Raw genomic sequence first — 57,671 nt, 5'->3', positions numbered from 1 at the left:
TCACCTCACGCATGACATGTCGAACACCACCGACACCATCCGGGATCACCTCGCGGACCTGTCGGATTTCCTTCGCCCGGTGGGCAGTTACTTCTACTGGGAAAAGCACTGTTTCGACATCCCCGCCTGCTGGGCGGTGCGATCGATATTCGAAACGTTCGACAACATCGATCAGCTGAGTGAGAAGTTGGAGTCTCTCGTCAAGGACATGGATGTCCTGATCCGGCTCTTGCCGGAGATGCGCGCGCAGATGCTGCCGATGATTTCGACGATGACCATCATGCGCGACATGATGGTCGTCTGGCACGGCACCCTGTTGTCCTTCTACAAAGAGCAGGAGATGAACAGCAAGGACCCGGGCGCGATGGGCCGGGTCTTCGACGCCGCCCAGGTCGACGATTCGTTCTATCTGCCGCAGTCGGCCTTCGAAAACCCGGATTTCAAGCGGGGCCTGAAGATGTTCTTGTCCCCGGACGGCAAGGCGGCGCGCTTCATCATCGCCCTGGACGGGGATCCGGCGACGCCGCAGGGCATCGCCCGCGTCGAGCCGATCCAGCAGGCGGCCAAGGAGGCCATCAAGGGAACCCCGCTGCAGGGCGCCGCGATATCCATGGGCGGCACCGCGTCGACGTACCGCGACATCCAGGAGGGCGCCTTCTACGATCTGCTGATCGCCGGCGTCGCCGCGATCAGTCTGATCTTGATCATCATGATGCTGGTGACCCGCAGCGTGATCGCCGCCGCGGTCATCGTCGGCACCGTGCTGCTGTCGCTGGGTTCCTCCTTCGGCCTGTCGGTACTGCTGTGGCAAGACCTGCTCGGCATCGACCTGTACTGGCTGGTGCTGGCGATGTCGGTCATCCTGCTGCTGGCCGTCGGATCCGACTACAACCTGCTACTGATCTCGCGACTCAAAGAAGAAATCGGCGCCGGGCTCAACACCGGCATCATCCGCGCCATGGCCGGCACCGGCGGCGTCGTCACCGCCGCCGGCATGGTCTTCGCCGTCACCATGTCACTGTTCGTATTCAGCGACCTACGCATCATCGGCCAAATCGGCACCACCATCGGGCTGGGCCTGCTGTTCGACACCCTGATCGTGCGCTCGTTTCTGACACCCTCCATCGCCGCGCTGCTCGGACGCTGGTTCTGGTGGCCCCAACGGGTGCGCCCCCGCCCCGCCAGCCAAATGCTTCGACCCCACGCCACCCGCCGCCTGGTCCGCGCCCTACTACTGCCGCCCGCCGAGAAGCCGCCGGAGATAGCGCGGCCTTAAGCCGCCTGAAGGATCGGCGCGGGTGTGGCCGTCGGGGCACGGAGCGGGGTGAGGGCCCGCCGTGTTTCCGACGGCGGAGCACCCAGCGCAGCCAGCGCGGCGCCGATGGCCAGGATCAGCACGACGACGTCGGGCCAAACGGTGGAGTGCTTCTGCGCGATGCTTCCGAGCACCGCTGCCAGTGCCATGCTTTCCAGGGCGACCAGCGTCGAACTCAACGCGATCAGTGTCGGCCGGTGCGCCTCCTCGGCGACCACGCTGAGCCACGAGATCGCCGCGGCGAAGACAGCCTGGGCGGCCACCGTCGCCAACAGGAACACCGTGCCGTACGCCCACACGTGGGTCCACTGGCCGTAGACCTCGGCCGCCAGGGTCAGCGTGGCGGCGGCGACACTGAGCAGCGCGCTGCCCAGCATCATGCCGCGCACTCCGAAGAAGCGGTAGACCTTGCGCCACAGCGGCGACCCGAAAACCAGTCCGATGCTGGACAGGATCACCAACACATGCAGGCTGCGGCTGTGGTGGGCGGTGCGCAGGGCGTAGAACGTGGTGCCCAGGGTGACCGGACCGAACAGCAGGCACGCGACCATGTAGCGGCGAAACCAAGGCTGGGACCGCGCGATCGCGATGCCCTGCCGGTAGGTGTCCCGCATCGACATCCGGGTGGTGGCGGAGGCGGACCGCACCGGCCCGACGAACAACGCCGCGATGGCCGAGCCCGCCAGCCCGACCGCACCCAGCCCCAACAGATCGCGGCGATACGCCATCTCGCTGCCGTGGGCCAGCACCGGCACCACGACCAAGGTGACGACGGTGGCCAGCACCGACCCGATGGCGCTCTGGAACAGGAACAGTTCGCCGCGCCGCACCGCGGATAGCTTGCTGGAGACCATGTCGGGGTAGGCGACGCCGGCGATCCCGAGCAGCACTCCCGCTATCGCGCAGGTCAGCAGGAACACCACCGCGGTGAAAGCGCCGTGCCAGGGAATCACCGCGTCGCACATGGTCAGCGCGGCCACGCCGGCCGCCATCACCGCCAGCAACCGGTGCCGCATCCGGCCCACCCGCTGCAGCACCACCGGAGACACCGAGTTTCCGACGATGTCGCCGAAGCTGAAGGCCGGAAACAGCAGCGCGGCCACCCAGGTCAGACCCTGGTGCGCGCAGATCAACGGCAGTATGACGGTGCCATTGCTGAGTTGCATGCCGGCGGTGTAGAAGGTGCCTTGGGAGAGCAGCCGCCCGAACACACGCGGCTGCGCCGGGGCGGGGGGCACGAGTGTGAGGGGCATAACAACAGAATTTAGGGATGGTCAAGAATCAATAACATCCTCCGATCGGACAGCCCGGGTGGAATTGTTCGTCCCCCGATCGGGGGACGAGGCCGACACCGTTGACCACCTATGTTTGCTGTGGCACCGTCTTGCGGATGACTGAGTTGCCGCCCGGCCGGGTGCAGATCACTTGAGAGGTCCGCGCATTGGGCTCACCGGCGCCAGTGTCGGCCTCAGCTACGGCTACGACCTGTCCATCATCGCCGGCGCACAGCTGTTCATCACCGAGGATTTCGCACTCACCACATCTCAACAGGAGCTGCTGACGACGATGGCGGTGATCGGGCAGATCGCCGGAGCGCTCGGGGCCGGTGTGCTCGCCAACGCGATCGGCCGGAAAACATCGATCGTGCTGATCCTGGTCGGGTACGCGACGTTCGCGCTGCTGGGCGCGTTCTCGCCGTCGTTGCCGATGCTGCTGGCGGCACGACTGCTGCTGGGCGCGACCATCGGTGTGATGGTGGTGGTCGTCCCGGTGTTCATCGCGGAGTCGGCTCCGGCGGCGGTGCGCGGCGCGCTGCTGACGACCTATCAATTCGCGATCGTCACCGGCCTCATCGTCGGCTACCTCACCGGCTACCTGTTGGCCGGCGCCCATGGCTGGCGGTGGATGCTGGGACTGGCTGCCGTGCCGGTGATGCTGTTGCTGCCGTTGGTGATTCGGCTACCCGATACGGCTCGGTGGTACCTGCTCAAGGGCCGGGTCGACGACGCCCGCCGTGTACTGCTGCGGGTGGAGCCCGCCGCGAACGCCGACGACGAGCTCGCCGAGATTCGCCGAGCGCTGAGCGAAGGTAGTGGCGGTATCGCCGAGATGCTGCGGCCGCCGTATCGACGGGCCACGATGTTCGTGATCGCACTCGGGTTTCTGCTCCAGATCACCGGCATCAACGCGATCATCTACTACAGCCCCCGCATTTTCGAAGCCATGGGATTCACCGGCAATCTCGCGCTGCTCGGCCTGCCGGCCCTGGTCCAGGTCGCCGGGTTGGCCGCGGTGGGCGCCGCGTTGACGCTCGTCGACCGGGTGGGCAGGCGCCCAATCCTGTTGTGCGGCATCGCCATGATGATCGCCGCCGACGTCGTGCTGGCGGTGGTGTTCGCTCGCGGCGGCGGCGGTGCGGCGCTCGGGTTTGCCGGCATCCTGGTGTTCATCATCGGCTACACGCTGGGTTTCGGCTCGCTGGGCTGGGTGTACGCCAGCGAGAGCTTCCCCACCCGGTTGCGGTCCATCGGGTCGAGCACCATGTTGACCTCCAACCTGATCGCCAACGCGATCGTGGCGGCGGTTTTCCTGACCATGCTGCATTCGCTGGGCGGCGCGGGCACTTTCGCGGTGTTCGGGGTTTTGGCGGTCATTGCGTTCGGGTTCGTCTACCGGTTCGCGCCGGAGACCAAGGGACGCCAACTCGAGGAGATCCGCCACTTCTGGGAAAACGGCGGACGCTGGGAAGACCCGTGCCCCTGATCCGCGCGGGCACCGTCGTGCTCGGCGGCCGGGCCTGCCGGCCGGGATGGGTACAGATCGCCGGGGCACAGATTCTGGCCTGCGGGGACGGCGCGCCGCCCGGGCAACCCGACCGCGACTTCCCGGATTGCCTTGTGGTGCCGGGGTTTGTCGACATGCATGTGCACGGAGGCGGCGGAGCCTCGTACCTGGACGCCGAACGCATCGGCGAGGCCGCGGCATTCCACCGGCGCCACGGCACCACCACGACACTGGCCAGTCTGGTCACCGCCGCACCCGGCCCGCTGATCGCGGGCGTGCGCGCGCTGGCCGACGCCACCCGATCCGGCACCATCGCCGGCATCCACCTGGAGGGGCCGTGGCTGTCGACCGCACGTTGCGGGGCACACGATCCCGCCCAGATGCGCGATCCCGAACCCGCCGAGATCGACGAGGTGCTGGCCGCCGGCGAGGGCACGATCCGGATGGTCACGCTGGCGCCGGAGCGGCCCGGCAGCAGCGAGGCGATCCGGCGTTTCACCGACGCGGGAGTTGTTGTCGCCGTGGGGCATACCGATGCGACCTATGAGCGGACCCACCAGGCGATCGCCCTGGGCGCCACGGTCGGCACGCATCTGTTCAACGCGATGCCGCCGCTGCACCATCGCGCGCCCGGCCCGGCGCTGGCGCTGCTGGAACACCCGGATGTGATCGTCGAGCTGATTCCCGACGGTGTGCACGTGCACCCCGCCGCGGTGCACGCGGTCGTCCGGGCGGCCGGGCCCGACCGGGTCGCCGTCATCACCGATGCCATCGCCGCGGCCGGCTGTGACGACGGCGCATATCGGCTCGGCGCGGTGCGGATCGACGTCGAGTCGGGGGTGGCCCGGGTGCACGCCACGTCGACGATCGCCGGCAGCACCGCCACGATGGATCAGCTCTTTCGCACGGTTTCGCGGCTCGGCCCCGATGCCGATGCCGCACTGGCCGCCGCGGTGCGGATGACCTCGACCACACCGGCGCGGGCGCTGGGCCTGCAGCGGGTGGGCGCGCTGCGGGCCGGCTACGACGCCAACCTCGTTGTGCTGGACCGTGAATTGCGGGTCGCGGCCGTGATGACCCGGGGGGTCTGGCGCTAACGCAGCCGACGGGTCAACCGGGAAAAGGCCAGCGCACCAACGGCTCCCATCGCCATCGCGGTCAGCGTCTGCCGGGTACCGATCCCCTCGTCGAGCAGGACCCGCGGCGCGATGACCGCCGGCGCCGGCGGCGGGGCGTACTTGCTGCGCGGGTCGTTGGAAAGCGTGGCGGCCCAGGCGGCGGCGAAGAGCACGAGATACCCGGTGATGTAGGAGAACACCATCAGCCCCAGCACCGGCCCGAACGTCGCACCCGCCGGGCTGCGCAACACGACACGCAGGTAGATCGAGGCCACCTGTTTGAACAGCTCGAAGCCGATCGCCGCGAGTAAGCCGGCTCGGGCCGAGTCGGGCAGGCTGACCTTGTGTCGCGGCAACCGGCCGATCATCCAGGTGAACAGCACCCACGACACCAGCAGCGACACCAATATCGACAGGCCGCGGAACACTTCGCCGAATATCGAGAAATCGGGTATGCCAGCCCATTTCAGTACCGCACGCATCGGCGCCGCGTGCCCGAGCGCGGTGAGGGCGAGGGTGGCGAGGATGACCACGAAGGTGCCCACCATCGCGACCAGATCGGAAAGCTTGTCGCGCACGAATCCCGGCGACTGCAGCGGTTCGTCCCACCACATCTCGGTGACGGCCCCGCGCAGGTGCGACATCCAGCCCAGACCGGCCCACGCCGCGGTGGCCAGCCCGATGACACCGACCGACGTGCGCGCGTTGATCGCCGAATTCATCAAGTCCACCAGCTGCTGCCCGAGCGCGCCCGAGACCGCGTTGCGGATGTGGTCGTCGATGCTGGCGAGCAGCTTGGGATCCTGGGCCAGCATGAAACCGACGACCGCGAAACTGACCATCAGCAAAGGGAATAGCGCGAAGATCGTGTAGTAGGTGAGTCCGGCCGCCAGGAAGCCGCCGTTGCGCTCGTCGAAATGTTTGTAGGCGCGTAGCGCGTGGTCGAGCCATCCGAACCGGGCCCGCAACCGGTCAAGGATCCCTGGCTTGGCCGGCTCGTCCATGGTGAGCGCACTACCTCCGTCGCGGAAGAAACCCCAGCCGATCGTAGACCCGCTGGACCGTTTTCCCGGCCACCTCATCGGCGCGCTCCGCACCGGCCGCCAGCACGGCCTCCAATTCGGCCGGATCCGCGGTCAATTCGTCGACCCGGGCCTTGATCGGGGCGACGAATTCGACCACCGCCTCGGCGGTCTCCTTCTTCAAATCGCCGTAGCCGCGTCCGGCGTAGCCGTCGACGAGCTTGTCGACGGGTACACCGGTGACCGCCGATTGGATGGTCAGCAGGTTCGATACGCCCGGCTTGGCTTCGGTGTCAAACCGGATCTCGCGCTCGCTGTCGGTCACGGCCGAACGAATCTTCTTGGCGGACAACGCCGGATCATCGAGCAGGTTGATCAAGCCGGCGTCCGTGGCGGCCGATTTGCTCATCTTCGACGTCGGGTCGCCCAAGTCGTAGATCTTGGCGGTGGCCTTCGGGATCAGCATGTCGGGGACGACGAACGTGTCCGGGAAGCGGCTGTTGAACCGCTCCGCGATGTCACGGGCCAGCTCGAGGTGCTGGCGCTGGTCCTCGCCCACCGGGACCAGATCGGTGTCGTAGGCCAGCACGTCGGCGGCCTGCAACACCGGATAGGTGAACAGCCCGACGGTGGTGGAGTCGGTGCCCTGCCGCTGCGACTTGTCCTTGAACTGCGTCATCCGCGAGGCCTGCCCGAAGCCGGTGAAGCAGCCCAGCACCCACGCCAGCTGCGTGTGGGCGGGCACCTGGCTCTGCACGAAGACGGTGCTGCGGGCGGGGTCGATGCCCAGCGCCAGGTACTGGGCGGCGGTGACCAGGGTGCGGCGGCGCAGCGCCTCGGGGTCCTGCGCGATCGTGATGGCGTGCAGGTCGACCACGCAGAAGAACGCGTCGTAGGTGTCTTGCAGCGCGACCCACTGGGTGATCGCGCCCAGGGCGTTGCCGAGATGAAGCGAATCAGACGTGGGCTGCACGCCGGAGAAAATCCGGCCGGATTCCGTAGCGGTGCTCATGATGTTCCGATCTTTTCACGCCGGTATTCGGGCGAGGCCCGGCCTGGTTCGGCACCGCGTTTCGGTACCGGCGGTACCGGGTAAAGTCGAGGGCATGACGACTCGCGAGCCGATCCACCTGGGTTCCGGGGAGCCGGTCCTGCTGCTGCACCCGTTCCTGATGTCCCAGATGGTGTGGGACGACGTGTCCCGGCGACTGGCCGATACGGGCCGCTACGAGGTATTTGCGCCGACGATGGCCGGCCACAACGGCGGCCCGTACGCGGGCACCTGGCTGCTGAGCTCGGCGGTGCTGGCCGACCACGTCGAACGCCAGCTCGACGGGCTTGGCTGGGATACCGCCCACATCGTGGGCAACTCGCTGGGGGGCTGGGTCGCCTTCGAGCTCGAGCGGCGCGGCCGGGCCCGCAGCGTCACCGGCCTCGCGGCGGCGGGCGGCTGGACCCGCTGGAGCCCGGTCAAATTCGAGGTCATCGGCAAGTTCGTGGCCGGCATGCCGATCTTGGCTTTGGCCCGCGTGTTCGGCCAGCGGGCACTGCAGCTGCCGTTCAGCCGCCGGCTGGCCAGCCTGCCGCTGAGCGGCTCGCCGGACGGGATCAGCGAGCGCCAGCTGTCCGGCATCGTCGACGACGCCGCGCATTGCCCGGCCTACTTCCAGCTGCTGGCCAAGTCGCTGCTGGGGCCCGGCCTGATGGAGTTGGCGCAGACCGCGGTGCCGGCGCATGTGGTGTTGTGCGAGAAGGACCGCGTGGTGCCGCCGAGCCGCTTCAGCCGCCATTTCACCGACTTCCTGCCCGCCGGGACGAAGGTCACCCGGCTCGACGGCGTCGGGCATGTTCCGATGTTCGAGGCGCCCGACCGGGTGACCGAGGTCATCTCCGGTTTCATCGAGGAGTGCACCCGCCCGGCCCGGGTCCTGAAAAACCTGGAGACCCCGCCGGCGAGCTAGGCCAGCGCCTTCTCCAGGTTCTCGGCGATCGAGCCGAGGAACTCCTCGCTCTGCTGCCACTTCTGATCGGGACCGATCAGGATGGCGAGATCCTTGGTCATCTTCCCGCTCTCGACGGTGCCGATGACGACGGATTCCAGCTTCCGGGCGAAGTCGATGACCGCGGGCGTGTTGTCCAGCTTGCCCCGGTGCTGCAGTCCCCGCGTCCAGGCGAAGATCGAGGCGATCGGGTTGGTCGACGTCGGCTTGCCGGCCTGATACTGCCGGTAGTGCCGGGTGACGGTGCCGTGAGCGGCCTCGGCCTCGACGGTCCTGCCGTCGGCGGTCATCAGCACCGAGGTCATCAGCCCCAGCGAGCCGTAACCCTGCGCGACGGTGTCGGACTGCACGTCGCCGTCGTAGTTCTTGCAGGCCCAGACGTAGCCGCCCTCCCACTTCAGGCAGGCGGCCACCATGTCGTCGATCAGCCGGTGCTCGTAGGTCAGGCCCTCGGCCTCGAAGGCCTCCTTGAACTCCTCGTCGTAGATGCGCTGGAACTCGTCCTTGAACATGCCGTCGTAGGCCTTGAGGATGGTGTTCTTGGTCGACAGGTACACCGGCCATTTGGCGTTCAGGCCGTACTTGAACGACGCCCGGGCGAAGTCGCGGATGGAGTCCCGGAAGTTGTACATCCCCATCACGACACCGCCGTCGGAGGGGATGTCCACCATCTCGTGCACGATCGGCTCGCCGCCGTCGGCGGGGGTGAAAGTTATTGCGACAGTGCCGGGTTTGTCGACCTTGAAGTTGGTCGACCGGTACTGGTCGCCGAACGCGTGACGTCCGATGACGATCGGCTTGGTCCAGCCCGGAACCAGCCTCGGCACATTTGAGATCACGATCGGCTCGCGGAAGATGGTGCCGCCCAAGATGTTTCGGATCGTCCCGTTCGGGGATAGCCACATCTTCTTGAGGTTGAACTCGGAGACGCGTGCCTCGTCGGGGGTGATCGTCGCGCACTTGACGCCCACGCCGTGCTTCTTGATGGCATACGCCGCGTCGATCGTCACCTGGTCGTCGGTGCGGTCGCGGTGCTCGATGCCCAGGTCGTAGTAGTCCAAGTTGATGTCGAGGCGCGGAAGGATCAGCATGTCCTTGATCAGCTTCCAGATGACGCGGGTCATCTCGTCACCGTCGAGTTCGACCACGGGGCCCTCGACTTTGATCTTGGACGCGCTTGCCATATCAGCCCTGGGAAGCCGCCAGCGCGTCATTGAACGTCTTGCTCGGCCGCATCACCGCGGTCGTCTTCTCGTTGTCCGGCTGATAGTAGCCGCCGATGTCGACCGGTTCGCCTTGTACTTTGGCCATTTCTTCCACGATGGCTTCCTCGTTCTTGCTCAACGAGTCGGCCAGCGCGGCAAAGTGTTTGGCCAGCTCTTCGTCGTCGGTTTGCGCGGCGAGTTCTTGGGCCCAGTACAGCGCCAGATAGAACTGGCTGCCGCGGTTGTCGAGTTCACCGGTCTTACGCGATGGACTCTTGTTGTTGTCCAACAACTTGCCGATCGCGGCATCGAGCGTCTTGCCCAGAAGCTTGGCGCGCGCGTTGTCGGTCTTGATCCCGATGTCTTCGAAACATGCTCCGAGAGCGAGGAATTCGCCGAGGGAGTCCCAGCGCAGATGGTTCTCCTCGAGAAGCTGGTGGACGTGCTTGGGCGCCGAACCGCCGGCTCCCGTTTCGTACATCCCACCGCCGGCCATCAACGGCACGATGGACAGCATCTTGGCGCTGGTGCCCAGCTCCAGGATCGGGAACAGGTCGGTCAGGTAGTCGCGCAGGATGTTTCCGGTCGCGGCGATGGTGTCCTGTCCGCGCATGGCGCGCTCGATCGTGTGGCGCATGGCGCGTTCCTGCGACATGATCTGGATGTCGAGGCCCTCGGTGTCATGCTCGGCCAGGTAGGTGTTGACCTTCTTGCGCAACTCGCTCTCGTGCGGACGCTCCTGGTCCAGCCAGAACACCACCGGCATACCCGAGTTGCGGGCCCGGGTGACGGCCAGCTTGACCCAGTCGCGGATCGGTTCGTCGCGAACGATCGGCATACGCCAGATGTCGCCGGCCTCAACGTTTTGCGTCAGCAGCACCTCACCCGTGTCGAGGTCGACGATGTTGGCGACACCGTCCTCGGGGACCTCGAACGTCTTGTCATGCGAGCCGTATTCCTCGGCCTGCTGGGCCATCAGGCCGACGTTGGGGACGGTGCCCATCGTGGTCGGGTCGAAGGCGCCGTGGGTCTTGCAGAAGTTGATGATCTCTTGGTAGATCCGGGCGAAGGTCGACTCGGGGTTGACGGCCTTGGTGTCCTTCTGCCGTCCGTCGGCGCCGTACATCTTGCCGCCGGCGCGGATCATCGCCGGCATCGACGCATCCACGATCACGTCGCTGGGCGAGTGAAAGTTGCTGATGCCCTTGGCCGAATCGACCATGGCCAGCTCGGGGCGATGTTCGTGGCAGGCATGCAGGTCGCGAATGATCTCGTCGTGCTGCGAGGCGGGCAGCGACTCGATCTTGTCGTACAGATCGACCAATCCGTTGTTGACGTTGACGCCGAGTTCGTCGAACAGCTTCTGATGCTTGGCGAAGGCGTCCTTGTAGAACACCTTCACGGCGTGGCCGAAGACGATGGGGTGGGAGACCTTCATCATCGTCGCCTTGACGTGCAGCGAGAACATCACGCCGGTCTTGTAGGCGTCGTCGATCTCGGCTTCGTAGAACTCGCAGAGCGCCTTCTTGCTCATGAACATGCTGTCGATGATGTCGCCGTCGCGCAGCGACACCGTCGGCTTGAGCACGATCTTCTTGCCGTCCTTGGTTTCCAGCTCCATCTTCACGCTGCGGCCGCGATCCAGCGTCATCGACTTCTCGCCGTGGTAGAAGTCGCCGTGCTTCATCGTCGCGACATGGGTGCGCGACGCCTGCGACCACTCCCCCATGCTGTGCGGGTGCTTGCGGGCGTACTCCTTGACCGCGTTGGGGGCACGACGGTCGGAGTTGCCTTGGCGCAGCACCGGGTTGACCGCGCTACCAAGGCATTTCGAATAGCGCTCGCGAATCTCCTTGTCCTCGTCGGTCTTCGGGCTCTGCGGGAAGTCGGGAATCTTGTAACCCTTGCCCTGCAGCTCCTTGACCGCGGCGACCAGTTGGGGCACCGACGCGCTGATGTTCGGCAGCTTGATGATGTTGGTGTCGGCCAGCTTCGTCAGCCGGCCCAGCTCGGCCAGGTTGTCCGGCACCCGCTGCTCTTCGGTCAGGTGCTCGGGGAACTCGGCGAGGATCCGGGCGGCCACCGAGATGTCGCTGGTCTTGATCTCGATGCCCGCCGGCTCGGCGAAGGCCCGCACGATCGGCAGGAACGCGTAGGTCGCCAGCAACGGCGCCTCGTCGGTCAGCGTGTAGATGACGGTCGGCTTATCGGCGCTCACGGACGGTCCCTCTCCCGGTCAGATTTTGGGGGGCTCAGCGTTATCGTTGCCACGTTATCAAGGGCGTTTGAGCAGGTGTCGACCTGCCATTGGCATCCGGTCGGCTCAGTAAGATAGTCTTTGTATCGGTCATGAGCGCCAGCATCAAGCCCCGGCTTGCTGGCCGGCAACCCTCCAACCGCGGTGGGGTGCCCCGGGTGATGACCAGGTTGAGTAGCCACAGCACCGGCTATCCGGCAAGCGCGGGTCCGCCATGACGGGCCCCTGAGTAGACAGGGAAACGTGATGTGCAGTCGTTCACCTCATCCGCGTCTCATCGTGTGTCGGTGCTGAACCACCGGCCGCCGGGTGACGTCATCGATGCAGGCTCCCGGACGGCTACCAGCACCTCGATACGTCCCCTTCCAGCAGAAAGCCCCGCTCATGAGCGCCGACAGCGATAGCAACAGCGATCCGACCGCGCATTGGTCCTTCGAGACCAAACAGGTGCATGCCGGCCAGCAGCCCGACCCGGCCACCAACGCCCGTGCCCTGCCGATCTACCAGACCACGTCGTACGTCTTCGACGACACCACGCACGCCGCCGCCCTGTTCGGGCTCGAGGTCCCGGGCAACATCTACACCCGGATCGGCAACCCGACCACCGACGTCGTCGAGCAGCGGATCGCCGCGCTCGAGGGCGGCGTGGCCGCGCTGTTCCTGTCCTCCGGACAGGCCGCTGAGACATTCGCCATATTGAACCTCGCATGTGCCGGCGATCACATTGTGTCCAGCCCGCGGCTGTACGGCGGCACCTACAACCTGTTCCACTACTCGCTGGCCAAGCTCGGCATCGAGGTCAGCTTCGTCGAGGACCCCGACGATCTGGACTCGTGGCAGGCGGCCGTGCGACCGAACACCAAGGCGTTCTTCGCCGAGACGATCTCCAACCCGCAGATCGACATCCTGGACACCCCCGGAGTCGCCGGGGTCGCCCACGCCAACGGTGTGCCGCTGATCGTCGACAACACCATCGCCACGCCGTACCTGATCCAGCCGTTCACGCAGGGCGCCGACATCGTCGTGCACTCCGCGACCAAGTACCTGGGCGGGCACGGCTCCGCGATCGCCGGGGTCATCGTCGACGGCGGCACCTTCGACTGGACCCAGGGCCGCTTCCCCGGGTTCACCACGCCCGACCCGAGCTACCACGGCGTGGTGTTCGCCGAGCTGGGGCCGCCGGCGTACGCGCTCAAGGCGCGCGTGCAGTTGCTGCGTGACCTCGGGTCCGCGGCCTCGCCGTTCAACGCGTTCCTGGTGGCCCAGGGCCTCGAGACGCTGAGCCTGCGCATCGAGCGTCACGTCGCCAACGCGCAGCGGGTCGCGGAATTCCTCGAGGGGCACGACGGCGTGGTGTCGGTCAACTACGCGGGGCTGCCCAGCTCGCCGTGGCATGAGCGGGCAAAAAAGCTGGCGCCCAAGGGAACCGGCGCCGTGCTGGCGTTCGAGCTGGCCGGCGGCATCGAGGCCGGCAAGGCGTTCGTGAACGCGCTGCAACTGCACAGCCACGTCGCCAACATCGGCGACGTGCGCTCGCTGGTGATCCACCCGGCGTCGACCACCCACGCCCAGCTGAGCCCGGCCGAGCAGCTGAGCACCGGCGTCACACCGGGACTGGTGCGGCTGGCCGTCGGCATCGAGAACATCGACGACATCCTGGCCGACCTCGAGCTCGGATTCGCCGCGGTCCCGAAGAGTTCGGACCCGCAGTCCGTGGCGGCCTTCTGAGGACCCGAAAGAACAACGTCATGACGATCTCCGACGTCCCCACCCAAACGCTGCCGGCCGAAGGCGAGGTCGGCCTGGTCGACATCGGCTCGCTGACCACCGAAGGCGGCGCGGTCATCGACGACGTCTGCATCGCCGTGCAGCGCTGGGGCGAGTTGTCGCCGACGCGCGACAACGTCGTGGTGGTTCTGCACGCGCTCACCGGCGATTCCCACATCACCGGCCCGGCAGGGCCGGGACACCCCACCCCCGGCTGGTGGGACGGTATCGCGGGGCCGGGTGCACCGATCGACACCAACCGCTGGTGTGCGGTGGCCACCAATGTGCTGGGTGGCTGCCGCGGCTCCACCGGGCCGAGTTCGCTTGCCCGAGATGGAAAGCCGTGGGGTTCCCGGTTCCCGCTGATCACCGTGCGGGATCAGGTGGAGGCCGACATCGCCGCACTCGACGCGCTGGGAATAAACCAGGTCGCCGCCGTGGTTGGCGGGTCCATGGGCGGCGCACGCGCTCTGGAATGGATGGTCGGCCACCCCGAGCGGGTTAGGGCCGGATTGCTGCTGGCGGTCGGGGCGCGTGCCACCGCCGACCAGATCGGCACCCAGACCACCCAGATCGCGGCCATCAAGGCCGACCCGAATTGGCAGGGCGGCGATTACCACGACACCGGTCGCGCACCGGATGCCGGGCTGGCGATCGCGCGGCGCTTCGCCCATCTGACCTACCGCGGCGAGGTCGAACTCGACAACCGGTTCGCCAACGACTGCCAGAGCGGCGAGGACCCGTCGGACGGCGGGCGCTACGCGGTGCAGAGCTATCTGGAACACCAGGGGGACAAGATCCTGGCCCGGTTCGACGCCGGTAGTTACGTGATCCTGACCGAGACGCTGAACAGTCACGACGTCGGCCGTGGCCGCGGCGGAGTCAAGAAAGCGTTGCGCCGCTGCCCGGTGCCGGCGGTGGTCGGCGGCATCACCTCCGACCGGCTCTATCCGCTGCGCCTGCAGCAGGAGATGGCCGAGCTGCTGCCGGGCTGCGCCGGGCTGCAAGTTGTCGACTCCATCTGCGGGCATGACGGCTTTTTGGTGGAAACCGAGGCGGTGGGCGAATTGATCCGCGAGACACTGAATTTGGCCGCGAACGAAGGTGCGTGTCGACGGTGACCCGGTCGAGGAACGACCGCTCGCTGTCCTTCGGTGCGGCGGCCGCAGCCTATGAGCGGGGCCGCCCGTCGTATCCGCCCGAGGCCATCGACTGGCTGTTGCCGCGGGGTGCGCGCCAGGTGCTCGACCTGGGCGCGGGTACCGGCAAGCTGACCACTCGGCTGGTGGAACGCGGCCTCGACGTCGTGGCGGTGGACCCGATTCCGGACATGCTGGAAGTGCTCAGCGCCTCGCTGCCGGAAACCCGTGCCGTACTGGGCACCGCCGAAGAGATTCCGTTGGAGGACAACAGCGTTGACGCCGTGCTGGTCGCTCAGGCGTGGCACTGGGTGGATCCGGAACGAGCGATTCCCGAAGTGGCCCGCGTGTTGCGCCCCGGCGGGCGGCTGGGGCTGGTGTGGAACACCCGCGACGAACGGCTCGGCTGGGTGCGGGAACTCGGTCAGATTATCGGCAGCGATGGCGATGGCCGCCGTTTCGACGTGACGCTGCCGCCGCCGTTCACCGACCGTCAGCGCCATCAAGTCGAATGGACGAATTACCTTACGCCGCAAGCGTTGATCGATCTGGTGGCCTCACGCAGCTACTGCATCACCTCGCCCACCGAGGTTCGCACCCAGACCCTTGACCGGGTGCGCGAACTGCTGGCCACGCATCCGGCGCTGGCGAATTCGACCGGGCTGGCGATGCCGTACGTCACCGTGTGCATCCGGGCGACGCTGTCGGATTGAAGAATCCGGGACATCCAACAACCGAACTCCATCTTAAAGTTGGGCGAGAGGGCGCGAATCGCACATCGTCGCAGCTAAAGATGATGTCTCGCAGGGTATCTTGAGCTCGTGCCGACGGCCGCGGAGTACGCCTGGACGGTACAGGAGTATCCGGCCGCGAAGGCTGCGCGTCTTCAGCGTCCCCAGCGTCCCCAGCGTCCCCAGCGTCCTCAGCGGTGGAAGCCGATCGTGCTGCTCGCTTTGGTGGTTGGGCTACAAAGCGCCGACGCCGGTACCGTGGGGGCGCTGGTCGTCCCGCTGACGCAGTCATTGCACATCAACAACATTCAGGTCGGGCTGCTGGTCACCGTTTCGACCGGGGTCGGCGCCGTCGCCACGCTGCTGGCCGGACCGCTGGCCGACCGCACGGTGCGGGTCCGCCTGCTGTGGATAGCACTGCTGGTGTGCTCGGCGGCCATGGCGTTGAGCGCCGCCAGCCCCAGCTACGGCTGGCTGCTGGCATGCCGGGTCGCCCTCGGCGCCGGGATCGCGGTCTCCGGCCCGGTGGTCGCCTCGTTGGTCGGTGACTACTTCAGGCCCGCCGAGCGCGGGCGCGTGTACGGGCTGGTGCTCGCCGGCGAGGGGACGTGCACGGCGATCGGGCTGCTGGTGGCCGGCGAACTCGGGGCGATCAGCTGGCGGCTGGGCTTCGGCTGGCTGGCCGGGGTCGGATTCCTGCTCAGCATCGCGGTGGCGACGCTGCTTCGCGAGCCGCTGCGGGCCGGCCGCCTCGGTGGCCGGACGCAGAATTCACCAGGCCGCTCCATCTGGCGGGAACTGCGCTGGGTGCTGTCGATCCGTACCAATGTCGTTCTGATCGCGGCGTCCTCGTTCGGCTACTTCTTCTCCACCGGGTTGAGCACCTTCGGGGTCGCGCTGTTGTGCGGCCGGTTCCAGATCGGCCAGCCGGTGGCGACGATGCTGATCGCCGTCCTCGGCGTCGGTGCGCTGACCGGCGTGCTCACCACCGGACGCGTCGCCGACTGGCTGACCGACCGGGGTCAGATCAGCGCCCGGATCATGGTGGGCGGGACGGCTTTTCTCGCGGCCGCGGTGTTCATCCTTCCCACGCTGCTCGCCGACAACCTGCTGTTGGCACTGGCATTCGCGTTCTTGGCCGGCACCGCAATGGGCGGGGTGAACCCGCCGCTCAACGCGGCGCGACTGGATATCGTGCACTCGCGGTTGTGGGGCACGGCCGAGGCGGTGCGCAGCACCCTGGTGTCGATATCGACGGGGTTGGCGCCGGTGGCCTTCGGCGCGGTGTCCACGGCACTGGGCGGCACTCCCAGCGCGCTGGGCGACACCTTCCTGATCATGCTGGGCATGCTGATCGTCGCCGCGGCGCTGCTGTTATGCGTGGCTCGCCGGACCTACCCGCGCGATGTCGCGACGGCGATGGCGTCCGAGGTGCTGACGGCTACTACCGAACCGGCGCCGGACCGAACTTGAACCGGCGTCCGGAGATCTCCATGGCGATCACCCGGACGAAGTGAGGCTTCACCGTGGCCGGCCACGACAGCAACTGCGCGTCCTCGGCGTCGAGGATCTCGTCGCGCGCCGTCAGCAGGTGTGCCCTGCCCTGGATGATCACGCTCCACCCGTCGACGTCACTGTGGCCGTCGGCCTCGAAAGCTATCCGGTCACTCATGACGGCGTGATAAAGCTTGGTACCCGAGGCAGTTCGGAACAGCAGCGTCCGGCGCTGGGTGATGAAGTTGACCGGAAAGATTTCGGCCCGCCCGTCCGCGACGACGACAAATCGCCCCAACGCCACGCTCGACAGCAAGTCCCAGCTCTCGTCTTCGCTCAGCACAGTCACCGGATCGTCTGCAGGCATGGCTCAGCCTAACGCGACGGCGATCCGGCGCGACACCAGCATGACGGCGGCTGGGGAACCATCCCTTGGACGACACCCGAGTATTCGCGTCGCCCGAAACGCCTGGCGCACATGGCCTGCCGCGGTCGGCTACTCCTGCCCGTCGTCGTCGCCGTCGGTGAGGAGTTTTTCGGGGTGGTGGTGCGGGGTTGGCCGCGATCCAGGTGGGGGGCGCAACGGGTTTAGCGAGTGTGCACTCATGGCGATCGACTCGCTCGGAGGCGGACACCACGAAGAGATTTCAGAATTTCAGGCCGGAGTACATCACCTGGTTGGGGTCGTACTTCTGCCGCACGCTGTTCAGCTGCGACAGATTCGAGCCGAAATAGCGCGGCGCGGAACCGTTGGGCTCCAGGTAGTTGACGTATCCGCCGACCGAAAACTGTTGGACCGCTTGGTGCGCGGAGCTCAGCCACTGGGTCGCGGCGGCGACCTGGTTGGCGGCCGGCTCGACGTACCACTGCAGCACCGCGGACTGCCGGCGCCACGGAAACGCCGAATCGCCGGGGGCCACGTCGGCGACCGCTCCGCCCAGCGGATCCACCAACAACGAAGCCCGTCCGCCGGAGGCGGGCCATTGCCCGATCGCGGTCGCGATGGCATGGGCCGCAGCGGAATTCACCGTGGTGATCACGTCGGATCCGGCCACGAACCCGCGCGGCGCCGATGTCGAGCTGCCGCCGGCCAGATACGTCACGAGGTCCATCCGGTTCATCGTCTTGTTGGTCACCGCGCTGGGCTGCAAGCCGACCGCAGCCTTGATCGCGTCGGTCACCCCGGCCGCCCCACCGGCGGGACAGGTCGCGAGAATATGGCAGTCGGGCTGAGCCGAGCCGACCGCGAGATCGACCATGGCCCAAGCATTTCGGTCCGCGCCGTTCAGCCAGTTCTGCCAACCGACGAGCACCTGGACGGCCGCCGACGGTGCGAATTCGAGCCGGATGACGTCGGTGTCACCGGTCGGGAAGGTCGCGAACGTCATCGACGTCGTCACCCCGATGTTGCCGCCACCACCGCCGCGAAGTGCCCAGAACAGGTCCGGATGATCGTTGGCGGACGCGGTGACCACGTCGCCACTGGGCAGCACCACCGTAGCCGACTGCAACGCGTCGCACGCCAAGCCGGCATGCCGGGAATCGTTGCCGATTCCCCCACCGAGCGTCAGCCCCGCGACACCGACGGTGGGGCAACTGCCCGTGGGGACGCCGCGACCGGCGCCCGCGCAGGCCTGATGCACCGCCCACAGAGTCGTCGCCGGGGTGACGGTGACGTTGCCGCCGTCGAGGTTCGCCCCACCCGGAAGCCCGCGCAGGTCGAGCACCATGGTGCCGTCGGCGGTCGATGCGCCGATGTAGGAATGCCCACCGCCGCGCGGAGCGACCTTCAGCTTGTTCGCCGCCGCGAAGGCGACCGCCTTCTGCACGTCGGCCTGGGAGGATACCGCCACGACTGCCGCGGGGGTGGCGTTGTTGTAGAACGAGTTGAATACCTGCTTGCTCGAAGCGAATTGGGTACCACTGGCCGGCAGCAGCACACTGCCACCGATGGTGGAAGCCAAGCCGTTCCAGCCGGCCCCCGCGGCACCGGGATCCGCGGCAGCCCGCGTGGTCCCGAGCACCGCGCCCGTCGCCAACATTGAAACGGCACCGCGAAGAAACGTCTGACGCGAGATGCCACGATCCATGATGCCGCATTCTCAACCATTTCTCACTCCAGAGCACGGTGCCGCGGCACGTGTCGGATCACAGAGTGGCCTCGATTGACCGGGACTCGATCCACGTTCGCCCGTAACGCTTTCCGCGCGATAACCGATGTCTCGGAAGCATCGCGCCCACGAAACGCATAGTGTGCAAACCTTGACCTTCCCGTGTCACAAACGTGACAGCCATAGATCAGTCTTCCTAGAGTGATTCGAGTGCCTTCAGGGCACTGGGCGACAGATGGGGAAGCTGTCATGAAAGCAGTTGTTGCTGCGCAGAGTTGGGCCTGGCCGTTTCGCCATCAGCCGCTGACCGTTCGCTTGCTGGCCGCGGTGGCCGGCCTGCTCACCATCGCCGCGGCGTTCGGGTCGCCGCCGGCCGAGGCCGACCCGAACGCCGACGACAGCTTCATCGACGCGCTCAACCACGCCGGCGTCGACTTCGGCCAACCCGGAAACGCGATGGCCGTCGGCGAATCCATCTGCCCGATGCTGGCCCAGCCCGGCGGCAGCTTCGCCGGGGCCGTCACGAGCGTGCGACGCCAGGGCATGTCACCGGCGATGGCGCAGATGTTCACCACGATCGCGATCCAGTCGTACTGCCCGCAAATGATGGCGAACTTGGCCAGCGGCAACATGCCCAACATGCCCGGTGGCATGATGCCCGGCGGCATGCAAAACCTGCCCGGCGGCGTCATGCCGAACATGCCGGGCGCCATGCCGAACATGCCCGGCGCGATGCCGAACATGCCCGGTATGCCGAACATGCCGGGCGGCGCGATCGCCGACCTGCCCCAGATCACGGGCCCGGGAATTTAACCCGTACCAAGCGGATCGATGGTCCAGGCGATATAGACCATCGCGGCCCCGACCGTCGCGGTCGTGACGAAGTCAATGCCCTTGCTGCGCACCACCAACAGGCCCGCGCGATCGTCGGACAGCACCAGCCGCAGGATCGCGGCGACACCGACGGCGATGCCGATCAGCAGCGAGCCGCGACGCCAGAAGTTGGCGCCCACCAACGCGAATGCCGTCACGAAGATCAGCCCGACCAGCAGGATCGGCCACTGCGCTTTGGCCGCGGACTTCGCCGAACTCATTGCCGCTCGGCCAGCTCGACCACGTTCGTCAGCAGAAACGCCCGGGTCAGCGGGCCGATGCCGCCGGGGTTCGGCGACACATGCCCGGCGACCTCCCACACGTCGGGGTGCACGTCGCCGGTGAGCTTGCCGTCCACCCGGCTGACGCCGACGTCGAGCACCGCGGCGCCCGGGCGCACCATGTCGGCGGTCACCAGGTGCGGCACTCCGACGGCGGCGACGATGATGTCGGCCTGCTTGGTCAGCGTGGGCAGGTCACGAGTTCCGGTGTGGCACAACGTAACCGTCGCGTTCTCCGAGCGGCGCGTCAGCAGCAGGCCCAGCGGCCGGCCGACCGTCACGCCGCGGCCGATGACGACCACGTGCGCACCGGCGATCTCGACGTCGTAGCGGCGCAGCAGGTGCACGATGCCGCGCGGGGTGCACGGCAGCGGGGCCGGGTTGTTGAGCACGAGCCGGCCCAGGTTCGTCGGGTGCAGGCCGTCGGCGTCCTTGGCGGGATCGATGCGCTCCAGCGCGGCGTTCTCGTCGAGATGCTTCGGCAGCGGCAACTGCACGATGTAACCGGTGCACTCGGGGTTGGCGTTCAGCTCGTCGATCGTCTCGTTCAGCTTGGCCGTGGAGATGTCGGCAGGCAGATCGCGACGGATCGAGGTGATGCCCACCTTCGCGCAGTCGGCATGCTTGCCGCGCACGTAGGCCTGGGACCCGGGATCGTCGCCGACCAGGATCGTGGCCAGCCCGGGCGTACGCCCCGCCGCGGTCAGTGCCGCGACGCGTTGTTTGAGGTCGACGAAGATCTCGTCGCGGGTGGCCTTGCCGTCCAGTGTGATTGCGCCCACGCCTGACAGTCTGGCACGACCACGGGCGCTGCCCGATGACGGCGACCCTCCCCCGCAAGCGGGAGGTGCCCCCATACGCCCTGCTTCGCCGGCCATGCGATCGCCGTTACGCTCCTCGCATGGCATCTGACCAGCCCCAGATTCCGGACGTATTCAGCCCAGCGCAGCTGGGACCGATCACGCTGCGCAACCGGACCATCAAGTCCGCGACGTTCGAAGCACGCACGCCCGGCGCTCTGGTGAGCGACGACCTGATCGAGTACCACCGGGCACCGGCCGCCGGCGGGGTCGGCATGACGACCGTCGCCTACTGCGCCGTCTCCCAGGGTGGACGCACCGAGGGCAACGGGCTGTGGATGCGGCCCGAGGCGGTGCCCGGGCTGCGCAAGCTCACCGACGCCATCCACGCCGAAGGCGCGGCGATCAGCGCCCAGATCGGCCATGCGGGTCCGGTCGCCAATGCAAAATCCAACAAGGCCAAGGCGCTGGCGCCGGTGCGGTTCTTCAACCCGATCGGAATGCGGTTCGCCCGCAAGGCGACCCGCGACGACATCTCCGACGTGATCGCCGCGCACGCCGACGCGGCCCGGTTCGCCATGGAAGCCGGCTTCGACGCCGTCGAAATTCATTTGGGCCACAACTATTTTGCGAGTTCGTTCCTGTCACCACTGATCAACCGTCGCGACGACGAGTTCGGTGGCTCACTGGAGAACCGGGCCAAGGTCGCCCGCGGAATGGTGATGGCCGTTCGCCGCGCGGTCGAGAAAGAAGGAACGCCGATCGCGGTCACCGCCAAGCTGAACATGGCCGACGGGGTCCGCGGCGCCATCACCACCGAAGAGTCGCTGATCACCGCCAAATGGCTGGAGGAAGACGGCGGCCTGGACGCGATCGAACTCACCGCCGGCAGCTCTCTGGTCAACCCGATGTACCTGTTCCGCGGCGACGCCCCGCTCAAGGAGTTCGCCGGGGCCTTCAAGCCGCCGCTGCGCTGGGGCATGCGCATGACGGGCACGAAGTTCCTGCGCGAATACCCCTACCGCGAGGCGTATCTGCTGCGCGACGCCAAACTGTTCCGAGCCGAACTCAAGATGCCGCTGATCCTGCTGGGCGGCATCACCAACAGGGAGACGATGGACCTCGCGATGGCCGAGGGCTTCGAGTTCGTCGCGATGGCCCGGGCGCTGCTGGCCGAGCCGGATCTGATCAACCGGCTCGCCGCCGACGGCGCGGCGCACAGCGTCCGCTCGGCGTGTACGCACTGCAATCGGTGCATGCCGACGATCTACACCCGCACCCGCTGCGTCGTCACCGGAGCACCCGACAACCGGTGATTGCGCGGGCACAACTGGCTCGACGTGCCGCGTTGGTGCAAATGGCGAAATAGGTCCACGAGCTAGAGTTGTGGCGATGAATTCACCAGCCCCGCCGGCGCTGACCGTCCGGTATGACGGGTCGGAACGCACCTTCGCAGCAGGTCACGACGTGGTAGTCGGGCGCGATCTCCGGGCCGATATGCGCATCACCCACCCCCTGATTTCGCGGGCCCATCTGTTGCTGCGCTTCGACCAGGGCCGCTGGCTGGCGATCGACAACGGTTCGCTCAACGGCACTTTCGCCAACGGCAGGCGGGTGCCGGTCGTCGATATCCATGACGGTCAGAGCATCAACATCGGAAATCCGGACGGCCCGCTGCTGACGTTCGAGGTCGGGCGCCACCAAGGCATGGCCGGGCGGCCGCCGCGGACCGAGTCGATGGGCATACCGGTCGCGGCTCAGGCCGGCGCGCCGTGGCCTTCGTCACAGGCATCGGGGCAGCCGTTCGCCGCTCCGCCCGGACCGCTGCCCGGACGCCAGACCACGTGGGCCGCGCCACCCCCGCCGCGGCCGCATCCCGGCCCGCCGGGCCAGCGGCCGGGACCGCCAGGGCAACCCGTGTATCCGACATCGGTCCGGCCGCCGGCATATCCCAACCACGCCCCGCCCAACTATCAGCCGCAGATGTCCGCGCCGGTCGGATCCATGCAGGCACCCAAGACCCAGATGTCGCCCGTCGCCGAGGCCAAGGCGCCGGAGGTCGGGAACCTGGCCACCAAGATGTTCCAGGCGTTGTTGCCGTCGCGGTCCGGCGCGTTGCAAAAGCCGGCCAACGCGCAAACGATCGGGCGCGCCACCGACAACGACATCGTCATCCAGGACGTCCTGGCCTCGCGTCATCACGCGTTTTTGATCCAGACGCCGCTGGGCACCGAGATCCGCGACGCGCACAGCGTCAACGGCACCTTCGTCAACGGCGTCCGGGTCGGCTCGGCGGTGCTCACCGAGGGCGACGTCGTCACGATCGGAAACGTCGACCTCGTCTTCAGCCGCGACACCCTGGTCCGGCGCACCGAAGCGGCCACCCGCACCGGCGGTCTCGAGGTGAACTCGGTCTGCTACGAAGTCGACCACGGCAAGCAGCTGCTGGACCACATCTCGCTGACCGCCCGACCCGGGACGCTGACCGCGATCATCGGCGGATCCGGCGCCGGCAAGACCACGCTGTCGCGGCTGATCGCCGGGTACACCAGCCCCAGCTCCGGCACGGTCACCTTCGAGGGCCACAACATCCACACCGAGTACGCCTCGCTGCGCAGCAGGATCGGGATGGTCCCCCAGGACGACGTCGTGCACCGCCAGCTGACCGTCAACCAGGCGCTGGGCTACGCCGCCGAGCTGCGGCTGCCGCCCGACACCAGCAAGGCCGACCGCGAACAGGTCGTCGCGCAGGTGCTCGAGGAACTCGAGCTGACCAAGCACGCCGACACCCGCGTCGACAAGCTCTCCGGCGGCCAGCGCAAGCGCGCGTCGGTGGCCCTGGAATTGCTCACCGGCCCGTCGCTACTGCTGCTCGACGAACCCACCACCGGCCTGGACCCGGCGCTGGACCGCCAGGTGATGATGATGCTGCGCCAGCTGGCCGACGCCGGGCGCGTGGTGCTGGTGGTCACGCACTCGGTGTCCTACCTTGACGTCTGCGATCAGCTGCTCCTGGTCGCTCCCGGCGGCAAGACGGCGTTTCTCGGCCCACCCAGCCAGATCGGCGCGGCGATGGGCACCACCAACTGGGCCGACATCTTCGCCAAGGTGGGTGCGGACCCGGACGAGGCCAACCGCCGCTTCCGGGAAGAAAACCAGCAGCAGCCACAACTACCGTCCGAACACAGCCCGGCCGCGGATTTGGGCGAGCCGGTACACGCCGACGTGCGCCGCCAGTTCTCCACGATCGCCCGCCGGCAGATACGGCTGGTCATCTCCGACCGCGGCTACACGGTGTTCCTGGCGCTGCTGCCATTTTTGATCGGGGTGCTGACCCTGACGGTTCGCGGCAACAGCGGATACGGCATGTCCGATCCGCTGGGCAACAATCCCGCTCAGCCCGACCAGATCCTAGTCATGCTCAACGTCGGCGCGGTGTTCATGGGTACCGCGCTGACGATCCGCGACCTGATCGGCGAGCGACCGATCTTCCGCCGCGAACAAGCGGTCGGCCTGTCCACGGCCGCCTATATGGGCGCGAAAATCGTTGTCTTCTCGACGTTTGCGATCATCCAGGCCGCGATCGCCACGGCCATCTCCGTGATCGGCTGGGGCACCCCGATCTCCAACGCCGTGGTCCTGGGCAACGTCAACTTCGAACTGTTCGTCACGGTGGCCGCGACGTGTGTGGGTGCGGCGCTGCTCGGCATGGCGCTCTCGGCGCTGGCCCAATCCCAGGACCAGATCATGCCGATGCTGGTGGTGTCGATCATGAGTCAGCTGGTGTTCTCCGGCGGCATGATCTGGGTTACCAACCGGCTGGTGCTCGACCAGTTGTCGTGGGTCACGCCCGCGCGGTGGGGCTTCGCGGCGTCGGCGTCGACGATCGACACGCACCGGCTGATACCGGGCCCGACCGACCCGAAAGACCAGCACTGGAATCACACCAAGAGCGCATGGCTGTTCGATATGGCCATGCTCGGAGTCCTGTGCATAAGCTATAGCGCGATCGTGTGGTGGAAGATCCGGCTGAAACGACGCTGAACTGATGAATGCCCCTGCGCAATCGGTACTGACCGTGCGGTCCATCCGATCCGAGGTCAGTTTCGCCCCCGGCGGCGACGTCGTCATCGGCAGCGACGTCCGCGCCGACCTGCGCGTGGCGCATCCGCTGGTCACCCGGGCGCACCTGTTGCTGCGCTTCGATCACGGCAAATGGGTTGCGGTCGACAACAATTCGCGCAACGGCATCTTCGTCGACGGACGCCGGGTGCCGGGTGCCGACATCCGGGACGGCCAGACCCTCAACCTCGGCGCCCCCGATGGACCGCGGATCACCTTCGCGCTCGGACACCATCGCGGCAATGTCGGGGTGCTGCCGCCGACCTCGCAGGCGGTGCCGACCGTTCCGCCGGCCGGCAGATACCAGGACCGGCCCACCGACGCGTTGCACACCACCGCCGTGCCGATCGTGCGGCCCACCGTGCCGACCCAGGCCGTCCCGAACGACGCGACCCGGGTCGCCCAGCCGGCGGGCACCGACATGTCGCAATTTCCGACCCGGGTGATGAAGGTCGTCGGCCCCGAATCGGGGGTGCAGACGCCGAAGGGCGGCACCGCGTGGATCGGACGCGAGCTCGACAACGACATCGTCATCCACGACGTATTGGCTTCGCGGCATCACGCGTTCCTGGAGCCGACCCCCGCCGGCATCGAGATCCGCGACGCGAACAGCATCAACGGGACGTTCGTCAACGGGGTGCGAATCGCGCAGGCCCTGCTGGCCGAGGGCGACGTGGTGACGATCGGCAACGTCGACCTGGTGTTCACCGCCGGCATGCTGGCCCGCCGCCAGGAAGCGGCGACGAGCACCGGCGGCCTGGACGTGCGCGAGGTCGGCTTCGCGATCAACGGCAAGGATCTGCTGCAGCAGATCTCGATGACGGCGCGGCCCGGCACGCTGACCGCCATCATCGGCGGCTCCGGTGCCGGAAAGTCGACACTGTCGCGGCTGATCGCCGGCTATACCACCCCCACCGCCGGCGCGGTCACCTTCGAGGGCCACAACATCCACACCGCCTACGCCACGCTGCGCAGCAGGATCGGGATGGTCCCCCAGGACGACGTCGTGCACCGCCAGCTGACCGTCAACCAGGCACTGGGCTACGCGGCCGAGCTGCGGCTGCCGCCCGACACCGGCAAGGCCGGCCGCGACCAGGTGGTGGCTCAGGTCCTCGACGAGCTGGGACTGACCGCGCATGCCGACACCCGGGTCGACAAGCTCTCCGGCGGCCAGCGCAAACGTGCCTCGGTGGCCCTCGAACTGCTCACCGGCCCGTCGCTGCTGATCCTCGACGAGCCGACCTCGGGGCTGGACCCGGCGCTGGACCTGCAGGTCATGACGATGCTGCGCCAGCTCGCCGACGCCGGCCGCGTCGTGCTGGTCGTCACACACTCGCTGACCTACCTCGACGTCTGCGACCAGGTGCTGCTGATGGCGCCCGGCGGCAAGATCGCGTTCCTGGGCCCGCCGGGTCAAATCGGGGACGCGATGGGCACCACCAACTGGGCCCAGATTTTCGCGAAGGTCGGCGCCGACCCCGATGAAGCCAACCGCCGCTTCCTGGAACGACAGGACCACACCCCGCCCACCCGGGCCGAAACGCCGGTCGATCTGGGCACCCCGGCGCGCAGTAGCATGCTGCGCCAGTTCTCCACGATCGCGCGGCGCCAGGTCCGGTTGATCGTCGCCGACCGCGCCTACTTCGCCTTCCTGGCGCTGCTGCCGTTCATCCTGGGCGCGCTGTCGCTGACGGTCCCGGGTCATACCGGTTTCGGCATCGCGGACCCGAACAGCGAGACGCCCGACGAAGCCGCCCAGATCCTGACGTTGATGTCGATCGCCGCCGTCTTCATGGGCACCGCGCTGACGATCCGCGACCTGATCGGCGAACGCCCGATCTTCCAGCGCGAGCAGGCCGTCGGCCTGTCCACCGGGGCCTACCTGGCCGCCAAGATCACGGTGTTCTGCGCGTTCGCCATCATCCAGGCGGCGATCGCCACCGGCATCGTGCTAATCGGTAAGGGCGCGCCCAAGCAGCCGGCGCTGCTGCTCGGTAATGCCAGCCTGGAGCTGTTCGTCACGGTCGCCGCCACCTGCGTGGCGTCGGCGATTCTGGGCTTGGTGCTGTCGTCGATCGCCCGTTCCAACGAACAGATCATGCCGCTGCTGGTGGTGTCGCTGATGCTGCAGCTGGTGCTGGCCGGTGGGCTTATCCCGGTGACCGGGCGGCTCTTCCTCGACCAGCTGTCCTGGCTGATGCCGTCGCGCTGGGGCTATGCGGCGTCGGCGGCCACGGTCAACCTGCGGACCCTGGTGCCCATCGGCCCCAAGGACAGCCACTGGGCGCACACGGACAGCGCATGGCTGCTCGACATGGGGATGCTGGGCGTGCTGTCGGTGATCTACTCGGCCATCGTGTGGTGGCGCATCCGGCTGAAGCGCTAGTCGGATTTGGCGTCCAGCCGCAGCCCGTGCGCCAGCGCGAAGGCCATCGCCTGCGAAACATCCACCCGCACACCGGTGAGGGTGGCGGTGCGCCACAACGCCGGATCCGCCGTCGCCCCGCGCAGGTCGGCGTCGTCGAGCCGGGTGCCGGTGGTCCGCGCACCGGACAGGTCGGCGCCGCGCAGCACCGCCTTGCGCAGGTCCGTCTCCACCAGGCTGGTTTCCCGTAGCAGGCAGCCGCTCAGGTCGACGCCGCGCAGGTCGTTGCCGCCGAGCACCGCGAGCGTGAAATCCACCTCGTCGAAGGCGATCGGCCGCAACTTGCACTGCACGAAGACCGATCCCAGCATGCTGCACTGAGCAAAGGTGCTGTGCCACAACGTCGTTCGCTCGAACTTGCAGTTACGAAAGGCCGATCCCCGGTGCTGGGATTCGGCCAGATTAGCGCCGGAGAAATCGCAGTCGCTGAACACCACCCGTTCGGTGCACAACCGGCCGAGGTCCCCGTCGCGGAAGTCGCGGCCGGTGAACTCGCAGTCGGCCCACTGCTGCAACGCGGTCAAGCCGTCAGGCTCTGCAGCGCGTACTCGCTGATCGCGATCAGCGCATCGGTCGCCGACCGGCGATCCCTGGCATCGACGTTGATCACCGGAATGTGCGGCGACAAGGCCAGCGCTTCGCGGATCGCGCCGACGGGATATGTTGGCGCACCGTCGAATTGGTTGACGGCGATCAGGAACGGCAACTTGCGGTGTTCGAAGAAGTCGACCGCGGCAAAGCTGTCCTGCAGCCGGCGGCAGTCGACCAGGACGATCGCGCCGATGGCGCCGCGCACCAGGTCGTCCCACATGAACCAGAACCGCCGCTGGCCCGGCGTGCCGAACAGGTAGAGCACCAGGTCGTGGTCCAGCGTGATCCGGCCGAAGTCCATCGCGACCGTCGTCGTCCGCTTGTTGGGTGTGGCCTCGAGCATGTCGACGCCGGCCGAGGCGTCGGTGACGATCTCCTCGGTGCGCAGCGGCATGATCTCCGACACCGCCCCGACGAACGTGGTCTTGCCGGCGCCGAACCCGCCGGCGACGACGATCTTCGTCGACGCGGTGGCGCCGGAGTCAGAGTGCCTTAAGGCCACGCAGCGTCCTTCCTATGAGTTCGTGGCGCTCGTCGCGGGTCGACTGCTCGGTCAACGTTCGATGCACCCGAAGGTAGCCGGACAGCACCAGATCACCGACCAGCACCCGCGCGACACCGATCGGCAGGTTCAGCAGCGCCGAAATCTCGGCCACGGAAGGGTTTTTGACGCACAGCCCGATGATCTTGCCTCTCGCATCGTCGGCCGGCCAGCGATGCGCCCGCCCGGCCTGCAGCGTCTGAACCGGCGCCTCCAGCGGAATGTCGACGCCCGCGTTCGTCCGCCCGGCGGTCAGGGTGTACGGGCGGACCAGGTTCGCCTCACGTGAGGGCGGCCCGGATTCGCTTCTGTCCATCGCGGCTCACGAATGCCTGACGGAGCGGCGGGTGGACTGCACGACGCCGCCCACCCGTTCGACAAGGATCGCCATCTCGTATCCGATTTGGCCGATATCGCACGACGTCTCGGCCAGCGTCGCCAGGTGCGAGCCGTCGCCGACGCGCATCAACAACAAATAGCCGTTCTGCATCTCGACCACCGACTGCAGCACCGCTCCGCCGTCGAACAGCTGGGCGGCACCGGTCGCCAGGCTGGCCAGCCCGGAGGCCACCGCGGCCAGCTGGTCGGCTCGTTCGCGGGGTAGCAGCTCGCTGGCCGCCACCGGCAGACCGTCGACCGACACCAGCAGCGCATGCGCCACCCCGGGGACCTCGCGAGCGAACTTCGTCACCAGCCAGTCCAGTGAGCTGCCTGCAGACGTCATTCCTCATCGGGTCCTTGGCTCGAGTGACGGGCGTGTGACCGCCCGCTGCGCACACCGCCGAAGTGGTTACTGAACGAGGCCCGAACCGCTTCGGGGTCGCGGGCCGCATGCAGTCCGCCGTTCGATCCTACGAGGGATTCTTCGTCGTCGGAGCTGCGGTGCTGGCCGGAGCCGGTCACGCCGTTGGCCGCCCCCGGCACCAGCCGGGCGCCGGGGGTGCGCACCGGCAGGCCGTGGTCGGCGGTGCGCTCCTCGACCGGCTTGTCCTCGGCCTGGGCGGCCAGCGACCAGCCCCGGTCCCACACCGACTGCCAATCCAGGTCCGGGCTGTTGACCAGGTCGTGCGGGTCACCCATCATCTCCGAGAGCATCCGCCGATAGATCACGTCGTCCTTCGACGCCGGCTTCGCGGCCGGGATGGACGGCTCGGCGGGTGGCTTGGCGACACGGGCCGGCGGCGGCGGTGTGCCGGTCCCCCGTGACCGCGCCGCGAAGAACCCCGACGTGTCCGAGACCGCCGGGGCCGGCTTCGGGGCGGGCGGCGCCGGCGTGGGCCGCGGCTGGTTCTCGTTCTCCCACCAGGCAGTGGCCAGCTCACGGCGGCGCTTGGGCAGCGGCGGCGCGGGAGGAGCGGCGGGAACGTCGGTGATGCCGCTGGAGCCCGGGCTGCGGCGGGGCAACAACGAGATCGGGGGCGCCTCGCCGGGTGTGGCCGCAACAGGGCGTTGGCGCGTCGCGCCGTTTTTCGCCCGCGGCGGCCCGCTGGCCAGCTTGGCGCTCGGCGACGAGACCGCCCGGATCCGCTCACCCGGCTCCGCCGAGATTTCGGCCGGGCCGCCGTCGAAGCCTTCCAGCACCGCCGGCGGCAGGTAGATCTCGGCGGTCGTGCCGGTGCCCGCCTCGTCGGGCGCCGGGCCCCGCAGCCCGACCCGGATGCCGTGCCGGGCGGCGATCCGGCCCACCACGAAAAGCCCCATGTGGCGGGCATTGTCGGGGGTGACCTCGCCGCCGGCCTGCAGGCGCATGTTGGCCATCCGCCGATCGGAGTCGTTCATGCCCAGGCCGGAGTCGGCGATCCTCAGCACCACCCCGCCTTGCCGATCTGGGCCGCCGCGCGCCCCGGAGATGCGGGCGTACGTCGACGGTGGCGAGTAGCGCAGCGCGTTGTCGATCAGCTCGGCGAACAGATGGATGGCGCCACCGGCGGCCCCGCCGATCAGCAGGCACTCGGGCAGCTCACCCAACTCGACCCGGCGGTAGTCCTCGACCTCGGAGACGGCCGCGCTGATCACCGTCGACAGCGGAACCGGCTCGCGCTGATCGCGGGCCAGCTGGGCGCCGGCGAGCACCAGCAGGTTGGCGCTGTTGCGGCGCAACCGGGCGGCCAGGTGATCCAGCCGGAACAGGCTGTCCAGGCGATCGGGATCCTCTTCGTTGCGCTCCAGCCGGTCGATCAACGACAACTGCTGGTCGACCAGCGAGCGGATGCGCCGCGACATGGTCTCGAACATGTCGTTGACCAGCAATCGCAACCGCGCCTCGTCACCGGCCAGCAGCAGCGCCTGGGTGTGCAGTTCGTCCACCGCGTGCGCGACCTGACCGATTTCCTCGGTGGTGAACACCGGCAGCGGAGCCGGAATCGGTTCGGCCTCACCGGCTTTCACCCGGGCGATCTCCTCCTCGAGGTCGGTGTGGGCAACCTTGAGCGCGCCGTCGCGCAGCACCCGCAGCGGCATCACCAGCGCACGCGCCATCAGCAAGACGACCAGCAGTGCGATCACGATGGCGGCGAGTACCAGCACACCGTCGACGATCGCGGAGTTGCGCCGGTCGTCGGCCTGGGTTTGCACCGACTTCGTCACCGCCGCGGTGGCGCCGGTGATGACCTGCTCGGCGATCGCGTCGGTGGTCCGGATCGAGCGCAGCAGGTCCGGGTTGTCGACGAGCATGCTGGCCGGATCGGACATGATCGCCATCCGGGTCACCATCTGCTGCTGCAGCGTCTTGGCGTCGGGCGAGCCGACACCCAGCACCTGGCTCATCCCGAACAGCGTCGACGGCTCGGTGCCGGCCAGGGTGATCATCGAGGTGCGCAGCTGCGGCTCGGGCAGCTCGGCGCCGCGGGTCACCAAGATCTCCTGCATCGTCATCTGGCCCCGGGCCCCGACCGCCCGGCTCAAACCCTGTGCCTGCGCGCGGATCTGCTCGTCGTCCACCCGCACCGAGGCGTTGATGACATCCTCGGCTGTCAACAGCAGCGGCGCATAGGTGGTGACCCGGTCCCGCAAACCGATGCTGTTATCGGCCACCTTGTCCAAAAGAGATTGCCCGCCGCCCAGCAGGGTGCCCACCCCGGACCGGACATCGGGAGTGACGTCGGTGTTCGACAGCCGCGTCTGCAACTCGCCCTTGCGGGCTTCATAGTTCTTCTTCGCGCCCTCGACGTCGCGTCCGGTGGAGTTCGCCAACAACGCGACGTCCAGTGCCGACATGTACTTGGTGAGCGCCGGCAGCAAGTCGGCGCGCGCGGCGGCCAACCGCAGGCCGCTGGAGCTCGACACGGCGGTGTTGAGGCGCAGCCCGCCGAAGATTGCGGCCAGGACCAGCGGGATCAGCACAATCGCCGCGACCTTCCACCCGACCGGCCAGTTGCTCGGGGACCAGGCCGGCGGACGCTTTGCCGGGGCCGCCGGGGATTCGGCGAACTCGGTGGGCGCCGCCTCGGCCGGGGTGGCCGGGCGGTTGAACATCGTCATGTGGTTGCGGCCGCGCGACCGGCCGCTGCGCTGGCAGTGCGCATCGAGACAAACGAGAGGCTCATGAACTTCCTGCTTTTATTCCGCTCCCCCCGCGCCAAGACGCGCGAGCGGTAAACGCGTGGCAATTCGACGAGTATGACAGCCCGCGGCCCGGCTCACCAGAATCGTTACTGAGCAGACAGCCACCCCCAAGGTGTGCCGGTACACCGGCACACCAGCCTGGCAAACGGCCCGCGGCGCGAAATCCCTACGCGGGCCGCAGGATCGCGACGAGGAAGTCGGAATCGTCGGTGAACGGTCGCAGATCCCAGGTGGACAGCAGCACGTCGGGAGCGAATCCGGCGGCCGCCGCGTGGTCGAGAAACTCGGCGAATTCGTAGTCCCGGCCGGCGCCGAAGCCGATCGCCGCTCGACCGTCGTCGGCGACGTGAGCCCGCAGCCGGCTCAGCACCCGGCCGCGGGTGCTCGGCGCGAGGAACGCCATCACGTTGCCGGCGGACACGATCACGTCGAACGGGTCGGCGATGCCGCGCGCGGGCAAGTCCAGCTCGGCGAGGTCGCCGACGAGCCACCGCGGGCCGGGATAGTCCTGTTCGGCCGCGGCGATCAGCGCCGGGTCGACGTCGACCCCGACCACCTGGTGACCGACCGTGGCCAGATACCCGCCGACCCGTCCGGCGCCGCAACCGGCGTCGAGAATGCGGGCGCCGCGCGGCACCATCGCGTCGATCATGCGGGCCTCGCCGACCAGATCCTTGCCGTCGCGGGCCATCGAACGAAAGCGTTCGATGTACCAGTTCGAATGTCCGGGATCGGCGGCGACCTTCTGCATCCAGATGCTCTGCTCGATCATGTCGCCATTATCCGTTCATTCGAGGACGAAGATCGGGATCGTCCGTTCCGTCAGCGCCTGCAACTGCGTGTAGACCGGGTAGGCCTCGATCGCCGTCTGCCACCATTCGTCGCGTTCGGCCCCGTGGACCTCGCGTGCCGTCATCTCGAAGACCTTGTCGCCGTCTTGCACGGTGACATTCGGGTTGGCTTTCACATTGTGGTACCAGGTCGGGTGCTTCGGAGCTCCTCCGATGGAGCCGACCATCGCGTAGCGTCCGTCCTTCTCGACGCGCATCAGTGGCACGTACCGCTTGAGGCCACTCTTCGCTCCGGTCACGGTGAACAGCACGACCGGCCGGTCCATGATCTCGACGCCGTCGGTGGTGCCCTGCCGCAGAATTTGTTCGGTCTGCTCCCGCACCCAATCGGTCGTGCTGAGCTGTACTTGATCCGTCATGCCCTGCTCAACAACAAAGGGAGTCCGCAGTGTTCCGACTGATGTTCGTGGCGCCGCGGATTCCGCCCAATACGGGCAACGCCATCCGCACGGCCGCGGCCACCGGCACCGAATTGCATCTGGTCGAGCCGATGGGCTTCGACCTGTCCGAACCCAAGGTGCGCCGGGCCGGACTGGACTACCACGACCTGGCCTCGGTCACCGTGCACGCGACGCTGCAGCACGCGTGGGACGTGCTGATGCCGGCGCGGGTGTTCGCGTTCACCGCGCACGCGCCGACGTCGTACGCCGACGTCGCCTACCGGCCCGGCGACGTATTGATGTTCGGGCCGGAGCCCGACGGGCTGGATGCGCAGACCCTGGCCGACGGCCACATCACCGGCCTGGTGCGCATCCCGATGCTGGCCGGGCGGCGGTCGCTGAACCTGGCGAACGCCGCGGCGATCGCGATCTACGAGGCGTGGCGCCAGCACGGCTATCCCGGCGCGGTGTGACTACCAGGTGTTCCAGTGCGTCAGGGTGTCGGCGGGCAGCCGCTTAGCCGGGCGGAAATCGGTGCCCTTGGTGTAGGCGATCGGGAACAGCCCGCCCTGGCTGAACTCCTCGTACGGAATCCCGAGCACCTCGGCGGCCTTGCGTTCGCCGTCGCCGAGCAGGTGCAGCGTCGTCCAGCAGGAGCCCAGCCCGCGGGAGCGCAGCGCCAAGCAGAAGCTCCACACCGCCGGGAACAGCGACGCCCAGAACGAGACGCCGCCCAGCGGTGACTTGTCCTCGCGGCCCGCGAGGCACGGGATCATCAGCACCGGCGCCTCGTGGATGTGCTCGGCGAGGTAGGTCGCCGAATCCACCACCTTGCCCATCCGTTCGCCGCGGGTGTCGCCCACGCCGTAGTCGGGCTTCGGCGCGCTCAGGTAAGGCCGGGCATGCGACAGGTAGATGTCGCCGATCGCCTTCTTCTTCTCCGCGTCTTCGACGAACACCCATTGCCAGCCCTGGGCGTTGGAGCCGGTGGGAGCCTGCAACGCCAGTTCCAGGCACTCCATCAGGACCTCGCGAGGCACCGGCTTGTCGAAGTCGAGACGCTTGCGAACCGAGCGGGTAGTGGTGAGAAGTTCGTCGACGGACAGGTTGAGGGTCATGCTTGGAGGCTATACGCGCCGCCGCGCGCGCCGAACGTGCACTCAGCGCGAGATTTTCGCTATTTTTCCGCCGTGAGTCACGTTCGGCGAAGGGTCAGCCTAGGTCGGTCGACATCGAAAGCGTCCGCCACGCATCGATGTCGGCCTTGAGGTTGTCGATCTTGGCCTCCACCGTGGCGACGCAGTCGGTGCCCAGCAGCAGATGCACCGGCGGCTCGGCGGCCGCGGCGATGTCGACGATGGCCGCGGCGGCCTTGATCGGATCGCCGGGCTGGGCGTGGTTGACATCCGCGGCGTGGGCACGCACCGCCCCGGCGGTGGACTCGTAGTCGGCGATGACGGTCGCTTCGGTGTCCAGGCTGGACGCGTCGAGGAAGTCGGTGCGGAAGTAGCCGGGTTCGACGATGGTGACCCAGATTCCCAGCGGCCGCAGCTCGGCGGCCAGCGCCTCGCTGAACCCTTCCATCGCGAACTTGGTCGAGCAGTAGATGCCCCATCCCGGCCCACCGGCCAGGCCGCCGACCGAGCTGATGTTGATGATGTGGCCAGAGCGCTGGGCGCGCATGATCGGCAGCACGGCGCGCTGCATGGTCAGGGTGCCGAACACGTTGACCTCGTAGACGGCACGGATCGCGGCGTCGGACGCCTCCTCGACGGCGCCGAGCAGGCCGCGGCCGGCGTTGTTCACCAGCACATCGATCCGGCCGAACGTGTCGACCGCCGACCGGACGGCCTGCGCAGCCTGATCGGCGTTGGTGACGTCGAGGTCGACGGGCAGCAGCGCGTCGCCGGCGTCGGGGAGGTGGGTGAGGATCTGCTCGGCGCGCCGCGCGGTGGCTACCACGCGGTCGCCCTGAGCCAGGATCTTGCGGGCGATCTCGAGGCCGAACCCGCGGGAAGCTCCGGTGAGGAACCAGACCTTGGACACTTTGCCTCTTTCTTCTCGCGGGCGGCCTAGGTTGGCGGCGGGGGCGGCTGGTCGGGCGGGATCGCCCCGCCGCACCCACCGGGCGGGGGCGGGCCCGGGAGAGGTTCGTCGCCGCCGACGCAGTCATAGTAGAACTGCGGGCCGGCCATCCAGGTCTTCATCCACTGGTGCCAAAACGACCCGTCGGGGTACTTCTCTCCGTCGCATACCGCCAAATTGCCGTAACCCCATCGACCGCCCGGGCAGTAGCCCTTCGTCATGTCGGGCTGGTGCGGGTCGGGCGGATCGGCGCTGGCAACGGCGGGAGAAAGAACAAGCGCCGCAGCACAACCCACTATCGCAGCGCCACGGCGAGGAAGCTTGAATGTCATTTCGACTCCGTTGAGACATTGCGATAAACGTGAGCAATTCGGGCTCGCACAGTTTACGACGCGGCGGGCAACGGCCAGGTCGAATTGTTCAACACCGAATACACAAAGCCTGTTCGCGACGGGTGACCCACATCCCGGCGCCGAACGTGCTCTCATGGCGCAAAATTGGCCCGCGACTTCAGAGCACGCTCGGCGAACAAGTCAGCGAAAGTCCCGGGACTTCGAGCCGACGGCCAGGGTGATGCGGCCCAACCGCTCGGCCACCACGGTGACTGCGCCGCTGGCGTTTTGGACCTGACCGCGGACCAGCAGCGCCGGTGCGGTGTTCGCCAGCTTGCGGTGTCGCGCCCACACCCCGGGTGTGCAGAGCACATTGACCATCCCGGTCTCGTCCTCGAGGTTGATGAACGTCACGCCCTGCGCGGTGGCGGGCCGCTGCCGATGGGTCACCGCGCCGGCAATCAGCACACGGTCGCCGTCGGGCACGCCGAGTAGCTCCTCGGCGGGCACCACCCCCATCGCGTTCAGGTCGGCCCGCAGGAACTGGGTCGGGTAGCTGTCCGGGGAGATGCCGGTGGCCCACACGTCGGCGGCGGCCAGCTCCAGCTCGCTCATCCCCGGCAACGCCGGAATGTGCGACGACGAGCCCACCCCGGGCAGCCGGTCCGGCCGTTGCGTGGCGGCGGCCCCGGCCGCCCACAGCGCCTCGCGCCGCGACGTCCCGAAGCAGGCAAAAGCCCCGGCCGTCGCCAGCGCTTCGGTCTGCGGCACCGAGAGCTGTAGCCGGGTGGTCAGATCCAGCAGAGAAGTGAACGGGCCGTTGGCTTTTCGCTCCTCGACCAGTTGCTCGGCGAGGTCGTCGCCGATATGACGGACCGCGCCCAGCCCGAGCCGGACCTCGGTGCCCGCGTTCTCGAGGGTGGCGTGCGCCAGACTGGCGTTGACGTCCGGGCCGTGCACCGCCACGCCGTGCCGGCGCGCATCGGCCACCAGCGACTGCGGCGAATAGAAGCCCATCGGCTGGGCACGCAGCAGCGCGGCGCAGAACGCGGCCGGGTGATGCAGCTTGAACCACGACGAGTAGAACACCAGCGACGCGAAGGACAGTGCGTGGCTTTCCGGAAAGCCGAAATTGGCGAAGGCTTCCAGCTTTTCGTAGGTCCGCTCGATCACCTCGTCGGTGGCGCCGTGCAATTCGCGCATGCCCTCGTAGAACCGCCCGCGCAGTCGTTGCATGCGTTCGGTCGAGCGCTTGGACCCCATGGCACGCCGCAGCTGGTCGGCCTCGGCGGCCGAGAAGCCGGCGCAGTCGACCGCGAGCTGCATCAGCTGCTCCTGAAACAGTGGTACTCCCAACGTCTTTCGCAGCGCCGATTCCATCGATGGGTGGTCGTAGACGACCGGGTCGATGCCGTTGCGCCGCCGGATGTAGGGGTGCACCGACCCGCCCTGGATGGGCCCGGGCCGGATCAGCGCGACCTCGACCACCAGGTCGTAGAACACCCGGGGCTTCAGCCGGGGCAGCGTGGCCATCTGCGCGCGCGACTCCACCTGGAACACGCCGACGGAATCGGCGCGGGCCAGCATCTCATACACCGCCGGCTCGGAGAGGTCGAGGCGGGCCAGGTCGACCTCGATGCCCTTGTGTTCGGCCACCAGGTCTTTGGCGTAGTGCAACGCCGAGAGCATGCCCAGACCGAGCAGGTCGAACTTCACCAAACCGATGGCCGCACAGTCGTCTTTGTCCCATTGCAGGACGCTGCGATTCTCCATGCGCGCCCACTCCACCGGGCACACGTCGGCGATCGGGCGGTCGCAGATCACCATGCCGCCGGAGTGAATGCCCATATGCCGCGGCAGGTTCCGGATCTGGGTGGCCAGCTCGATCACCTGTTCGGGAATGCCGTCGAGGTCCGGCGAGTCCGCCAGCCCGTTCCAGTGGCTGATCTGCTTGCTCCACGCGTCCTGCTGGCCCTGCGAGTAACCCAGGGCACGGGCCATGTCGCGCACCGCGATCTTGCCGCGGTAGGTGATGACGTTGGCGACCTGGGCGGCGTAGTCGCGGCCGTATTTGTCGTAGACGTACTGGATGACCTTTTCGCGCTGATCCGACTCGATGTCCATATCGATGTCGGGCGGCCCGTCGCGGGCGGGCGACAGGAAGCGCTCGAACAACAGCTCGTTGGCCACCGGGTCGACCGCGGTGACGCCCAGGGCGTAACAGACCGCGGAGTTGGCCGCCGATCCCCTGCCCTGGCACAGGATGTTGTTCTCCCGGCAAAATCGGGCGATATCGTGCACCACCAGGAAATAGCCCGGAAACCTCAGTTGGGCAATGACTTTCAGTTCATGTTCGATCTGGGCGTACGCCCGCGGCGCTGACTCGGGGAGCCCGTAGCGATCGCGCGCTCCCGCCATCGTCAACTGCCGCAACCAGCTGTCCTCGGTGTGCGGATCGGGCACGTCGAACGGCGGCAGCTGCGGCGCGATCAGCGCCAGCCCGAACGCGCACTGCTCGCCGAGTTCGGCGGCGGCGGTCACCACGTCAGGGCCCCCCAGGGGCACATGCGCGAACAGCCGGGCCATCTCCGCACCGGACCGCAGATGCGAACCACCCAGCGGGGCCAGCCATCCGGCGGCCGACTCCAATGACTGTCGCGCCCGGATCGCGCCCATCGCCATGGCCAGCCGGCTGCGCGACGGATGGGCGAAATGCGCTCCGGTGGTGGCGACGACGCCGACGCCGAAGCGTGGCGCCAGGGCCGCCAGTGTCGCGTTGCGCTCGTCGTCGAGGGGCTGGCCGTGCTGGGTCAGCTCGACGCTGACCCGCTGCGCGCCGAAGCGGTCCACCAGATCGGCCAGCGCCCGCGCCGCCGCCTCCGGTCCCGCGTCGGAAAGCGCTTGGCGCACATGTCCTTTACGGCATCCGGTCAGGATGTGCCAGTGCCCGCCCGCGGCTTCGGTCAGCGTGTCGAGGTCGAAGCGCGGCTTGCCTTTCTCACCGCCGGCCAGATGCGCGGCGGCCAGCTGCCGCGACAACCGCCGGTAGCCCTCCGGGCCGCGGGCCAGCACCAGCAGGTGCGGACCGGGCGGGTCCGGGTGCTCGGTGCGGGCCTGCGAGTTCAGCGTCAACTCGGCTCCGAACACGGTGCGCACGTCGAGTTCGGCGGCGGCTTCGGCGAACCGCACAGCGCCGTACAGGCCGTTGTGGTCGGTCAGCGCCAGCGCCCGCAGGCCCAGCCGGGCGGCCTCCTCCACCAGCTCTTCGGGTGTGCTGGCCCCGTCCAGGAAGCTGTAGGCCGAATGCGCGTGCAGCTCGGCATAGGCGACGGGCGAGCGGGTCGCCCGACCACCGTCTGGTGGCCGATAGGCCGGGCGCTTGCGCGAGAAGGGGGCCTCTTCCGCCGGACCGGACGGGGTGGGCGCGCCGGCATGACGCGGCTTGCCGTCGAGCACCCGCTCCATTTCCGCCCAACTCGGCGGCCCATTAAACCAACCCACTTCCCCAGTCTATCGAAAGTATGTTCGATTTCGTGCTCGGTTGTCGAAGCGGTTGTTAAACGGGTCTTCAACTTCTAAACACAGTCTTAACGGACTGGGATCTACCGCGACGGGGCCGCGGCCACAGATACTGGTACGGGGCGACTAGGGCGGGAACTGAACATGGGACAGCTGACAGCGGCATTGGATTCGGGCTTTCGCGGCGCGGCGGATCCCGACCGGCAGGCGAGCATGGCGACGGGCGCGGTCGCCATCGTCGAAGGCGCCGTCCCCAGCCTGGGGCGCCTCAAAGCGATGCTGGAACGGATCCAGTCGATACCGCGATGCACTCAGGTGTTGCGGACGCATCCGTTCAGCGGTGCCCAGCACTGGGCCGACGATCCGGGTTTCGACCTCGCCCATCACCTGCGCCGGGTCGCGGTTCCCCGCCCGGGCGACGAGGCCGACCTGTCGCGGGCGATCGCCCATGCCCTGGAACGCCCCCTGGAATTGGACCGCCCGCTGTGGGAGTGCTGGGTCATCGAGGGGCTGCGCGGCAAGTGGGCGATCCTGATCAAGGTCCACCACTACCTCGCCGAGGCCACCCCCGCGGCCCACTTGCTGACCAGGCTCTGCGACGACGCCGACGGCGAGATGTTCACCAATCACGTTGCGCCCGGCAATGTTTCGACGCAAGGCCGGAAGCCGGGCTGGACCGACGCGCTGTGGCGGGCCTCAACCGTCGCCAGCACCGTCACGAGCACGCTGGCCGAGACCCTCTGGGCGGCGGCACGCACGTCGACGGGTCCGGCGGTCACCATGCGGCGCTACAGCACGGTGCGCGTTCCCCTAGCCGCCGTCGACGCGGTGTGCGGCAAGTTCCGGGTGACCACCAACGACGTCGCGCTCGCCGCCATCACCGAGGGCTTCCGGGCCGTGCTGCTGCATCGCGGCGAACAACCCCGCGCGGGCTCGCTGCGCACCCCGGAGAAGAAGTACCTGCCCGTCGAGCACGACGACCCGGTGCAGCGGCTGCGGATTGTGCACAGCAGCTTGAACCAGCCCGCGCCGCCTCGCCAGAACACCGGCCCGAGCATCGTGGACCTGGCCACCAGCTCCATGCCATTTGCCTTGTGCGCCAAGGCAGTTCGGCTTGTACTGAGCCGGCTGCCGCAACCGGGCATCGTGACGCTGGCCACCAGCGCGCCCGGGCCGCGGCACCGGCTGGAGCTGATGGGCGCCACCGTGGAGCGCCTACTGCCGATCCCGCCGACGGCGTCGCAGCTGTCCAGCGGAGTCGCGGTGCTCAGCTATGGCGACGAGCTGATCTTCGGGATCACCGCGGACTACGACGCCGCACCCGAACTTCAGCAGCTCGCCAGCGGCATCGAACGGGAGATGGCGCGGCTGACCGCACTCAGCCAGGACTCCGTGCTGCTGTTCAGCAAGGATCGCCGCAAGCGACGGGCCCGTGCGCGGGCGGGCGGCGTGCCCCCGAGCCACCCGACCGCGCGCGCACGCCACTGACCCAACCCGGGCGGCGTCGATCGCCGTGAGAGGGTTGGTCAATGCCATCGGTCACGATCGACCCACGCCGCCACGACGCGGTGCTGTTCGAACCCGGACTGGACGCCCCGCGGTCGTTGCTCGCGCAGTTGCGCGAGGCCGGCGTCGGCATCGGCAGCTTCGCGTCGACCGAGGACCTTGGCGACATCCGGGCGGGTCGCTGCGTGGTCGTCGCGGCGAGCGCGGCGGTGGCCGCGGCCGCGCGCGACGCCGGGTTCGCGTTGGTGATCGCCGCGCAGGACCTCGATGGCGTCGCGGTCCGCACCGGGGACCTGCGGATGTCGCAGCTGCCCGACGCGTCGCGGCTGCTGGATGAGGACATCCGGCGCCCGGCGGTGTTCTTCGACTTCGACGGCACGCTGTCGGACATCGTCGACGATCCGGACTCCGCGCAGCTGGTCGCCGGCGCGGCCGACGCGCTGCGGCGGTTGGCCGCTCGGTGCCCGGTCGCGATCCTGTCCGGCCGCGACCTGGCCGACGTGAGCGCACGCGTCGGCCTGCCCGGCATCTGGTATGCCGGCAGCCACGGATTCGAGCTCACCGCACCCGATGGAACCCACCACCAAAACGACGCGGCGGCCGCGGCCGCGCCGGTGCTGGAGTCCGCGGCCGCCCGGCTGCGCGAGCGGCTCGGGCCGATTCCGGGTGTTCGGGTGGAGCACAAGCGGTTTGGAGTTGCCGTGCACTATCGCAATGCGGCGCGAAACCGCGTCGGCGACGTCACCGCGGCGGTGCGGGCGGCGGGCCAACGCGACGCGCTTCGCGTGACCACCGGGCGCGAAGTGATCGAGCTGCGCCCGGATGTCGACTGGGACAAGGGAAAAACGCTGCACTGGGTGCTCGATCACCTGGACGAGTCGACGGACGTGACGCCGATTTTCCTCGGCGACGACATCACCGACGAGGACGGGTTCGACGCGGTGCGCGACGGGGATGTTCAGGGCATCCCAATCCTGGTGCGGCACAACGACGACGGCGACCGGGCCACCGCCGCGCGGTACGCACTGGACAGTCCGGCCGCCGCGGCCGACTTCGTAGCCCGGCTGGCGCAGCGGTTGTCCGGCTAGCTCGGCGCGTATTCGACCGCGCCGTCGTCGAGCACCACCCGCCCGGCCTCGGCGCCTTCGGCACCGGAAGCCACGGTGCGAAAGACCGCCTTGCCTTCCTCGGTACGCCAGATCAGCGTCGTCAGCGTCTCGCCGGGATACACCGGCGAGCTGAAGCGCGAATCGATCGCGGTGATGTTGGCCGCCAGCCCATTGCCGAGCTCGGCCACCAGCGCCCGGCCCGCCACTCCGTAACTGCACAGCCCGTGCAGGATCGGCTTCGGGAAGCCGGCCAGCTCCCGGGCGAACCACGGGTCGCTGTGCAGCGGGTTGCGGTCACCGGACAGCCGGTAGATCAGGGCCTGATCCTCGCGGGTGGGCAGGGCGACCTTGATGTCGGGCTCGCGATCCGGGAATTCCGGGGCGATCGGGCGCTGCCCCGGCTGCCCGCCGAAACCGCCCGCGCCGCGCACCACAAACGTGGTCGACGTTTCGGCGACCAGATTGCCCGAATCCGGGTCGGTGCCGCGGCCGCGCAGCATCACGACCGCGTTCTTGCCCTCACCCTTGTCCTGGATGTCGGTGACCTCGGTGACCACCGACAGCTTGCCCGCGGCGGGCAGCGGCGCGTGCAGCCGGATGCCCTGCGAGCCGTGTAACAGCATGGCCCAGTTGAAATCTCCGATCTTGCCCGCCGCCCCGAACGCCGGGCAGCAGATCACCGCGTAGGTGGGCAGCACCTGCTGGGTGATCTCGTGGCTGTTCTCGGTGGTGAACGACAGGTCGTCGAGCCCCGCGCCGACGCCGAGGGCGTACAGCAGTGTGTCCCGGTCGTCCCATTCGAACAACTTCGGCTCCGTCACCGCACCGACGGCACTCGGGTCGATCGCCATTCGAGTCTCCTCTCGATCTCACAATTCCAGCTTTTCTGCACCCAACCATTGCAAACCCTTCCCCCTGGGGCCGTCGGCAGGGCAGGCTATCGACATGGCCACGCGCAGTAGGTTCGGACGGGCTTTTTGGAAAACAGGGGCCGTGGTGGCCGCGACGCTCATCGTCGGTGCCTGCGGCGGATCGACGCAGGCGCGCGCGATCACGCTGACGTTCATCCGAAACGCGCAGACCCAAGCCGACGCCGACGGGATCATCGCCACCGATCCGCCCGGCCCCGGCCTCACCGCCGAGGGCAAGGGTCAGGCCCAGCAGGTCGCGCATCAGAGCGGTCGCAGCGACTTCGACGCCGTCTACGCCTCCGCGATGGCCGAGGCACAGCAGACCGCCGGGCCGTTGGCCGGCGAACTCGGCAAGCAGGTCGAGGTCCTCAGTGGCGTGCAGGCACTGGGCGCGGGCTGGTACAACGGCAAACCCCAATCGATGGCGGCTACGACGTACATGTTGGCGCCGGCCAGCTGGATCAACGGTGACGTCGCCAACAGCATCCCGGGATCGGTCAGCGGGAAGCAGTTCAACGACCAGTTCACCGCCGCGGTCAACAAGGTCTACAACAGCGGCCACAGCAAACCGGTGGTGTTCTCCCAGGGCGCGGCGATCATGGCGTGGACGCTGATGAACGCCAAGAACGGCAGGAACAGCCTGCTGACCAGCCATCCCCTGCCGAACATCGGCCGCGTGGTGGTCACCGGCAACCCGACGGACGGGTGGACGCTGGTCGAGTGGGACGGCATCCGCAACTTCAGCTGATCCCCGCTACCATGTCTGAATGCGGTATGTCGTTACCGGCGGTACCGGGTTTATTGGTCGCCGCGTCGTAGCTCGCCTGCTGGACACCCGGCCCGACGCCGAGGTGTGGGTTCTGGTCCGGCGCCAGTCGCTGGAACGCTTCGAACGCCTCGCCGCCGAGTGGGGCGAACGCGCAAAACCGCTGGTCGGGGAGCTACCGGAGCTGGCGCTGACCGACCAGACCATCGCCGAGCTGGGCCGGGTCGACCATCTGGTGCACTGCGCGGCGATCTACGACGTCACGGCCGGCGAGGCCGAACAGCGCGCCGCCAACGTCGAGGGCACCCGCGCCGTCATCGAGCTGGTGCGGCGCCTGGATGCCACGCTCCATCACGTGTCGTCGATCGCGGTGGCGGGCGACTTCCCCGGCGAGTACACCGAAGACGACTTCGACGTCGGCCAGCAGCTGCCCACCGCGTACCACCAGACGAAGTTCGAAGCCGAACTGCTGGTGCGCTCGGAGCCGGGGCTGCGTTATCGCATTTATCGCCCCGCCGTCGTGGTCGGCGATTCGGCAACCGGAGAGATGGACAAGATCGACGGCCCGTACTACTTCTTCGGCGTGCTGTCCAAGCTGGCCGTCCTGCCGTCGTTGACCCCGATCCTGTTGCCCGACACCGGCCGCACCAACATCGTCCCGGTCGACTACGTCGTCGACGCACTGGTCGCACTGATGCATGCCGACGACTCAGACGGGCAGACGTTCCACCTGACCTCACCGAAAACCATTGGGCTGCGTGGCATTTACCGCGGAGTCGCCAAGGCAGCCGGACTGCCCCCGCTGCGCGGCTCGCTGCCCCGCTCGGTGGCCGCACCGGTGCTCAAGGCCCGCGGGCGCGCCAAGCGGGTCCGGAACATGGCGGCCACCCAGCTCGGGATCCCGGCCGAGGTGCTGGATCTCGTCGACCTGATCCCGACGTTCGTCAGTGACAAGACGCAAAACGCGTTGCGCGGCACCGGAATCGAGGTCCCCGAGTTCGCGAGTTACGCGCCCAAACTGTGGCGTTACTGGGCCGAGCATCTCGATCCCGACCGCGCCCGCCGCGACGCTCCGCAGGGGCCGCTGCAGGGCCGGCACGTGATCATCACCGGCGCATCCAGCGGCATCGGCCGGGCGTCGGCGATCGCGGTCGCCGAACGGGGCGCCACGGTATTCGCGTTGGCCCGCACCGGCGCCGCGCTCGACGAACTGGTCGCCGAGATCCGCGCCAACGGCGGTCAGGCCCACGCGTTCACCTGCGATGTCACCGATTCGGTGTCGGTGGAGCACACCATCAAGGACATCTTGGGCCGGTTCGGCCACGTCGACTACCTGGTGAACAACGCCGGGCGCTCGATTCGCCGTTCGGTGGTGAACTCATGCGATCGGCTGCACGACTACGAGCGGGTGATGGCGGTCAACTACTTCGGCGCGGTCCGAATGGTGCTGGCACTGCTACCGCATTGGCGCGAGCGCCGATTCGGTCACGTGGTCAATGTCTCGAGCGCCGGTGTACTGGCCCGCAATCCCAAGTACAGCTCGTATCTGCCGACCAAGGCCGCGCTGGACGCGTTCTCCGACGTGGTCGCCTCGGAGACGTTGTCCGACCACATCACATTCACGAATATCCATATGCCGCTGGTCAAGACGCCGATGATCGTACCGTCGCAACGGCTCAACCCGGTGCCGCCGATCAGCCCCGAGCGCGCGGCGGCGATGGTGGTGCGCGGGCTGGTCGAGAAGCCGGCCCGGATCGACACTCCGTTGGGCACGCTGGCCGAGGCCGGCAACTACCTGTTGCCCAAGACGTCGCGGCGAATTCTGCACCAGGTCTATCTGGGCTACCCCGATTCGGCTGCCGCGCTGGGTGTTTCGCCGAGCGAACCCGTAGCTGACCACACCCCGGCACGCCGTCGGCCCAAACGCCCGGTACGTGCCGTCGGCCGCATCGGAGTCCCCCGCAAAGTGCGCAAGGCGATCCGGCTGGTGCCAGGAGTTCATTGGTGAGGGAATCTTCGCCGGTGTTCGCCGATGTCGATACCGGCGTCGACGACGCGCTGGCCCTGATATATCTGTTGGCCAGCCCGGACGCCAATCTGGTCGGCATCGCGTCGACCGGGGGAAATGTTGGCGTACAACAGGTTTGCGCCAACAACTTGGGTCTTCTCGAACTGTGCCGAGCCACCCGCGTACCGGTGTCCAAGGGCGCCGACGAGACGCTGACCGGGCCACTGCGCACCCCCTCGAAGGTCCATGGCCCGCGGGGCCTGGGATATGCCGACGTACCCCTGGGCAACGCGGCGCTGACCGACTACGACTCGGCGACCGCCTGGGTGCGCGCGGCGCGGGCCTTTCCCGGCGAGCTGATCGGCGTGGCGACCGGCCCGCTGACCAATCTGGCGCTGGCGCTGCGCGCGGAGCCCGAGCTGCCAAACCTGTTGCGCCGCCTGGTCATTATGGGCGGGTCCTACGACCACATCGGCAACACCACCGCGGTGGCGGAATGGAACATCAGCGTGGACCCCGAGGCGGCAGCCGAGGTGTTCGCGGCCTGGTCTGTTGAAAGTCTTGGGCCGCAGCGATTTCCGATCCTGTGCGGCTTGGATCTGACCCGCAACGTGGCGATCACGCCGAAAGTCCTGGCGAGATTGGCCGATTCCGCGGGATCGACGTCGACGATGATGAGCGTGGACGACAAACGGGGCACCCGATCGACGGCGTCCAATCCGGTGATCCGGGTGATCGAAGACGCGTTGCGGTTCTACCTCGAGGGTTACTACGACAACGGGCACGGATATCTGGCGCATCTGCACGATCCGCTGGCCGCGGCGGTCGCGCTGGACCCCGAACTCATCGCCACCCGTTCCGGTCGGGTGGACGTCGAACTCGCCGGCACCCTGACGCGCGGCATGACGGTGACCGACTGGCGCCGAGAACCCAACGCGCACATCGGTATTGGCGTCGATCCGGGAGCATTTTTCGACCGTTTCATCGAACGCGTGGGGCCTTTCGCGCGGCGCCTCGCCTCCTGACAACGGCAACTATGGAATAGTTGGGTATCTGCGCGGGGTTGCGGTGTTCAAAACTGGGAGGACCTTCGCGATGACAGAGCTGATCACCGGAAAGGCGCTGCCAAATGTAGTGGTCACCGGCATCGCCATGACGACCGCATTGGCGACCGACGCCGAGAACACCTGGAAGTTGTTGCTGGACAGCCAAAGCGGCATCCGCACGCTTGAGGACTCGTTTGTCGAGCACTATGACCTGCCGGTACGCATCGGCGGGCACCTGCTGGAGGATTTCGACCACGGACTGACACGCGCCGAGCGGCACCGGATGGGCTGGCTGCCGAAGATGACCACCGTTTTGAGCCGCCGGGTGTGGGAGAACACCGGCTCGCCCGAAGTCGACCCCAACCGGCTGCTGGTGTCCGTCGGCACCGGCCTGGGCTCGGCCGAGCAAATCGTCTTCAGCTACGACGACCTGCGCGCCCGCGGCATCAAGGCGGTTTCACCGCTCGCGGTGGCGAAGTACATGCCCAACGCCCCCGCCGCGGCGATCGGGCTGGAACGACACGCCAGGGCCGGGGTGCTCACCCCGATTTCGGCATGCGCGTCGGGTTCCGAAGGCATCGCGCAGGCCTGGCGCAATATCGTCCTGGGCGAGGCCGATATTGCCATCTGCGGCGGTGTCGAGGTCAAGATCGAAGCGGTCGCGATCGCGGCGTTCGGCCAGATGCGCATCGTGTTGTCGACCCGCAACGACGACCCGGCCGGGGCGTGCCGCCCGTTCGACCGGGACCGGACCGGCATCGTGTTCGGCGAGGCCGGCGCGCTGATGGTCATCGAGACCGAGGAGCACGCCAAGGCCCGGGGCGCCAACATCCTGGCCCGGATCATGGGCGCCAGCATTACCTCCGACGGCTTCCACATGGTGGCGCCGGACCCCAACGGTGCGCGCGCCGGACACGCGATGAGCAGGGCGATTCAGTTGGCGGGGCTGACGCCCGGCGACATCGACCACATCAACGCGCACGCCACCGGCACCCTGGTCGGCGACCTGGCCGAAGGCAAGGCCATCAACAACGCGCTGGGCAGCAACAGACCGGCCGTGTACGCGCCCAAGGCCGCACTGGGCCACTCGGTGGGAGCGGTCGGCGCGGTGGAGTCGATCCTGACCGTGCTGGCGCTGCGGGATCAGGTGATCCCGCCGACCCTGAACCTGGAGAATCTGGATCCAGAGATCGACTTGGACGTGGTGTCGGGCAAGCCGCGGCCCGGCAATTACCGGTACGCGCTCAACAACTCGTTCGGATTCGGCGGCCACAACGTCGCCGTGGCTTTCGGCCGATACTGACCACCCCTTACTCGTAGCTCCCTTCGAGGTACCACCGCCGCTGGCGATAGCACAGCAGCAACGCACGCTCGCTTTCCAGCAACACCTGGGCGCGGGCGGTGCGGCCTTTTGCCAGGTCGGTGTCCCACCACCGCTCGTCGACCGGCCACGGTCCGGCCCACCAGCGCAACGGGTCGTCCTTGCCGCGGGCAACCAGGCGGGCGGGATCGGCGGAGAACATCCCCCGGCTGGTCACTCGTACCGGATTTCCTTGGGCGTCAAGCAATTCCACCGGATCGTCGAGCAGCACCGCCGGCGACGGGTCCGGCAGCTGGCCGGGCCACGGTAACCCCGGGTCGGCGTGCGGCACCGGCTCGTCACCCAGCGGGGTCAGCGTGATGCGTTCGGCCGGCCCACGGCCTCCGGACAGCACCGGCACCCGCACCGCCTCCGGGCCGAGCAGGCCCTGCACCCGCACCAGCGCGCGGCGCGCCCGCAGCCTGTCCTCCTCCCCAAGGCCGCCCCATAACGGCAGCTGCAGCGCCTCGGCCGACACCACCTCCACCGCCCGCAGCCGCAGCAAGGTCACCGGCGCCGTCGGGCGGGGGTTGCGGGCGGTCCGGCTGCTCAACCACCCGTCCAGTTGCCAGCGCACCCGATCGGCGGTGGCGTCCTCGGTCAACGGCTCAGCGCACCGCCATACCCGGCTGCGTTCTTCGCCGTTGGCGGTGACGGCGTGAATGGACAGCCGGGTGCATCCCACTCCGGCGGACATCAGCATCCGGTGCAGCGAGCCGGCCAGCGAGCGTCCGGCGAACGCCGCGGCGTCGACCCGGTCGATCGGCGGATCGCAGTCCAGCACGGCCTCGAGTTCGGCCGGCGGTTCCCGCCCGGACGGTCCCCGCTCGGGCTGCCCGCGGGCGAACCGGTGGGCGCTTACCCCGTCGGCGCCGAACCGGGAGGCCACGTCGGTTGCCGACAACGCGGCGAACTGCCCGATGGTGCGAATCCCTAACCGCCACAACAGATCCGTCAGCTCTTCTCGTCCCGGACCGGACAGGCTCGGCTCGGCGGCCAGCTGCCGGATCGACAGCACCGACAGAAACTGCGCATCCCCGCCGGGCTCAATGACACGCCCCGCACGGGCGGCGAAGACCGCGGTGGACAGCTGATCGGCGATCCCGACCTGACACTCGGCGCCGGCCACTGAATTCACAGCCACCGCGTCGATCAGCCGTTCGGCGGCGTGGGCTTCAGACCCGAAATAGCGGGCCGCTCCGCGCACCGGCAGCACCAGCAGCCCGGGCCGCAGCACCTCGGCGCGGGGCACCAGATCGTCGACCGCCGCGATCACGCCTTCGAAAAAGCGGGCGTCGCGGTCGGCGTCGGCGGTGGCGATGTGCAGTTGCGGGCAACGGGCCGCCGCCTCCCGGCGTCGCAACCCTCGCCGCACTCCGGCCGCCCGCGCCGCCGACGAGCAGGCGATCACCCGGTTGGCCAGAGTGACCGCGATCGGAGTCGTCATGGACCGGTCGGCGGCTGCCGCCGCTGCAACCGCCGGCCAGTCCATGCACCAAATGGCCAGCACGCGAGAAGACATTCGAACTCACCCGGTTCGCGTTCGGCTGCCGATCACCCGTCTCCCCGCGCACACCCCGCTGACCTGCAGCCGCACGGCGCTGATTCGCCCGAATCCGCAGACCGGGGTGTCCCGGTGTCCCGACGTGATCTCGTAGCCGCAGACCCGGGCGGCAAGCCGCGTCGGCGCCCCTTGCCACTCGCCGTCGGTGACCAGCAGGGTGCAGCCTTTCAGGCGGGCGCGCGCCACCACTGCCCGCGCCCGGGTCAGCGGCACCCGGCGCCCGCCCAGACCGAGCACCACCAGATCCATCCCGTCGATGAGGACCGCGGCCACCTCCACCGGATCGGTCCCGGGGTCCGGGATCACCGCGAGCCGGCTCAGATCCGCCCCCATCTCCACCGCGGCCAGCAGCCCGATATCCGGCTGGCCGACGATGGCCGCGTTCCCCCCGGCGGCCGTCACCGCGGCGATCATGCTCAGCAACAGCGACCGCGCACCCGAGAGCACCGCCACCGTCCCGCGGGGTAGTCGGACGGGTAGCGCCTCGGCCAGCCACTGCGGGACCGGCAGTTGAGATTCCGATTCCGGCAGCAGATCGTCGGGCCGGGCGGCGGGCCTCCCGGACGATTTCCCGGACAACACCGCCATCTGCCGGCGCAGCGATTCGAGCCGTTCCGCACGATCCTGGTCGGAGGCGACAGCCGCCGTCATATAGCCTCCTACCAGCAGTTCCATAATTATTTTCGAATGTATGTTCGACTTGATCCGAGTAAACACCCACCCTCCGACAACCGTCAAGAAACGGGAGAGGCTGCTTATGCGATCGGTGCTGCTGTGGCTCCTGGTGCTTTTTTGTGGCGCCATCGCGGCGGCCACGCCGGCCCAAGGTGACTGTCAACCGGCCGAGTTCTTCGTCGCCGAGGGCGGCGATCCCCTGTTCGAGCCGCAGGCCGACGTGACGATCGCCCTCAACGGCGTGACGGTCACGGGATCGACGCCGCTCGTCGGGGTGTACTGGCCCGACGCGCAGCAGCGAAGCACCGTTGATCGTTCGCGCGAATTCCATGTCTGCGGCCCCGACGAGCCCGCCCTGCACGCCGCCGCCGAGGCACTGCGCCGGCAGTTCGACCAGGAATCGGTGCTGTTCTTCGACTACCGGCCGCAGCACCCGCCGGATGCGATCATCATCACCGTGCCGGATGTCGACATCGAGCGCCTCGGCGCCGCGCTGGCGGGCGATCTCGCGGCCCGCAACCGGCTGCACGGCGGCTCCGTCACCGCGACCGACCACACCCTGATCCTGGTCGCCGCAAGCGGCGATCGCGATATCGCTCGTCGGCTCGTGACCGAGGCCGGCGGCAACTGGCAGGCGGCCGACATTGCTTACGGCCGAGCCGAATTCGTGAAGTAGCCGCGAGTTGGAACCCTCTCCCCCGCGAACGTGAAATTGGCTTCACGTTCGGCGCGCAGAGCCGGCTATTCCCACTCGATGGTGCCGGGCGGCTTGCTGGTGATGTCCAGCACCACGCGGTTGACCTCGCGGACCTCGTTGGTGATCCGGGTCGAGATGCGCTCCAGCACCTCGTAGGGGACCCGGGTCCAGTCGGCGGTCATGGCGTCCTCGCTGGACACCGGGCGCAGCACGATCGGGTGTCCGTAGGTGCGGCCGTCGCCCTGCACGCCGACCGAACGCACCTCGCCCAGCAGCACCACCGGGCACTGCCAGATCAGGTTGTCCAGGCCGGCCGCGGTGAGTTCCTCGCGGGCGATCGAGTCGGCCCGCCGCAGCGTGTCCAACCGGGCAGCGGTGACCTCGCCGACGATCCGGATCCCCAGACCTGGACCCGGAAAGGGTTGGCGCCCAACGATTTCCTCCGGCAGGCCCAGTTCCCGCCCGACGGCGCGGACCTCGTCCTTGAACAGCAATCGCAGCGGCTCGACGAGCTTGAACTTCAGGTCGTCGGGCAGACCACCCACGTTGTGGTGGCTCTTGATGTTCGCGGTGCCGCTGCCGCCGCCGGACTCCACCACGTCCGGGTACAGCGTGCCCTGCACCAGGAAGTCGACGCCCGAACCGTCCTCCGCCCCGACGATGTCGCGGACCGCGCCCTCGAAGGCCCGGATGAACTGGCGGCCGATGATCTTGCGCTTGCCCTCGGGGTTGGTCACGCCCGCGAGTGCGGAGAGGAAGGTATCGGCGGCGTCCACGGTGACCAGGTTGGCGCCGGTGGCGGCGACGAAATCGCGCTGCACCTGCGCGCGTTCACCGGCGCGCAACAGCCCGTGGTCGACGAAGACGCAGGTCAGCCTGTCTCCGATGGCCCGCTGCACCAGTGCCGCGGCCACCGCGGAATCCACCCCGCCGGACAGCCCGCAGATCGCATGGCCGTCACCGATCTGGGCGCGCACCTGCTCGATCAGCGCCTCGGCGATGTTGGCGGCCGTCCAGTCCGCGCCGAGCCCGGCGAAGTCGTGCAGGAACCGGCTGAGCACCTGCTGCCCGTGCGGCGAGTGCATGACCTCGGGGTGGTACTGCACGCCGGCCAGGCGCCGGGCCCGATTCTCGAAGCCGGCGACCGCCGCCCCGGCGCTGCTGGCCACCACGTCGAACCCCTCGGGCGCCGCCGTGACCGCGTCGCCGTGGCTCATCCAGACCGGCTGCGCCGCGGGCAGTCCCGAATGCAATTCTCCGCCAAGCACTTTCAGCTCGGTGCGACCGTACTCGCTGGTGCCGGTGTGGGCGACGGTCCCGCCCAGCGCCTGCGCCATCGCCTGAAACCCGTAGCAGATACCGAACACCGGCACGCCGAGGTCGAACACCGCCGGGTCCAGCTGCGGGGCACCGTCGGCATACACACTGGCCGGCCCGCCGGAGAGCACCAGCGCCACCGGATCCTTGGCCTTGATCTCGTCGATCGAGGCGGTGTGCGGGATGACCTCAGAAAAGACGCGGGCTTCCCGGACGCGACGGGCGATCAATTGCGCATACTGCGCGCCGAAGTCGACCACCAGCACGGGCCGCGTCGAAGCTGCTTCCACGGCAGCCAGCTTAGTGGCTGGCGAATGCCGAGGTGTCGGCGTAGTGATTCAGGGCCGACCGGCTTGCCTACAGCGAAAAGCTCGCCCGCACCGCGTCGACGGTCGCCGGATCGCCCGTGACGCTGACGCGCCGCAGCGCCGCCTTGCGTTTGGCATCGCTGTGGCCCAGGCGGGCAGTCACCAGATCCGCGGCGCCGGCCGTGATCGTCACCACGGGCTCGCGGTGGGCACCGGCCAGTCGGCCCTGCGTGACCATGAAATCGAAACGCCGGCCGTCGATCTCGGCCCGGCACGTCGCCTCTAGTCCCGCGGCCTTGCCGGAGTCGAAGCCGAGCAGGATGCCGGCCAGGAATCCGTTGAGCGGCGTCACCGGACCGTCGTCGATGGGATCCAACCGGTCCAGGCCGAACCACGCGATGCTCTGGATGATCGGCAGCACCCGCTGCCAGCCCAGGTCGCTGAGCGTGTACACCGTGCGCCCGATCGGGGCCGGCAGGTCGGTCCGGTCGACGAGCCCGGCGTCCTGCAGCTCCTTGAGCCGCTCGGCGAGCAGATTGGTTGCGATGCCGGGCAGTTCGGCGCGCAGGTCACCGTAGCGGCGCGGCCCGCCGACCAACTCGCGCAGGATCAGCAGCGTCCAGCGCTCACCCAAGACGTCGAGCCCACGCGCGATCGGGCAGTTCTGGTTGTAGTTGCGTGTCCGCACCACCCCACCTTACCAGCGGCGGACATCTTTTTCCATCTGATGCTTGATTTATTTGTCTAGAAGATTTACTGTCTTGTCTGTGCGTACCAGCCCCGTGTTCCGAAATCACCCGTTCGCCGCGCTTACCGTCATCTGCCTCGGCGTCTTCGTCATCAGCGTCGACGCCACCATCGTCAACGTCGCCCTGCCCACGCTGTCGCGCGAACTCGATGCCGACACCTCGCAGCTGCAATGGATCGTCGACGCGTACACCCTGGTCATGTCCGGACTCCTGCTGTCGGCCGGCAGCTTCAGCGACCGCTACGGCAGGCGAGCCTGGCTCAATGCCGGCCTTGCACTCTTTGCGATCACGTCAGGCCTTGCCGCGCAAGCGAATTCCGCGGATCAGTTGATCGCGGCGCGTGCAGCCATGGGGGTGGGGGCGGCGGTGATCTTCCCGACCACACTGGGCCTGATCACCAACATCTTCACCGACCCGGTCCCCCGCGCCAAGGCGATCGGGCTGTGGGCGGCGATGGTCGGTGTCGGGGTGGCCGTCGGGCCGATCAGCGGCGGCTGGCTGCTCGAGCATTTCTGGTGGGGAGCCATCTTCATGGTGAACATTCCGATCGCGATCGTGGCCATCGTCGGTGGCGTCTTGTTCGTGCCCACCTCCCGCGACCCCGCGGCGCCGCGCGTCGACGTGCCGGGGTTGGTCCTGTCGGCGGCCGGCGTCACCGCGCTGGTCTACACCGTCATCGAGGCGCCCTCGTGGGGCTGGACCAGCACCCGCGCCACCGTCGGATTCACCACGGCCGCCGCCCTTCTCGCCGGGTTCGCCCTCGTCGAGCGGCGCAGCACCCATCCCATGCTGGACGTCACGGTGTTCTCCAACCGCCGGTTCTCCGGCGGCAGCCTCGCGGTGACCGCGGGCTTTCTGACCTTGTTCGGTTTCATCTTCGTCATCACGCAGTACTTCCAATTCATCAAGGAGTACAGCGCGTTTCAGAGCGGCGTCCGCCTGCTGCCGGTCGCCATCTCGATCGCGGCGGCCAGCGTCGTGGGGCCGCGGCTGGTGGAGTGGATCGGGACCACCGCCGTCGTCGCCGGCGGGCTGGCCGTGTTCGCGGCCGGCCTGGCCTGGGCATCCACCGCCGACGCGGCGACGAGCTACGCCGAGATCGCCGCGCAGATGCTGCTGCTCGGCGGCGGCCTCGGACTGACGTTTTCGCCGGCCACCGAGGCGATCATGGGTTCGCTTTCCGCGGACAAGGCGGGGATCGGCTCGGCCGTCAACGACACCACGCGTGAGCTCGGCGGCACCCTGGGGGTGGCCATCGTGGGCAGCGTCTTCGCCTCGGTCTACTCCGCACACCTTGGCTCCGCGCCCGCTCTGGCCGCATTGCCGGCCGACCTCACCGCGGCGATGCGTAACTCAATGGCAGTGGCGCACACGGTAATCGAACAGCTTCCCGCGCAGCACACGGGCCCGGTACGCGAAGCCGTCAACCGCGCGTTCTTGGACGGCCTGCAAGTGGGCTCGCTGGTGTGCGCGGGGATCGCACTGGCAGCAGCGATCGTCGTCGCGGTGCTCCTCCCGGCACGCGAATCGGTCCGCCAATTGGAAAGGCAAGGGGCATGACTCAGAACGGAACTCAGTATTCGACCGGCCTGTCGCAGGCCAACATCGAGCAGGCGCTGCGCGCCGCCGGAAAGGACCTCACCCAGCTGGTCCCCGCCGACCTGGGCCTGCTGGAGGACTTCCACACCATGGGCCGCATCGCGACCGCCCAACTGGTCGACGCCGCCGGGATCACCAGTGCGAGTGCGGTGCTCGACGCGGGCAGCGGTGTCGGCGGCACCGCGCGCTATGTCGCCGACCGGTTTGGCTGCACCGTCACCGCCGTCGACCTCACCGCCGAATACTGCGACACACACCGCTGGCTCAATCGACTCGTCGGCCTGGATGACCGGATATCGGTGCACCAGGGCGACGTCACCGCGCTGCCCTTCGCCGACGCCGGCTTCGACGTCGCGATCAGCCAGCATGTCCAGATGAATGTGGCCGACAAGGCGCGGCTGTACTCCGAAGCACGCCGGGTGCTGGTCAACGGGGGCCGTCTTGCCTTGTGGGACATCACTAGTGGCGACGGCCGTGAACTCTGCTATCCGCTGCCGTGGGCCGATCAACCCGCACACAGCCATCTGGTGACCCCCGACGACCTGCGCGAGGTCATCGAGGCGTCCGGATTCGCCGTCGAACACTGGAACGATCTCACCGACCAGGCGGGCGCGATCATGCAGGCCCTGCTGGCCCAGCCCGCCAGCACGTTGGGTCTGCACGCCTTCGTGGCCGACTTCGCCCGCAAGGCCGAAAACCTGACCGCCGCATTGTCGGATGGACGGCTGCGGGTCATCCAGGCAGTCGCGCGAGCGGTCGGAGCAGGTGAAATACCGTGAACAGCAACGAGATTCCGGATCAGCAGTACACGACGACGTGGACCGCCGGACGCGGCGAAGTCAGGTTTGCGGCCCGCTCCGACGGTTCGCGGTTGCGGTACTTCACCGCGGGAACCGGGCCGCCCCTGGTCTTGCTGCACACGGTCCGCACCCAGCTGGACTACTTCCAGCGCGTCATTCCCGGGCTGTGGGATGACTTCACCGTCTACGCGCCGGATCTGCCCGGCATGGGCTGGTCCGACATCGTCCCCGGCGCACGATACGGTGCGGCCGAACTACGCAGCGCCGTCGTCGAATTCGTCAGGACCCTTGATCTGCGCGACGTCACGCTGGCCGGCGAATCGATGGGCGCGGCCCTGTCGTTGCTGGCATCCATCGACGTGGCCGACCGCGTCAGCACGGTGATCGCGTTCAACGCCTACGACTACCCGAGCGGGCTCGAACGCGGCAACTGGTTCGCCCGGCTGATCGGAACATCCGTCCGAGCCCCCGGTATCGGACCGATCTTCGCCCGCCTGGAGAATCGACTGATCCTGGGCGGCGTGCTGCGCGGCGGCTTCACCGACCGCGGTGCGCTGCCCCCGGGCTTTCTCCGCGAGCTGCGGCGCAGCGGCCGTCGAGCCGGCTATCCGAGGGTCAACCGCGCCATCATGCGTAACCTGAGCGGCTTCAGGAACGCGCGAAGCAGTTACCCGCGGGTGAGCGTTCCCGTCACGCTGGTGTACTCCGAACACGATTGGTCGCGACCGGCCGAACGCGAGCACGTCGCCCGCGCGCTGTCGGCCGAGACCATCACGCTGCCCGGCGTCGGTCACTTCTCCGCGCTGGAACGCCCCACCGAGATGGTCCGCATCGTCGCGCGCGGGGCAAGAATGTGAGTTCGCTGGCGGCCCAACCGCAAGCATGGTGGAGTGGTATCGCCCAACTACTCCGACAGTGAGGATCCTTCGTGCTGGGTCTGCCAGAGAAGGTGCGTGCCTGCCTGTTCGACCTCGACGGCGTGCTCACCGACACCGCAAGCGTGCATACCAAGGCCTGGAAGGCCATGTTCGACGCGTACCTGTCCCAGCGAGCCGAGCGCACCGGGGAGAAGTTCGTGCCGTTCGACGCCGCCGCGGACTACCGGACCTACGTCGACGGCAAGAAGCGCGAAGACGGGGTCCGGTCGTTTCTGCAGAGCCGGGGAATCGAACTGCCCGACGGCGACCACGACGACTCCAGCGACGCCGAAACCGTTTACGGCCTGGGCAACCGCAAGAACGACATGTTCCAAAAGGTGCTGGACCGCGACGGCGTCGAGGTGTTCGACGGGTCGCGGCGCTACCTGGAGGCGGCCTCGGCCGCCGGGCTGGGCATCGCCGTCGTGTCGTCGAGCGCCAACACCCGCGAGGTGCTCGAGATCACCGGGCTTCAGCGGTTCGTCCAGCACCGGGTGGACGGGGTGACGCTGCGCGAGGAACACATCAAGGGCAAGCCCGCGCCCGATTCCTATCTGCGGGGCGCGCAGTTGCTCGACGTCGCCCCCGACGCGGCCGCCGTGTTCGAGGACGCCCTGTCGGGTGTCGCGGCCGGCCGTGCCGGTAACTTCGGCTACGTGGTGGGTGTCGACCGAGTGGGCCAGGCCGAAGATCTGCGTAATAACGGCGCCGATGTCGTGGTGACCGACCTCGCAGAATTGCTGCACGCATGATCACCCAGGAGGCCTTCCCGGTCGAGCCGTGGGTGGTCCGCGAGACGCGCCTCGACCTGAACCTGATAGCCCAGTCCGAATCGTTGTTCGCCTTGTCCAACGGGCACATCGGGCTGCGCGGCAACCTCGACGAGGGCGAACCGTACGGCCTGCCGGGCACGTATTTGAACTCCTTCTACGAGATCCGGCCGCTGCCCTACGCCGAGGCCGGCTACGGGTATCCGGAGGCGGGTCAGACCGTCGTCGACGTGACCAACGGCAAGATCATCCGCCTGTTCGT

49 protein-coding genes, 1 pseudogene and 1 riboswitch (2 of these 51 only partly in view) are annotated in these 57,671 nt (G+C 68.1%); of the genes and pseudogenes, 25 read left to right on the top strand and 25 right to left on the bottom strand.

Translation table 11 applies throughout. The features are described 5' to 3' along the window. Positions 1-1,276: the final stretch of an MMPL/RND family transporter gene (locus tag BN973_RS07800; RefSeq protein ID WP_036467085.1), read on the top strand. It extends 1,628 nt beyond the left edge of the window; only the last 1,276 of its 2,904 coding nucleotides appear in the window; its start codon lies off the left edge, out of view; its stop codon occupies positions 1,274-1,276. Here the strand turns inward: BN973_RS07800 and BN973_RS07795 are convergent. After that, entirely contained in the window at positions 1,273-2,568 is a 1,296-nt protein-coding gene (locus BN973_RS07795) for a hypothetical protein (RefSeq protein ID WP_051641165.1), read from the bottom strand. The two genes, BN973_RS07800 and BN973_RS07795, sit on opposite strands and share 4 nt — an antisense overlap. A gap of 172 nt (positions 2,569-2,740) precedes the next feature. On the opposite strand from BN973_RS07795, the gene BN973_RS07790 reads away from it, so the two are divergent. Then, positions 2,741-4,078 (top strand): sugar porter family MFS transporter, encoded by a 1,338-nt coding sequence (locus BN973_RS07790; RefSeq protein ID WP_036467083.1) that lies wholly within the window; start codon positions 2,741-2,743, stop codon positions 4,076-4,078. Continuing rightward, positions 4,069-5,196 carry an N-acetylglucosamine-6-phosphate deacetylase gene (nagA, locus tag BN973_RS07785; protein WP_036467081.1) on the top strand — a complete coding sequence of 376 codons (1,128 nt, stop codon included), beginning with the start codon at positions 4,069-4,071 and terminating at the stop codon, positions 5,194-5,196. The genes BN973_RS07790 and nagA overlap by 10 nt, the downstream gene beginning before the upstream one ends. Here the strand turns inward: nagA and yhjD are convergent. Together yhjD and trpS are read right to left on the bottom strand one after the other, a co-directional pair. Beyond that, positions 5,193-6,221 carry an inner membrane protein YhjD gene (gene yhjD, locus BN973_RS07780; protein ID WP_036467079.1) on the bottom strand — a complete coding sequence of 343 codons (1,029 nt, stop codon included), beginning with the start codon at positions 6,219-6,221 and terminating at the stop codon, positions 5,193-5,195. The genes nagA and yhjD overlap by 4 nt on opposite strands. A 10-nt stretch (positions 6,222-6,231) precedes the next feature. Further along, positions 6,232-7,251 (bottom strand): tryptophan--tRNA ligase, encoded by a 1,020-nt coding sequence (gene trpS, locus BN973_RS07775; protein WP_036467077.1) that lies wholly within the window; start codon positions 7,249-7,251, stop codon positions 6,232-6,234. 139 nt (positions 7,252-7,390) lie between these two features. Between trpS and BN973_RS07770 the strand changes: the two genes are divergently transcribed. Then, complete coding sequence (locus BN973_RS07770) at positions 7,391-8,200, top strand: alpha/beta fold hydrolase (RefSeq protein WP_036472149.1); 810 nt, start codon at positions 7,391-7,393, stop codon at positions 8,198-8,200. Here BN973_RS07770 and BN973_RS07765 read toward each other — a convergent pair. Together BN973_RS07765 and BN973_RS07760 are read right to left on the bottom strand one after the other, a co-directional pair. Beyond that, positions 8,197-9,423, bottom strand: coding sequence for an NADP-dependent isocitrate dehydrogenase (locus BN973_RS07765; RefSeq protein WP_036467074.1), 1,227 nt, complete (start codon positions 9,421-9,423; stop codon positions 8,197-8,199). The two genes, BN973_RS07770 and BN973_RS07765, sit on opposite strands and share 4 nt — an antisense overlap. 1 nt (position 9,424) lies before the next feature. Beyond that, positions 9,425-11,662, bottom strand: coding sequence for an NADP-dependent isocitrate dehydrogenase (locus BN973_RS07760; RefSeq protein ID WP_036467071.1), 2,238 nt, complete (start codon positions 11,660-11,662; stop codon positions 9,425-9,427). A gap of 127 nt (positions 11,663-11,789) precedes the next feature. Beyond that, a riboswitch (SAM riboswitch) is annotated at positions 11,790-11,911 on the top strand. Between the two features lie 174 nt (positions 11,912-12,085). Between BN973_RS07760 and BN973_RS07755 the strand changes: the two genes are divergently transcribed. The 4 genes from BN973_RS07755 to BN973_RS07740 all read left to right on the top strand — a co-directional run bounded on the left by BN973_RS07755 (position 12,086) and on the right by BN973_RS07740 (position 16,811). Beyond that, positions 12,086-13,429 carry a bifunctional o-acetylhomoserine/o-acetylserine sulfhydrylase gene (locus BN973_RS07755; RefSeq protein WP_051641164.1) on the top strand — a complete coding sequence of 448 codons (1,344 nt, stop codon included), beginning with the start codon at positions 12,086-12,088 and terminating at the stop codon, positions 13,427-13,429. 20 nt (positions 13,430-13,449) lie between these two features. Next, positions 13,450-14,589 (top strand): homoserine O-acetyltransferase MetX, encoded by a 1,140-nt coding sequence (gene metX, locus BN973_RS07750; RefSeq protein ID WP_036467068.1) that lies wholly within the window; start codon positions 13,450-13,452, stop codon positions 14,587-14,589. After that, positions 14,586-15,320, top strand: coding sequence for a class I SAM-dependent methyltransferase (locus BN973_RS07745; RefSeq protein WP_036467066.1), 735 nt, complete (start codon positions 14,586-14,588; stop codon positions 15,318-15,320). The genes metX and BN973_RS07745 overlap by 4 nt, the downstream gene beginning before the upstream one ends. 108 nt (positions 15,321-15,428) lie before the next feature. Beyond that, the gene (locus BN973_RS07740; protein WP_084163326.1) at positions 15,429-16,811 is read left to right on the top strand and encodes an MFS transporter; all 1,383 of its coding nucleotides are present in this window, start codon (positions 15,429-15,431) and stop codon (positions 16,809-16,811) included. Here the strand turns inward: BN973_RS07740 and BN973_RS07735 are convergent. After that, positions 16,783-17,199 (bottom strand): pyridoxamine 5'-phosphate oxidase family protein, encoded by a 417-nt coding sequence (locus BN973_RS07735; protein WP_036467064.1) that lies wholly within the window; start codon positions 17,197-17,199, stop codon positions 16,783-16,785. The genes BN973_RS07740 and BN973_RS07735 overlap by 29 nt on opposite strands. A gap of 280 nt (positions 17,200-17,479) precedes the next feature. Then, a complete protein-coding gene (locus tag BN973_RS07730; RefSeq protein WP_036467062.1) occupies positions 17,480-18,922 on the bottom strand; it encodes an FAD-dependent oxidoreductase in 1,443 nt (480 codons plus the stop codon). Positions 18,923-19,192: 270 nt separating this feature from the next. On the opposite strand from BN973_RS07730, the gene BN973_RS07725 reads away from it, so the two are divergent. After that, the gene (locus BN973_RS07725) at positions 19,193-19,756 is read left to right on the top strand and encodes a DUF732 domain-containing protein (RefSeq protein ID WP_051641163.1); all 564 of its coding nucleotides are present in this window, start codon (positions 19,193-19,195) and stop codon (positions 19,754-19,756) included. Here BN973_RS07725 and BN973_RS07720 read toward each other — a convergent pair. Both BN973_RS07720 and BN973_RS07715 read right to left on the bottom strand, forming a co-directional pair. Then, positions 19,753-20,037: a DUF3017 domain-containing protein gene (locus BN973_RS07720; protein ID WP_036467059.1), complete on the bottom strand. Its 285-nt coding sequence runs from the start codon at positions 20,035-20,037 to the stop codon at positions 19,753-19,755. The genes BN973_RS07725 and BN973_RS07720 overlap by 4 nt on opposite strands. Then, on the bottom strand, positions 20,034-20,879 hold the full coding sequence (locus BN973_RS07715) for a bifunctional methylenetetrahydrofolate dehydrogenase/methenyltetrahydrofolate cyclohydrolase (RefSeq protein WP_036467056.1): 846 nt from the start codon (positions 20,877-20,879) through the stop codon (positions 20,034-20,036). Before BN973_RS07715 ends, BN973_RS07720 begins: the two co-directional genes overlap by 4 nt. 119 nt (positions 20,880-20,998) lie before the next feature. Between BN973_RS07715 and BN973_RS07710 the strand changes: the two genes are divergently transcribed. The 3 genes from BN973_RS07710 (at position 20,999) to BN973_RS07700 (ending at position 27,405) form a co-directional block, all read left to right on the top strand. Next, positions 20,999-22,213 (top strand): NADH:flavin oxidoreductase, encoded by a 1,215-nt coding sequence (locus BN973_RS07710; protein ID WP_036467054.1) that lies wholly within the window; start codon positions 20,999-21,001, stop codon positions 22,211-22,213. A 76-nt stretch (positions 22,214-22,289) separates the two neighbouring features. Further along, on the top strand, positions 22,290-24,941 hold the full coding sequence (locus BN973_RS07705; RefSeq protein WP_036472145.1) for an ATP-binding cassette domain-containing protein: 2,652 nt from the start codon (positions 22,290-22,292) through the stop codon (positions 24,939-24,941). A 4-nt stretch (positions 24,942-24,945) separates the two neighbouring features. After that, positions 24,946-27,405, top strand: a complete 2,460-nt coding sequence (locus BN973_RS07700; protein WP_036467052.1) for an ATP-binding cassette domain-containing protein — start codon at positions 24,946-24,948, stop codon at positions 27,403-27,405. Here BN973_RS07700 and BN973_RS07695 read toward each other — a convergent pair. The 7 genes from BN973_RS07695 to BN973_RS07665 form a co-directional block, all read right to left on the bottom strand. Beyond that, positions 27,402-27,959: a pentapeptide repeat-containing protein gene (locus BN973_RS07695; RefSeq protein WP_036472144.1), complete on the bottom strand. Its 558-nt coding sequence runs from the start codon at positions 27,957-27,959 to the stop codon at positions 27,402-27,404. The two genes, BN973_RS07700 and BN973_RS07695, sit on opposite strands and share 4 nt — an antisense overlap. A 5-nt stretch (positions 27,960-27,964) precedes the next feature. Next, the gene (locus tag BN973_RS07690) at positions 27,965-28,537 is read right to left on the bottom strand and encodes a GTP-binding protein (protein ID WP_036467050.1); all 573 of its coding nucleotides are present in this window, start codon (positions 28,535-28,537) and stop codon (positions 27,965-27,967) included. Beyond that, positions 28,518-28,892: a DUF742 domain-containing protein gene (locus BN973_RS07685; protein WP_036467048.1), complete on the bottom strand. Its 375-nt coding sequence runs from the start codon at positions 28,890-28,892 to the stop codon at positions 28,518-28,520. The genes BN973_RS07690 and BN973_RS07685 overlap by 20 nt, the downstream gene beginning before the upstream one ends. 6 nt (positions 28,893-28,898) lie before the next feature. Next, positions 28,899-29,300 carry a serine protease inhibitor gene (locus BN973_RS07680; protein ID WP_036467045.1) on the bottom strand — a complete coding sequence of 134 codons (402 nt, stop codon included), beginning with the start codon at positions 29,298-29,300 and terminating at the stop codon, positions 28,899-28,901. Then, positions 29,297-32,056, bottom strand: a complete 2,760-nt coding sequence (locus BN973_RS07675) for a sensor histidine kinase (protein ID WP_036467042.1) — start codon at positions 32,054-32,056, stop codon at positions 29,297-29,299. The genes BN973_RS07680 and BN973_RS07675 overlap by 4 nt, the downstream gene beginning before the upstream one ends. A gap of 250 nt (positions 32,057-32,306) precedes the next feature. After that, a complete protein-coding gene (locus tag BN973_RS07670) occupies positions 32,307-32,912 on the bottom strand; it encodes a class I SAM-dependent methyltransferase (protein WP_036467039.1) in 606 nt (201 codons plus the stop codon). A 15-nt stretch (positions 32,913-32,927) separates the two neighbouring features. Further along, complete coding sequence (locus tag BN973_RS07665) at positions 32,928-33,350, bottom strand: nitroreductase family deazaflavin-dependent oxidoreductase (RefSeq protein WP_051641162.1); 423 nt, start codon at positions 33,348-33,350, stop codon at positions 32,928-32,930. A gap of 29 nt (positions 33,351-33,379) precedes the next feature. On the opposite strand from BN973_RS07665, the gene BN973_RS07660 reads away from it, so the two are divergent. Then, on the top strand, positions 33,380-33,844 hold the full coding sequence (locus BN973_RS07660) for a tRNA (cytidine(34)-2'-O)-methyltransferase (RefSeq protein ID WP_036467034.1): 465 nt from the start codon (positions 33,380-33,382) through the stop codon (positions 33,842-33,844). Here the strand turns inward: BN973_RS07660 and BN973_RS07655 are convergent, their stop codons facing one another. The 4 genes from BN973_RS07655 to BN973_RS07640 all read right to left on the bottom strand — a co-directional run bounded on the left by BN973_RS07655 (position 33,845) and on the right by BN973_RS07640 (position 39,289). Further along, positions 33,845-34,489, bottom strand: a complete 645-nt coding sequence (locus BN973_RS07655; protein ID WP_036467032.1) for a nitroreductase family protein — start codon at positions 34,487-34,489, stop codon at positions 33,845-33,847. A gap of 94 nt (positions 34,490-34,583) precedes the next feature. Further along, a complete protein-coding gene (locus tag BN973_RS07650; RefSeq protein WP_036467029.1) occupies positions 34,584-35,417 on the bottom strand; it encodes an oxidoreductase in 834 nt (277 codons plus the stop codon). A 26-nt stretch (positions 35,418-35,443) separates the two neighbouring features. After that, entirely contained in the window at positions 35,444-35,788 is a 345-nt protein-coding gene (locus BN973_RS30365) for a hypothetical protein (protein WP_036467026.1), read from the bottom strand. 201 nt (positions 35,789-35,989) lie between these two features. Next, complete coding sequence (locus tag BN973_RS07640; protein WP_036467023.1) at positions 35,990-39,289, bottom strand: error-prone DNA polymerase; 3,300 nt, start codon at positions 39,287-39,289, stop codon at positions 35,990-35,992. 162 nt (positions 39,290-39,451) lie between these two features. Between BN973_RS07640 and BN973_RS07635 the strand changes: the two genes are divergently transcribed. Next, positions 39,452-40,795, top strand: a complete 1,344-nt coding sequence (locus BN973_RS07635; protein ID WP_036467020.1) for a wax ester/triacylglycerol synthase domain-containing protein — start codon at positions 39,452-39,454, stop codon at positions 40,793-40,795. Between the two features lie 41 nt (positions 40,796-40,836). Beyond that, positions 40,837-41,901 (top strand): trehalose-phosphatase, encoded by a 1,065-nt coding sequence (otsB, locus tag BN973_RS07630; protein WP_036467019.1) that lies wholly within the window; start codon positions 40,837-40,839, stop codon positions 41,899-41,901. Here otsB and BN973_RS07625 read toward each other — a convergent pair. Further along, positions 41,898-42,773, bottom strand: coding sequence for a MaoC family dehydratase (locus tag BN973_RS07625; RefSeq protein WP_036467016.1), 876 nt, complete (start codon positions 42,771-42,773; stop codon positions 41,898-41,900). The two genes, otsB and BN973_RS07625, sit on opposite strands and share 4 nt — an antisense overlap. A gap of 94 nt (positions 42,774-42,867) precedes the next feature. On the opposite strand from BN973_RS07625, the gene BN973_RS07620 reads away from it, so the two are divergent. The 4 genes from BN973_RS07620 (at position 42,868) to kasB (ending at position 47,956) form a co-directional block, all read left to right on the top strand. Beyond that, complete coding sequence (locus BN973_RS07620) at positions 42,868-43,581, top strand: histidine phosphatase family protein (protein ID WP_036467013.1); 714 nt, start codon at positions 42,868-42,870, stop codon at positions 43,579-43,581. A 19-nt stretch (positions 43,582-43,600) separates the two neighbouring features. After that, entirely contained in the window at positions 43,601-45,607 is a 2,007-nt protein-coding gene (locus BN973_RS07615; protein WP_036467010.1) for an SDR family oxidoreductase, read from the top strand. Further along, entirely contained in the window at positions 45,604-46,632 is a 1,029-nt protein-coding gene (locus tag BN973_RS07610; protein ID WP_036467008.1) for a nucleoside hydrolase, read from the top strand. Before BN973_RS07615 ends, BN973_RS07610 begins: the two co-directional genes overlap by 4 nt. Positions 46,633-46,702: 70 nt before the next feature. Beyond that, the gene (kasB, locus tag BN973_RS07605; RefSeq protein WP_036467006.1) at positions 46,703-47,956 is read left to right on the top strand and encodes a 3-oxoacyl-ACP synthase KasB; all 1,254 of its coding nucleotides are present in this window, start codon (positions 46,703-46,705) and stop codon (positions 47,954-47,956) included. 7 nt (positions 47,957-47,963) lie between these two features. On the opposite strand, the gene BN973_RS07600 is transcribed toward kasB, so the two are convergent. Continuing rightward, positions 47,964-49,535: a DNA polymerase Y family protein gene (locus tag BN973_RS07600; protein ID WP_198048903.1), complete on the bottom strand. Its 1,572-nt coding sequence runs from the start codon at positions 49,533-49,535 to the stop codon at positions 47,964-47,966. A gap of 6 nt (positions 49,536-49,541) precedes the next feature. Then, positions 49,542-50,228, bottom strand: coding sequence for a hypothetical protein (locus BN973_RS07595; protein ID WP_036472143.1), 687 nt, complete (start codon positions 50,226-50,228; stop codon positions 49,542-49,544). A 244-nt stretch (positions 50,229-50,472) separates the two neighbouring features. On the opposite strand from BN973_RS07595, the gene BN973_RS07590 reads away from it, so the two are divergent. Next, positions 50,473-50,928, top strand: coding sequence for a hypothetical protein (locus BN973_RS07590; RefSeq protein WP_232232037.1), 456 nt, complete (start codon positions 50,473-50,475; stop codon positions 50,926-50,928). A 65-nt stretch (positions 50,929-50,993) separates the two neighbouring features. Here BN973_RS07590 and guaA read toward each other — a convergent pair whose 3' ends face one another. Further along, a complete protein-coding gene (gene guaA, locus BN973_RS07585) occupies positions 50,994-52,565 on the bottom strand; it encodes a glutamine-hydrolyzing GMP synthase (protein WP_407067575.1) in 1,572 nt (523 codons plus the stop codon). A gap of 58 nt (positions 52,566-52,623) precedes the next feature. Continuing rightward, complete coding sequence (locus tag BN973_RS07580) at positions 52,624-53,262, bottom strand: winged helix-turn-helix transcriptional regulator (protein ID WP_036472142.1); 639 nt, start codon at positions 53,260-53,262, stop codon at positions 52,624-52,626. A gap of 79 nt (positions 53,263-53,341) precedes the next feature. Between BN973_RS07580 and BN973_RS07575 the strand changes: the two genes are divergently transcribed. From BN973_RS07575 to BN973_RS07555, 5 genes and pseudogenes are all read left to right on the top strand, one after another. Then, complete coding sequence (locus BN973_RS07575; protein ID WP_036466997.1) at positions 53,342-54,883, top strand: MFS transporter; 1,542 nt, start codon at positions 53,342-53,344, stop codon at positions 54,881-54,883. Continuing rightward, positions 54,880-55,701: a class I SAM-dependent methyltransferase gene (locus tag BN973_RS07570; protein WP_036466994.1), complete on the top strand. Its 822-nt coding sequence runs from the start codon at positions 54,880-54,882 to the stop codon at positions 55,699-55,701. Before BN973_RS07575 ends, BN973_RS07570 begins: the two co-directional genes overlap by 4 nt. Beyond that, a complete protein-coding gene (locus tag BN973_RS07565; protein ID WP_036466992.1) occupies positions 55,698-56,579 on the top strand; it encodes an alpha/beta fold hydrolase in 882 nt (293 codons plus the stop codon). Before BN973_RS07570 ends, BN973_RS07565 begins: the two co-directional genes overlap by 4 nt. A gap of 25 nt (positions 56,580-56,604) precedes the next feature. Beyond that, a pseudogene (locus tag BN973_RS07560) lies at positions 56,605-57,391 on the top strand (beta-phosphoglucomutase family hydrolase). After that, on the top strand, positions 57,388-57,671 hold the start of the coding sequence (locus BN973_RS07555) for a glycoside hydrolase family 65 protein (RefSeq protein WP_036466988.1). Its footprint extends 2,095 nt past the window's final position; the window shows 284 of its 2,379 coding nt (coding positions 1-284); it begins with the start codon at positions 57,388-57,390; its stop codon lies beyond the right edge, outside the window. The pseudogene BN973_RS07560 and the gene BN973_RS07555 overlap by 4 nt, the downstream one beginning before the upstream one ends.

The sequence above is a fragment of the Mycobacterium triplex genome (assembly GCF_000689255.1).
GTDB lineage: Bacteria > Actinomycetota > Actinomycetes > Mycobacteriales > Mycobacteriaceae > Mycobacterium > Mycobacterium triplex.
The sequence above is the reverse complement of the archived record's forward strand: the minus strand, read 5'-3'. Positions and strand labels throughout refer to the sequence as shown.

Excerpts from the sequence above, each read along its gene's own strand:
- BN973_RS07795 (WP_051641165.1), bottom strand. The coding sequence starts at position 2,568 with ATGCCCCTCACACTCGTGCCCCCCGCCCCGGCGCAGCCGCGTGTGTTC.
- yhjD (WP_036467079.1), bottom strand. The coding sequence starts at position 6,221 with ATGGACGAGCCGGCCAAGCCAGGGATCCTTGACCGGTTGCGGGCCCGG.
- trpS (WP_036467077.1), bottom strand. The coding sequence starts at position 7,251 with ATGAGCACCGCTACGGAATCCGGCCGGATTTTCTCCGGCGTGCAGCCC.
- BN973_RS07765 (WP_036467074.1), bottom strand. The coding sequence starts at position 9,423 with ATGGCAAGCGCGTCCAAGATCAAAGTCGAGGGCCCCGTGGTCGAACTC.
- BN973_RS07755 (WP_051641164.1), top strand. The coding sequence starts at position 12,086 with ATGAGCGCCGACAGCGATAGCAACAGCGATCCGACCGCGCATTGGTCC.
- metX (WP_036467068.1), top strand. The coding sequence starts at position 13,450 with ATGACGATCTCCGACGTCCCCACCCAAACGCTGCCGGCCGAAGGCGAG.
- BN973_RS07735 (WP_036467064.1), bottom strand. The coding sequence starts at position 17,199 with ATGCCTGCAGACGATCCGGTGACTGTGCTGAGCGAAGACGAGAGCTGG.
- BN973_RS07730 (WP_036467062.1), bottom strand. The coding sequence starts at position 18,922 with ATGGATCGTGGCATCTCGCGTCAGACGTTTCTTCGCGGTGCCGTTTCA.
- BN973_RS07725 (WP_051641163.1), top strand. The coding sequence starts at position 19,193 with ATGAAAGCAGTTGTTGCTGCGCAGAGTTGGGCCTGGCCGTTTCGCCAT.
- BN973_RS07720 (WP_036467059.1), bottom strand. The coding sequence starts at position 20,037 with ATGAGTTCGGCGAAGTCCGCGGCCAAAGCGCAGTGGCCGATCCTGCTG.
- BN973_RS07710 (WP_036467054.1), top strand. The coding sequence starts at position 20,999 with ATGGCATCTGACCAGCCCCAGATTCCGGACGTATTCAGCCCAGCGCAG.
- BN973_RS07705 (WP_036472145.1), top strand. The coding sequence starts at position 22,290 with ATGAATTCACCAGCCCCGCCGGCGCTGACCGTCCGGTATGACGGGTCG.
- BN973_RS07700 (WP_036467052.1), top strand. The coding sequence starts at position 24,946 with ATGAATGCCCCTGCGCAATCGGTACTGACCGTGCGGTCCATCCGATCC.
- BN973_RS07685 (WP_036467048.1), bottom strand. The coding sequence starts at position 28,892 with ATGGACAGAAGCGAATCCGGGCCGCCCTCACGTGAGGCGAACCTGGTC.
- BN973_RS07680 (WP_036467045.1), bottom strand. The coding sequence starts at position 29,300 with ATGACGTCTGCAGGCAGCTCACTGGACTGGCTGGTGACGAAGTTCGCT.
- BN973_RS07675 (WP_036467042.1), bottom strand. The coding sequence starts at position 32,056 with ATGACGATGTTCAACCGCCCGGCCACCCCGGCCGAGGCGGCGCCCACC.
- BN973_RS07670 (WP_036467039.1), bottom strand. The coding sequence starts at position 32,912 with ATGATCGAGCAGAGCATCTGGATGCAGAAGGTCGCCGCCGATCCCGGA.
- BN973_RS07665 (WP_051641162.1), bottom strand. The coding sequence starts at position 33,350 with ATGACGGATCAAGTACAGCTCAGCACGACCGATTGGGTGCGGGAGCAG.
- BN973_RS07655 (WP_036467032.1), bottom strand. The coding sequence starts at position 34,489 with ATGACCCTCAACCTGTCCGTCGACGAACTTCTCACCACTACCCGCTCG.
- BN973_RS30365 (WP_036467026.1), bottom strand. The coding sequence starts at position 35,788 with ATGACATTCAAGCTTCCTCGCCGTGGCGCTGCGATAGTGGGTTGTGCT.
- BN973_RS07635 (WP_036467020.1), top strand. The coding sequence starts at position 39,452 with ATGGGACAGCTGACAGCGGCATTGGATTCGGGCTTTCGCGGCGCGGCG.
- otsB (WP_036467019.1), top strand. The coding sequence starts at position 40,837 with ATGCCATCGGTCACGATCGACCCACGCCGCCACGACGCGGTGCTGTTC.
- BN973_RS07625 (WP_036467016.1), bottom strand. The coding sequence starts at position 42,773 with ATGGCGATCGACCCGAGTGCCGTCGGTGCGGTGACGGAGCCGAAGTTG.
- BN973_RS07620 (WP_036467013.1), top strand. The coding sequence starts at position 42,868 with ATGGCCACGCGCAGTAGGTTCGGACGGGCTTTTTGGAAAACAGGGGCC.
- BN973_RS07615 (WP_036467010.1), top strand. The coding sequence starts at position 43,601 with ATGCGGTATGTCGTTACCGGCGGTACCGGGTTTATTGGTCGCCGCGTC.
- kasB (WP_036467006.1), top strand. The coding sequence starts at position 46,703 with ATGACAGAGCTGATCACCGGAAAGGCGCTGCCAAATGTAGTGGTCACC.
- BN973_RS07600 (WP_198048903.1), bottom strand. The coding sequence starts at position 49,535 with ATGTCTTCTCGCGTGCTGGCCATTTGGTGCATGGACTGGCCGGCGGTT.
- BN973_RS07595 (WP_036472143.1), bottom strand. The coding sequence starts at position 50,228 with ATGACGGCGGCTGTCGCCTCCGACCAGGATCGTGCGGAACGGCTCGAA.
- BN973_RS07570 (WP_036466994.1), top strand. The coding sequence starts at position 54,880 with ATGACTCAGAACGGAACTCAGTATTCGACCGGCCTGTCGCAGGCCAAC.